Genomic DNA, 57,671 nt, shown 5'->3' on the forward strand with positions numbered 1-57,671 from the left:
TTAAAATGTGTAAAAGGCCTGGAAAATTCAGCGTTTAACTTTAAGTGTAAAAAATACATTTAAAGTTAATGCTATGAGAATTTTCCAGGGTCTTTGCACCCTTCTAACGATTGCATTTATGCAACTGGCCTTCCTGGCCAACACTATGGCCCAGGAGGGACATACTGTTTCAGGAAAGGTCACAAACGAAGCCGGTAGTCCTGTTGCCGGTGTCTCCGTCCTTGAGACCGGAACAAAAAACGGAACAACTACCGATAACAACGGAGAATTCACCCTGAAAGTTTCCCGAACTTCAGCACGGTTACAAATCAGTTACGTTGGATATGCCCAGCAGTTGGTGCAGGTCAACGGTCAACAGACATTGGGCATAACATTGCAGCAGTCCGCCAGAAGCCTGGATGACGTAGTTGTAGTTGGTTATGGAAAGCAAAAGAAAGGTGAAGTTACCGGTGCTGTGGCACAAGTGAAGAGTGAGGACTTTACCCAGGGTTTTGCCCGTGATGCAGGACAGTTGATCCAGGGAAAAGTTGCAGGTCTGGCAATCGTTACGCCAAGCGGAGATCCGACTGCAACTACTCAGGTTTCCCTTCGTGGAAACAGTACCATAATGTCCTCTACGGAGCCACTGGTACTGATCGACGGAATTCCAGGGGCCCTTAATACAGTTGCACCTGAAGACATTGAGACGATCGATGTACTAAAGGATGGTTCAGCGGCTGCCATTTACGGAACGAGGGGAACCAATGGTGTCATCCTGATCACGACGCGAAAGCGCAATACAAAAATGGCCGCAACAATGAATTACGACGGCTATGTGAGTGTTCAGTCAATTGCCCGCAAAATGGAGTTTCTCGAAGCGGGTGACGTGCGTAAACTAGTGGCTGAGGGATTTTATCCGGATACCTATGATAAAGGAACATCAACCAACTGGCTGGACGAAATCACGCAATCGCCTGTCAGCCATACACACAATCTTACGCTCCAGGGCGGAACAGGACAGACCAACTACATTGCTTCACTCAACTTCCGGTCATGGCAGGGACTGTTCAATCGTTCTGATAACAGGCAATTTACCGGCAGGCTTGAAGTCAATCATGTAATGCTGGACAACAAGCTACGTTTTAACCTTAGTTTGTTAGGAAGGAACCGCAAATATTTCGCAGGTCCTAACTATTCTTACATCTACCGTCAGGCTATTATCCGGAATCCCACCGATAGCGTATATAATTACCTTGGCCGCTACAAAGAAGATCCTAACGGATACTTTTATGATAACCCCGTAAGGCCGATCAACGAAACAGACGGTCAGTATCGCGCTAATGAAACACGGATGAATGGAAGCGTGATCTTCTCACCAATAAAAGACCTTAATATTAAATTGCTTGTTTCACAGGTTAAGATCAATTCGCTGTCAGGATATTCGGAAAGTTTCCAGCACAGAGCGTCTGAAACAAACAGCCGTAGTGGATACGCCAGCAGGAATGGCGGATTATACCAGGACAATCTCCTTGAATTCACAACTGATTACACAAAAGCATTTAATGCCCATAAGTTCACTCTCCTTGGCGGTTACAGCTACCAGGACGTAGATAACGAAGGATTCAATGCATTCAACTCCAACTTCCCGACCGACCTGTACAGCTATAACAATCTGAACTCAGGCAATTCCCTATATGACCGCGGTTCGACTTTCAACGTCAACAATTACGGTATGGGAAGTTATAAAACCAACCATAAACTGATCGGCTTTTTCGGAAGACTAAATTACTCATTGCTCGACAGGTATTTGCTTATGGCAAGTCTTCGTTATGAAGGTTCGTCCAAGTTTGGTGAAAACTACAAGTGGGGTACCTTTCCCGCAGTTTCACTTGGCTGGCGGATCAGCAGGGAAAATTTCATGCGTCATGTAGATTTTGTTGACGACCTAAAACTGCGTGCAGGATTTGGTATAACCGGAACTGTACCTGATCAGCCATACCAGTCACTCATCTCGCTGAGTTATTTCAGTAATAACCGCTTTTTGTACAATGGTACCTGGATCCAGCCCATTGGTCCTACACGGAATCCCAACCCGGACCTCCGATGGGAAAAGAAGGAAGAATTCAACATGGGACTGGACTTCGCACTGTTCAGCAGCAGGCTGAGTGGCAGCATTGATTTCTACCAGCGGAATACAAAAGACATGTTGTATAATTTCCCTGTTCCTGTTCCGCCAAACCTCGTAGGATCAACACTGGCAAATGCCGGAAGCATGCGTAACCGGGGACTGGAACTCCTGTTGAACTATGATATCATCCGTAGTAAAGACATAGATTTCAAGGCTAACGTTACTTACTCAACAAACCGGAATGAATTATTATCGATTTCAAACGATATCTATCAGACAACAAACAACTATTTCTATGCTGGTCATACCGGTGAGCCCATCCAGGAAAATACGCATCGGGTGGAAGTTGGTCAGCCGATAGGAAATTTCTGGGGGTACAAATCAATCGATATAGACAATGAAGGCAAATGGATTATAGAAGGGGAGGATGGCAAGCCAATTCCAATAGCACAATCCAAGCCAACGGATAAAAGGGTACTTGGTAACGGCATTCCGAAACATGTGGCCGGGCTTAACCTGTATTTCCGCTACAAACGTGCCGATCTTTCGGTAAACATGCGCGGGGCATTCGCTTACCAGATTGTCAACTTTCAGCGACTGTATTATGAGAATCCGAAGATCAAACAATATAACCTGTTGAAATCTGCATTCGATAATGTATACGGGAAGACAAGACTCGATAATGACCTGGCATATGTATCCTATTACATCGAAGATGGTGACCATTGGAAAGTGGATAATGTGACACTTGGTTACAACATCGCTGTCGGTAACAATAAATACTTCAAAAAAGTCAGGGTATATGCCTCAGCTCTCAACCTGCTTGTGTTGACTGGCTATAAGGGAATTGACCCGGAGGTGAACCGGCTTGGACTCGACCCTGGTCTTGATTCGCGCGACAAATACCCGACAACAAGAACGTTTACTTTTGGAATTAACCTTGGATTTTAACCTCTACAAACGATTTGCATGAAAACAAATATTTCAGGTTACCTGAGCACAATATTGTTAGGAGCAGCGCTTCTCTCGAGTGGCTGTACCAAACTGGACGAAGAAGTGTATGACCAGGTGTTGGAAACTTCATTCGAGCCAACAGAAAAAGATATCCCTTCAATCATCGGACCGGCGTATACGATTATGCGTCCTATGTATGCCGGCTGGCAAGGCAATTTTGACTTGCAGGAAGAACCAGCAGACATTATTGTAACGCCTGTTCGCCCTAACGGCTGGTACGATGGAGGTACATACCAAAGGATGCACTATCATGAATGGAATGAGGTACAGTGGCAACCTCAAAACATGTGGAATAATTGCTTCAATGGAATTAATACCAGCAACCGGATCCTGAAAATGATCGAAACAGGTTCTATCCCCATTACCAATGGAAAGGATGAACTCGTTGCAGAATTAAAATGCCTTCGCGCCTTTTATTACTCATTGCTGGTAGATACGCACGGCAACGTTCCCATTGTAACAGATTGGTCGGATATTTCACTGCCCTTGCAAAGCAGTCGCAGCGAAGTCTTTGCTTTTGTTGAGAAGGAATTGCTTGAGAATATGGACAAGTTGAGTGAAAAGGCCGATCAGTCGATGTACGGCCGGATCAACAAATGGGCTGCCAAGGCAACACTTGCTAAGCTTTACCTGAATGCGGAAGTATATACCGGAACAGCACAATGGGAAAAATGCGTGGCACAATGCAACGATATCATCAGCAGTGGTACATATGTGCTGGAGGCTAACTACAAGAATAACTTTACTACAAACAATAATACGTCCAGGGAACTCATACTGGCAGTACCTTATGATGAATCACTGGGAGCGGGCAACTCTATTCACATGAAAACCCTGGCAACCCTGCACAGGCTGGTATTGAATATGAATGCCCAGCCTTGGGGAGGGAACTGTGCCGTTCCGCAATTCATTGACACATACGATTCAGACGATACCCGACTTAAGGATACCTGGATCATGGGGCCGCAATACAACGTGACCACTGGCGAGCTCATCCTTACTTACGGGAAAAATGTTCCCGGCATAGAAATGTCCGACTATTTCGATGGATACCGTATTGGAAAGTATGAGATCAAGCCCGGAGCAATCGGGTCGTTGAGCACCGACTTTCCCATCTTCCGGTATGCGCAGGTACTGATGATGAAAGCTGAAGGCTTATTGCGAACTGGTAATGCTGCAGAAGCTGCTGCATTGGTTACTCAGGTGCGTGAGCGTGCGTTCGCGTCAACTGATCCCTCGAAGGCCACCGTTACGGCTGCTGAACTTACACAGGGCAGTGTATATAAATATGGCATCTGGAAAGATGGTGCGGTCACCGAATCTGAAGGTGGTGCGGACATCCAGTATGGCAGGTTCTACGATGAACTGGGATGGGAATTTGCCGCTGAAGCCCAACGCCGGCAGGATATGATCCGGTTCGGCGTATTTCACCGGAAAAAATGGTTCAATCACCGTCCACGCACTGATGGAAAAACGCGGATCCTTTTTCCGCTGCCGGAAGCGGAAATCAACAAGAATCCAAACTTGCAGCAAAACCCTGATTACAGGTAATAAAGAAAGACAAAAAACCACCGGCACTCCCGGTGGTTTTTTTTAACTTGTTAAAATCTGTAAACAAAGTATTAATTGGCAGATAGCAGAAGGAATGACGTCCGGCTATTTTTGGTCTATCTTTTACTTCTAAAATCGATTTATGTCAAGCATTAACTGGAGCGGGGTATTCCCTGCGTTGCTTACACCTTTTGATAAGGACGACAATGTTGACTTTGCCATGTACAGGACCAACCTCGAAGCACAGATCGGGGCCGGGGTGAATGGTGTGATCATCGGTGGATCCCTTGGTGAGGCAAGTACACTTTTGAACGAGGAAAAGCGTGACCTGCTCGTATACTCAAAAGAAATTGTGGAATCAGATTTCCCTGTTCTGATCAATATCGCTGAACAGTCTACAAAAGCTGCAATTGCTTTGGCTCAGGATGCAGAAGCAACTGGTGCAGACGGACTCATGCTCCTGCCTCCCATGAGATACAAATCAGATGATGCAGAAACTGTGAATTTCTTTTGTTCAGTTGCAGCAAACACATCATTGCCTATTATGATCTACAATAACCCGGTAGACTATAAAGTTGAAGTTACTCCTGATATGTTTGAACAACTGGCGAAATATTCGAATATCCAGTCCGTAAAAGAATCAACGAGGAATACGATCAATATTACACGCATGGTCAATCGCTTTGGCGACAGGTTTAAGATCCTGACAGGTGTCGATCCCCTTGCGTTCGAAAGTTTGGTGCTTGGGGCTGATGGCTGGGTGGCAGGACTGGTGGACGCTTTTCCCCGGGAGACCGTTGCCATCTTCCGCCTCGTAAAAGCCGGCAGAATTGCAGAAGCACTGGCAATCTACCGCTGGTTTATGCCTTTGCTTGAACTTGATATCCATCCAAAACTAGTACAGTATATCAAGCTTGCAGCTGTGGCAACTGGCCTGAGCAATGAATATGTCCGTTCGCCGAGGCTTGTATTAAGTGGCGAAGAAAGGACTTCGGTGCTGAAAACCATAAATGATGCATTAGCTATACGTCCGGAGCTTCCTGATTATATTAACCTGAAACCTGTTCTCCATGCTGAGTGGTCGTAGTATTATAGGATTCGGAGTGTCTGCAGATCGTGAAGAAAAGCTATATTCATTCAGTACCTTAACCGGTTCTGTTTTACCCGAAAGTTTTTCTGTAGCATCTTCGGAAGACATCGAGACCGCAATAACAAAAGCATCCGGGGCTTTCCCGGTATTCAGTTCACTACCTGCAGCCAGGCGTGCGGAATTCCTGGAGGCGATAGCAGAAGAAATCAATGCCTTGGGCGAAAAGCTGATTGAAAGGGCACACCTCGAATCAGGACTTCCGGCTGCACGGCTAAATGGCGAAAGGGACCGGACCGTAAACCAGTTAAAACTTTTCGCCGGCATCCTGCGGGAAGGGTCGTGGACCGAGGTAGTGATTGATACTGCCATGCCGGAACGAAAGCCCCTTCCCCGGTCAGATATCCGGAAGATGCTTAAGGCACTGGGACCTGTTGCTGTTTTCGCAGCGAGTAATTTTCCGTTCGCATTCTCAACGGCAGGTGGTGATACGGCATCTGCACTTGCAGCAGGTTGTCCGGTAATCGTAAAGGCGCATACTTCTCACCTGGGCACAAACGAACTGATGTCTTCAGCCATCCAGGCAGCAGCGAAGAAAACGAACATGCCCGATGGCGTGTTTTCATCACTGGTTGGTGAAGGCGCGCGGTTGGGTCAGCAACTTGCAAAGCATCCGGGCATCCGTGCCATAGGATTTACCGGTTCATTTAAGGCGGGAATGGCATTGTATCGCACTTCAGTCAATGAGAGAGACAACCCGATCCCTGTGTACGCTGAAATGAGCAGTATAAATCCTGTTCTGTTACTGCCTGAGAAATTGTCCTCAGATAGCGAAGCGCTCGCCAAACAAGTTGCAGCCTCAATTACATTGGGGGTAGGTCAGTTCTGTACTAACCCCGGACTCCTGTTTCTCCTCGATGATGGCGTATCTGCGCAATTCATAGAGCAACTCATCAACGCATTGAACCAGGTTCCGGCCAGGACTATGCTGAACAAAACAATCTGCAGCAGTTACTATTCTTCACGTCAGAAGACTGCGTCCCACACGGGTGTAGAGAAGCTTTTTGAAGGGGGCGATGACTCCGGAGCGTTCAAAGGGAGCCCCGCTTTATTCCGGGTAAGTGCGCCTGAATTCATGGTACAGCCAGCGTTGCAGGAAGAGATCTTCGGACCTGCTTCACTGCTTGTATTATGCCGTGACAAGGAAGAGATGTATGCTGCCTTATCAAGCCTTCATGGCCAGCTTACTGGTTCTGTTTTTGGATCAGGTGAAGATCTTAACCAGTTCCGGGATTGTGTTGAATCGATTTCCACCAGGGTCGGAAGAGTCATATATAATAATGTTCCTACAGGCGTCGAAGTGTGTCATGCAATGGTTCATGGCGGACCATTTCCCGCAACCACTGACTCACGTTCCACTTCTGTAGGTGGAGATGCAATTAAAAGGTTTCTACGTCCGGTTTGCCTTCAGGATTGCCCGGCAGAACATTTGCCACCGGCATTGCAGAACAGCAACCCCTTAAATATTATGAGAAAGGTGAACGGAAACTATACACGGGATCCTATCACCTAAATTTTTTACAGGAATGAAAGCAGTTGTTATAGGAGGCGGAATCATTGGTCTTTGCAGCGCTTACTATCTTTCAGAAGCAGGATATGATGTAACACTTGTTGACAGAACAGATCTTTCAGACAGTTGCTCTTACGGCAATCTTGGCATGATCGTTCCAAGTCACTTTGTACCACTGGCGGCCCCGGGAATAGTATCGCAGGGCATCAGGTGGATGTTCAATTCGAAAAGCCCGTTTTATGTACGACCTGTGCCAACCCCGTCCTTATTGTCCTGGGGGGTTAAATTCCTTCGCAGTGCCACAGAAAAAAATGTAACCAACGCAACGTCTTTTCTTCTCGATATCAACCTGCTTAGCCGCAGTTTATATGAAGACCTGAAAGACGAGCCGGGTTTCGACTTCGCCTATGAGCATAAGGGAATAATGATGTATTTCCGTACCCCACAGGTAGCTGAAGAAGAAGTTCATCTTGCAGAAAAGGCAAAGTCAATGGGCCTTGATGTGGTAAGCCTCTCGAAAGATGAAGCCCAGCGACTTGAGCCTGAAATGGAACTGGATGTACTTGGGGCGGTCCATTACCGCTGTGATGCGCATCTCTATCCCAACAAACTGAATAAACAACTGATAAGGGAACTCGCAAGCCGTGGTGTGAATGTCATTACCGGCAGTGAAGTAAAGGCGATACAAACAAAAAAAGGACAAATTGCATCCATTATAGTGGGCGAAAGGGAGATCTCCGCTGACATATTTGTAGCGGCGGCAGGTGCATGGCTGCCACACATAATGCAACTTGCAGGTTCAAATATTCCGCTCATGCCGGGGAAAGGCTATTCATTTACCCTCGACAATCCAACGCAAAAACTGAACATTCCCGCCATCCTCTGCGAAGCACGGGTGGCAATTACTCCAATGGATGGAAAAATGCGTTATGGAGGTACTATGGAATTGGGACCCGTAAACCGACAAGTTAATATGAACCGTGTCCAGGGCATTGTGCAATCTGTACCATCCTATTTCTCAAATATCCAGCTGCAAATGCCACAACGGGAAGAAGTCTGGTATGGCTTTCGGCCATGCTCACCCGATGGACTCCCTTATATCGGTTATTCAAAACAGTTATCTAATCTCATTGTTGCCGGCGGTCACGCCATGATGGGACTAAGCCTTGGTCCCGCCACCGGTAAACTGGTAGCTGAACTCGCTTCCCGCGGCGGCTCCACATCAATAAATATTTCCGCTTTCGATCCAAATCGGTTCTCGTAATTCAATGTCGCACTGTCGACCAGAGGTCAATAGGTGAATTATTCACTTATTGACCTTTTTGCTTATTGACTGCATCCCATTGTTCGCAGTTCGCCCAAAATATTTTTTCCTCTCCTTGCAACCGCACAAATTCGTTTCACGTCATTTTAACATATAACCTTATCAACCTAACTGTAACCAACAATGCTTAAAAACTGGAAAAGCCTGTTTGTAAAACAGGAAGACACTGATGCACCGGATGAGCCTGAGCCTGAAGAAACGCGCTCCAATAAAAATTTGACCTTCCCAATTCATGCTGTGACTGAGAAAGAAAGCACCGGCACCACCACTCAGCATGCATTTAAATCCTCCAATGATCCGGCCCTTCCCGAGGTGCTTAAAGCATATGAAACAGGACTTGATTCCATCAATATGCCAGGCTATGACTTTTATGAATTTTACAAGGCGATAGAAAGTACCGGGAATAATAGTGAACAGGCCTACAAAATGGCATTCCAAATGGCGAGGACGATGGATAAAACAATTACTCCTGGAAAATTTTTGCATGATGCGGAATTCTATATCAGCAAGATCAATGAAGTGCACAATGATTATGTACGCCAGGGTCAGCAAAAGCTCCATGATATCCAGGCAAAGAAGCAGGGTGAAAAAGGAAAGCTGATCAATGAAATAGATGCGGCAACAAAACGGATTGCACAGATCAGGAGCGAACTTACACAGTTGGAGTCAGAGATCAGCACCAAAAGATCCTTGCTGAACAGGATCGATGAACACACTTTGCCGCAGGAAAAATCCATCCAGGATAAACTACTAGCCAACGACCATGCACATATGGTCAGCATTGAGAAGCTGAACATTGTTAAACAATGTATACAGCGCTTCATAGCGGAATAAATCCCTAAAACATATAAATACTATGTCTGCTGAAAGCAACAAAGTGCTTGAGCTGCCCATATTGCGGCACTTCGAGCAAAACGAGATCACTTTGCATCCAAAGAACTGGCGTAAGGGCGAAAAAGGCATTGCCGTTTTTGTCGGGCTTATATTGTTAGTTACCCTGGCATGGGGACTTTACAAATTCGTTCTGCCGATAGTTTTCACCTGGGTGGGCCAGATGCTCGGCGCAATTGCTGCTGCTGTGCTGGTCATGGCATTCTTTATCCTACTGCCTGTAATTAGCAAAGGCTTAAAGCGCACATCACGCGCATTGCAGAAGATGCTGATCAGGTATGACCCGTTTAATGAACTGGAAGAACAGAAAGAAAAGATGAAGGAAAACCGCGCAAGGTTTAAAGAGGCAAAGGCAAAGATAAAGGCCATCAAAAGTAACATGGAGTCTGAGTCACTTCGTGCTGAGAAAGATGCAAAAGATTACCAGGAAAAAGTATTGGTGCTTCAACGTAAGGCTGAGGGAACAAAATCCAAAATGTCTGACCTGGAGCAGCGATTGGGCGACACCGTTAAAGACTCTGATGAGTACGTTGAGTTGCAGACAGGGATCATGAAGACCCTCAGTGAAGCACAACGTGTAAGTCATATGCTAAACCAAAGTACCGGCCTTGTCAGGAAGTATGGAAGCAGGGCGCACGTTATTGGTAAACTCGACCGTAAGCTTAACATGGTTGATACTGCAATGGAAATTAAGATTGCCGACTTCGACGTCAGCATCGATATGCTGAAGAAAGAATATGCATTTGCTGAAGCTTCAAAGCAGGCAACTGAACAGGCTAAATCTGCTATGTTGTTCACTAAAGGATGGGAACTTGAATATGCACTTGACGTAGTAACGAATACAGTTGCGCTGGATCTGGCCGTAACCAAAGAAAACCTGCTCGACCTCGACTCACTTACAAGCCAGTATTCAATGGATAGTGATGAACTCTATTCGAAGCTTGACAAACTGGCCGACCAGATCAAGACTGATAAGTATGCGGTTCCGGAGTCAAAAAAATACACTAACCCAAATTATAAATTAACCAGCGAAGATAAAATCGAAAGCAAAGGCTTCGGTGATATTTTCAACTAAACCCTGTTATAACATGAAATGGTCAAATCTCACATTCTTCTCCAAAGCCCTGATAACACTGATTGTCGCGGGTGGTATCGGTTCCGTTGTATATTATCTCTCACCAGGTCTGCGGATCGAAGAGTCTAAGGCTTTGGACAAGCTTGAAATCAGCGACAAGGACGTAAATAATTTAAGCACTTCCGATGAGCTTTCACTGCCACAAACAGTTGCGTCGGACAAAGTCGCAACAAAGCCACTGGTACGTATCGCTGGCTATGCCTGGAACGCACAGTCAGGTCTTATTGTGGCAAATGGTGGCAGCCGTACGACAAAAGGTTCGATAATGGAAAGTAATGGTGTGAACCTGGAAATTGTAAGGCAGGACTGGCTTTCTGAATTGCGAAACCTCCAAATGAAGTTTGTTGAGGAGTGCGATAAAGGCAATGCAATACCGAAAGAAGGTGTAGCCGCCATTATGATCATGGGCGATGGTGTTCCTTTCTACATCAGTTCCGCACAGCAGGCTCTCGATGATAAATATGGTGCTGGTAAATATCAATTGCAGGCAATGGGTGCGATTGGCTTGAGTTATGGTGAGGATAAATTAATAGGACCACCGAGTTGGAAAATGAATCCTCAAACGATGAAAGGTGCATTGGTCTCGGCAGTTATTGGTGACGGTGACTGGGTAACAACTGTGAACTATGCATTCGCTAACGGACTCAAAGTGAATCCTGATCCGAACACATATGATGCTGATGCGGTGAACTTCCTGGCCTCTGCAAACGACGACTATATTGAATCAGCCAAGGAGCTTATCAAATCGCAGAAACAGGGCTGGACGGTTCCGCTGAAGGAGGTCATCAATGGTAAACTGACCGGTAAAACAATCAATAAAAAGGTTGACGGTTGTGCTACATGGACGCCAGGCGATAAAATGGTATTTGATGCGCTGGTAGGTTTTACTGATGTTGTCTCAACAAAAGAGTTCAATAACCAGATGGCAACAACGGTTATTTTTCTAAAGCAGTGGGCAGACCGAAACCGCGAAACAGTAATCAGCATCTTCAAGTCCGCATATATAGCTTCCAACCAGATGAAGCAATACGACAAATGGAGAAAACGTGCTTCTGAAGCGACAGCGTCAACATTTGGCGCAGAATCACCTTCATATTGGTATGATATGTTCAAAGGACAAAAGGGGGAGAAGGGTGGTGTGTCATTTAATATGGGCGGATCCAGGGTATTTAACCAGGCCGATGCTAACCAATACTACGGAATTGCTGATGGTACCAACCGTTACAGGGCGGTTTACGACCAGGTTTCCAGGTATCTTAAAGAACTTAATCCTGCCGGATTTAACCAGAACGTAAAACGGGTTGTGCCTTATGAGGAAGCTGTGAACCTTTCCTTCCTGAAAGAGATAGGAAACATCGATGCCGGTAATGCCTACACAGCAGATTACAGCAAAAAAGCTACAACGATGGTCGCTTCCGGTGAGTGGCGGATCAATTTCGATGTTGGCCGCGCTACAATCAGGCCTGAGGGGCGTGATGTACTCGAACAGATCTACAACCTGCTGGTGCAGGCTGAAGATTCAAAGTTGGAAATGATCGGTCACACCGACAATACCGGTAACCCTGATGCGAACTATTCCCTTTCAATAGCCCGGGCAGAGACCGTAAAAAGCTTTCTTGTCAGCAGAGGTGTGCCGGCAAACAGGTTCCAGAAGATTGAGGGTCATGGACAGGATGAACCTGTGGCAGATAACACTACTGCGGCGGGTAAGGCACAGAACAGGAGAGTAGTTATCAGCATCTTAAAATAACGTACATGACATCAATCAGGAAATGGTTCAGGCCCTTTGAACCGGCAACAAAATCAGGGAATGTAATAGTATTTTCTGCATGGCTTATAATTGTTGTGATTTACTGGATCATTTCTTCCCTTGGTACAAAACATTTATTCCCAACACCGGCGCAGGTTTGCGAAGGCTTTATTTCATTGTTCAATGAAGGATTGATAGTACACCTGGCAAGTTCGCTTAGCCTCTGCCTGCAGGCGACATTTTTCTCCCTGCTTATTTCCCTGGTTATCGCCTACCTGTCGCCTCTGCCGGCCTTACGGCCATTATCAGTGGCAATGAGCAAAGTGAGATACCTGCCGCTTACCGGAATTACTTTTTACCTGGCCATGATCGTGAGTAATGCAAGACAAATGCAGGTTAGCGTCCTTGTTATTTTTATGAGCCTCTATTTCATCACATCATTACTTGCAGTGATCAATGACATACCTAAAGAAGAAATTGATCATGCAAGATCATTGAAATGCAGCCGTTGGGAAGTCCTGTGGGAAGTTGTAATTAAAAGCCGGATTGATTATGTGATCGACGTCCTTCGCCAGAACCTCTCTATAACATGGATGATGCTGGTGACTGTTGAATCGATCCTGGTAGCTGCCGGCGGACTGGGAGTACTTATAAAGAACAGCGATAAGTTCATGAACCACGGCCGTATTGTGGCACTTCAATTGGTGATATTAGCTGTAGGCCTTTTGCTGGACTCCGCCCTCAATATAACCCGGAAAGGATTATTCAGGTATTCAAAATTCAACTAACAGTTTATGACCACTTATGAAAGGCGCGATACGATCCTGCATGTTGAAAACATCAGCGTTAGCTATGGCAACAAGACGATTATCCGGAATGTGAATTTCGAAGAAAAGGATACTGCAGTTCCCGGAAAAGTACAGGGGCAGGTGATCGCGTTTCTCGGCAGGTCGGGCAGGGGCAAGTCAACATTGTTCCGTGTATTGACCGGCCTCGAGAAACCTGCTACCGGCAAGGTGCTGATTCCGGATTACAGCCGCCAGCCAGCTAACGGCCAGCAACCTGCGAAAGTTGTTGAAGAAGGAGATGTGGGCTTCGTGGATCAGAAGTATACACTGTTCCGGCACAAGACTCTGTACCAGTCACTCTTATTCGCCCTCCGGAAATCGATGTCTTCGACTGCAGAAAAGCATGGCAGGATCATGCAGTATTTGTCGGACTGGGGATTGGAAAAAATAAAGGACCAATATCCCAATGAGATGTCGGGTGGACAACGCCAGCGTACGGCGATTCTTGAACAGTTGCTCAGTTCGGGAAACTATATGGTGTTAGACGAACCCTTTTCAGGCCTGGATGTCGGTAATATTGAAAACGTCAAAGCCGCATTCGAACTGATCAACCGCAGTCATGAACTCAATACGATCATCTTCAGTACGCACGATATCGAACTTGCTGTGCAACTCGCCGACTCTATCTATATCCTGGGCCATAAGAATTGTGCCGGCTCCGACGATGCAGGAACTATAGTCCATCACTATGACCTGAAAGCCCTGGGACTTGCCTGGCACCCTAACTTCACCCCACAACACCTTGAACTCGTTCAAAACATAAGATCTTCCTTGCTCGCTTCATAATTGTTTAAACTTATTACTGGACCGGTACCTATTGACTTATTCACTTTGAATTATTGCAGTTCCACTACCCTCTTAGAGGTAAGTACATAATAAATCGGAATTCCCAACAATGTTATGATCATTCCCGGCCAGGTGTATCCCGGTTTAAAAATGATAAGGAGAATACAGAAGCTAAGTCCCATGATTATATAAATCACCGGTAGTACCGGGTATCCGAATGCTTTGTATGGCCGCGGTGCATCAGGCTTTTTCCTGCGCAGGATAAAAATGCCGGCAATGGTAAGCATGTAGAAGCCAACCACCACAAATGAGATCATGTCAAGCAGTTGGCCATATTTACCGCTAAGGCTCCATGCACACGCAAAGATGCACTGTAGCCACAGGGCATAACCGGGCACATTGTTATTATTCAGTTCGCCAGCCTTCCTGAAAAACAGCCCGTCTTTTGCCATCGTGAAATAGACCCTCGCACCGGCGAGAATGATCCCGTTATTGCAGCCAAATGTGGAAATCATAATCATGATGGCGATGATGAGTGTGCCTGCAGGACCAAAAATTACCTGCGAAGCCGTCACTGCCACCCTGTCTTTTTCAGCTCCCGCAATTTCGTTCAGAGGCAGTACCGCCGTATATGTAATGTTGGTGAGCATGTAAATAATAGTGACAATCAGGGTGCCCAGAAACAGGCTGAGGCCGATGTTCCGCTGCGGGTTCTTGATCTCACCTGCTATAAAAGTGACGTTGTTCCATGAATCACTGCTGAAAATAGAGCCGACCATGGATGCAGCTACAGCACCGAGCGCTGCAAATATGGTATAGCTGCTAGTTGACCCCGAAGAAATGCGCGATTGCAATGACCATGCATTACTCCAGTTCTGCTGCCAGATTTCCGGTTTGAATGCAAGAAGCCCGAACAGGATCAATCCAAAAAGGCTCAATAACTTGGTAAGGGTGAATGTTGTCTGGATGAGCTTGCCACTTTTAATGCCTCGTGTATTGATGTACGTCAGCAAAACAATCACAGCTATCGATAACAGCTGTGCGGGTGATATGGTCAGCAGCCCCAGGTCAAGGGCAATATGATCTTCGCTGATTACCGGGAAAATATAAGCCGTGAATTTGGCAAAAGCGACAGCTACTGCTGCGATCGTCGCAGTTTGTATAACGGAAAAGAAACTCCAGCCATACAGGAAACCTACAAGTGGATTGTAAGCTTCTTTCAGGTACACATATTGTCCCCCGGCTTTTGGAAATAAGGCACTGAGCTCACCGTAGCTTAGTGCAGCGGTAATGGTCATGAAACCGGTGATCAGCCAAACTGCGATCAACCAGCCTGAACTTCCCACATTTCTTGTAATATCTGCACTTACTATAAAGATCCCGGAACCGATCATTGATCCGGCCACGATCATGGTAGCATCCAGCAACCTTAGGGTCGGCTTGAAATTTGACTCGCTCATTTGACAGTAGATTACTCCTGTCTAAAAATAATTCAGGGAACCGTCAGGTAATATGCAGATATTAACTAAGCCTGGGCAACTTATACCCATTGTGATACTCCGGTGTAACCAGTTTATTGGCCGCAGAAGCGTCGAATGATTTGTTTTCGTTGTTCCACTTCAACTTCTGACCAGTCCGGAAAGCGATATTTCCCAGCTGGCAAACCTGTGCGGTCAGAGATCCCTGCTGGATTGGGGCATGAAGTAATTCAGGTTTTCCCGCGCGGATTGCTTCCACAAAATTCTGCATATGGAGGACGAGTGCATTTCCCTCTACCTTTTGCAGTTCAACCGCAGGTATCTTTTCTTTTTCTGCCAGAACATACCAGCCTTCACGATTCAGGATCAGTGTTCCGTTATTACCGACAAAGGCGGTTCCGTGGGTGAGTCCGTAAGGACCAAGATCGATGCCGGTAGCGTGTTCCCAAACCATATTGAATTTGTCGAACTCAAAAATGGCGGTCAAAGTATCAGGTGTTTCTGAAGCATCATCCGGGTAAGCCATTTTTCCGCCGCTGGCCATGATGGTTTTCGGATATTCTGCCTTCATCCCGATCAGGGCGTAGTCGATCATGTGCACGCCCCAGTCAGTCATCAGCCCGCCGGCATAATCCCAGAACCAGCGGAAATTGAAATGAAACCTGTTTGGGTTGAAAGGCCGCTGCTGCGAAGGACCGAGCCATCTTGCATAATCCACACCCGGCGGCGGGGTCCCGTCAGGCTGCACATTAACGGGTTTCATCCAGCCCATATAAGCCCACGATTTTACCGTGCGGATATTGCCCAGTTTCCCGCTATGCACAAAATCCACGGCATTCCGGAAATGCGGAGCGCTTCGCTGCCATTGTCCAACCTGCACTATACTCTTATACCGCTGCTGCGCGCTTTCCATTATCCGGCATTCTGAAATGGAATTGCCGGCTGGCTTTTCCACATAAACATGTTTACCTGTAGCACAGGCATCAACCATCTGCAGGCAATGCCAGTGATCAGGTGTTCCGATGATCACAATGTGAACATCTTTATTCTCCAGCATCTTACGGTGATCACTGTAAGTCTTCACCGGCATGTTTAATTTTTCAAGTTCAGCAACCCTTTTCTTCAGCACATTTTCATCAACATCACAAAGAGCGACACATTTCACCCCGGGAACCTGCAGGATGGCCTGCAAGTTGGACCATCCCATTCCGTTTACTCCTATTACCCCCACGTTTAACTGGTCAGCAGCGGAGACCCGTTGTTTACCGGCAAATAAGTTTTCTGAAAAGGCGGGAACAAGGGCAGTGCCTAATAACAGGCTCCCCGAGTTGCGGATGAATGAACGGCGTGCAATTGGCATCAGATTTCAATTTCTTTAGACACTTAATTTACATACTTAATCGGAACAGAAGGTCCATGCCGGAAAAAATATGGTCGGGAATTGTCAATTTGTGCATAGTTCCTTTTAATTGTTGATTGTACATTTATCGAACTACTCAGCTTTCAAAAACTGGTTCGATTATGAAGCAAATTAAATTGATCACGCTACTGTTTGCCGGTGTCAGTCTCCAGGCGACGGCACAAAGTGTGGCTGCTGACTACCCCATCCAGCCCGTGCCGTTTACACAGGTACATTTACATGACCATTTCTGGGCGCCTAAGATCGCGGTCAATAATAAAGTGACGATCCCTTACACGCTGCAAAAGTGCAGGGAAACGGGCAGGATCGACAATTTCCTGAAGGCTGCCGGTAAAATGCCCGTCGGAAAGATTACGGAATATCCTTTTGATGACACAGACCTGTATAAACTTATTGAAGGGGCCTCTTATTCACTCCAGGTGGAACCAGACCCGCAAATGGATCGAACACTCGATACCCTGATCAGCATTATAGCTGAGGCACAGGAGCCTGATGGCTACCTCTATACTTTTCGCACAATGAAGCCTGAAAAGCTTCATCCCTGGATCAGCCCGAACAGGTGGGAAAAAGATCCCGATCTCAGCCATGAGCTGTATAATTCGGGACATCTCTATGAAGCCGCTGTGGCGCATTACCTGGCTACAGGGAAAAAATCCTTCCTGAATATAGCTATAAAAAATGCCGATCTGCTCGTAAAGGACTTCGGTCCGGGTAAAGCGGCTTATTTTCCAGGCCACCAGGTCGTGGAAATGGGCCTCGCCAGGATGTACCGCGTCACCGGCAAAAGGGAATACCTCGACCTTGCTAAATTCTTTCTTGATATAAGAGGTGATGGTAAAATAAAAGGTGAAGAGTACAGCCAGTCGCACAAGATGGTAACCGACCAGCATGAAGCGGTCGGACATGCAGTACGCGCTGCCTACATGTATACAGGAATGGCGGACGTTGCAGCACTTACAGGTAACCGTGAGTATGTCAGCGCCATCAACGATATCTGGAAAGATGTGATGGAACACAAACTTTACCTCACTGGCGGTATTGGTGCTACAGGTCATGGCGAAGCATTCGGCGCTGCATATGACCTTCCTAATATGTCAGCCTATGCTGAGACCTGCGCATCCATTGCAAATGTGTACTGGAACAGCCGGATGTTCCTGATGAACGGCGACGCACAATACATAGATGTAATGGAACGCATTCTGTATAATGGCCTTCTGTCTGGTATTTCGCTGAGTGGCGATAAGTTTTTTTATCCTAACCCGCTGGCATCTATGGGACAACACCAGCGCAGCGCCTGGTTCAGTTGTGCCTGCTGTATTTCCAATATGACGAGGTTCATGCCATCTGTTCCGGGTTATGTATACGCACAACGCGGGAACAGTATTTATGTGAATCTCTATGTGGCAAACAATGCAGAGATCAACCTTCCTGTAGGTAAAGTGGCCATTAGCCAGGAGACCGAGTATCCATGGAAAGGAAATGTTCGTTTACTGGTTATCCAGTCACCCGCTCAATCTTTCAACGTAATGATGCGCATTCCTGGCTGGGCGAAACAGGAAGCAGTACCCGGAAGTCTTTACGAATTCCTGCAAAAGCAAAAGCCTGCGATTGAAGTGAAGTTGAACGGCAAACCCGTTACCTACACCATCGACAAGGGATATATTTCCCTGAATCGCAAATGGAAAAAAGGCGATCGTATCGACATCAGCCTGCCGATGGAAATTGAGAAGGTGCTTGCCAATGAGAAGGTGAAGGATGACCAACAACGTTATGCACTCCAGCGCGGTCCCCTGGTGTATTGTCTCGAAGGCGCAGATAATCTTGATAGTGCGGTTAGAAACATCGTGGTTCCGCAGTCTGCAGAGTTTACTGCCAGCTTTGAACCTCAGCTGTTGAATGGAGTAATGGTGTTGCAGGCAAAAGGCACATCCACCAAAAGACAAGTGAACAGCGACGCACTCATTCGTTCCTCACAAACTGTTAAGGCAATTCCTTATTACAGTTGGAACAACAGGGGCGCCGGAGAAATGGAAGTTTGGATTCCTTATAATGAATCGGTGGCACAGCCAAAGCCGGCACCCACAATTGCTTCATTAAGCAAAGTGAGTTCTTCGCAACGCAACGCCAGGATGTTGAAAGGTATTAACGACCAGTATGATCCAAAAGATTCACAGGATCATAATTCAGTATACCTGCACTGGTGGCCAAAAAAGAATACGCTTGAATGGATCCAGTACGATTTTGCACAATCCGGTAAAGTCAGTGAATCAACAGTGTACTGGTTTGATGATGCTCCGTTCGGCGGCTGCAGGCTTCCAAAATCATGGCGTGTTCTATACCTTGACGGTGACCAGTGGAAACCTGTTGAAGTACTTGGCGATTATGAGCTGAGTAAGGATCGTTATAATACTGTACGGTTTAAACCCGTAGATACCAGGAGCCTCAGGCTCGAAATCCAATTGCCGGAAGAACATTCCAGCGGAATACATGAATGGATAGTGAAATGAAAAGGCTCTCCGGCTTTATTATAACATTTCTTTTTCTCACGAATGCTTTCGGGCAAAGAGAAGCCACGCTCTCCATTGATACGAGGCAGGTGAAGAATACGGTGTCTAAACAACTCCATGGCATTTTCTTTGAAGAGATCAGCCATGCCGGCGATGGTGGCCTGTATGCTGAAATGATCAGGAACAGGGGATTCGAAGACAACCGCCTGCCTGCAGGAACGCAGCTGGCTGATGGTCACCTGGTACCGCGGCGCACTCCCCACTATAATATGAATGGAAAAGTGAGCGACTGGACAATGCCCTGGGAAGACCAGGGACAATGGCCCGGTTGGAAGCTGGAACAGTCACCCGCATCAGATATTTCTTTGTCGCTGTCAACCTTTGACCCGCTGAACGCGGCTACTTCTCAATCTCTGCAAATCAAGGTTAGTCGGTTGAATGGCGCACATAACCAACTGGTTAATGATGGATACTGGGGAATGGGAATTGAGAAGGCTGCCGTGTATAACCTTAGCTTTTATGTTTCCAATGTCAACTATAAAGGCCCTGTTGCGGTTAGCCTTCAGTCGAAGAGTGGCAAAATACTGGCGACGCACAGCTTTCAGCCGGAGCAAAGCGGAAAGTGGACAAAGTACTCCGCAAAATTACTAGCACAGGAATCTGATGACTCAGCAAGGCTGGCGATCACATTTCTTTCAACCGGTACATTTAAGTTGGATTTTGTTTCCTTGTTTCCCGCCGAAACTTTTCGCAATCGCCCGAATGGTTTAAGGAAAGATCTTGCCCGGTTTATTGCCGACCTTAAACCTGCATTCGTAAGGTGGCCAGGCGGCTGCTATGTCGAAGGTATCAATGTGGAAAGCGCACCAAACTGGAAACGTACCCTGGGTCCGTTGGAAAGCCGGCCGGGTACTTTCAGTGTATGGGGTTACTGGAGCACGGACGGATTTGGTTATCATGAGTATCTCCAGTTTTGCGAAGACATTGGCGCAGCGGCGCTGTATGTTTTTAACGCTGGCGTCAGCTGTGAATTCAGAAGTGGCGAGTTTGTCCCCGATGACTCCCTGCAACCTGTAATTGACGATGTACTGGATGCGATCGAATATGCCATTGGCCCCGTCAATTCAAGGTTCGGTAGTTTAAGGGCAGCAAACGGTCACCCTGCACCATTTCCACTGAAATACATAGAAGTCGGCAATGAACAACATGGACCCTGGTATGCAAAGCGGTACAATCGTTTCCATGATGCGATAAAGCTGAAATATCCGGGGCTGACAATTATCTCCAGCATGGGTATCGGTGATATCAACCGGTGGACTCTCGACAGCATCCGCGTAACGGATATGGCAGATGAACACGCTTACAAAGCTGCCTTCTGGTCATTCAACAACTTTGATCATTTCGATAACTATAAAAGAGGCAACCATGAAGTTTATGTAGGTGAATATGCTACGAATGCAGGTGTGGGTCATGGCAACATGCTCGCGGCAATGAATGACGCGGCATATATAATGGGAATGGAGAATAATGGCGACCTGGTAAAAATGAGCAGTTATGCTCCCTTGCTGGAAAATGTTAACTCCCGCCACTGGCCCGTGAACCTTGTCCGTTTCAATAGCAGTAATAGTTTTGCCCGGATTTCTTATTATACAATCAAATTGTTCAGTGACCATCGGCCAGACGAAAACCTGCAGACTAAATTGACGATAATACCGCCAAAAACAGCGACTGCAGTTTTCGGCGGCGGCATCGGTCTTGCTACATGGGATACGCAAACTGAGTACAAGGACCTCGAAGTTATCCAAAACGGCAAGATGGTATACCGAAGCGATTTCAGCAATAGGGAATCGGAATGGCTGAAACTTTCAGGAACCTGGAAAACCAGCGAAGGGGGCTTCAGTCAATCAGCCGAAGGCGCACAACTGACTGCTCTTTTAAAGGACCACAGGTTCGATTCTTATACATTGAAACTTAAGGGTAGAAAGCTTTCCGGATACAATGCTTTTATCATTCCATTTGCAGTAAAGGACGCCAGGAATTACCTGAGAGTGCATATAGGTTCCTATGTAAACAAGAATGCAGTGTTTGAATTTGTTTCTGATGGTGCGGTTGCCAACCTGAGCAAATCAGTAAAACTTGCTGAGCCGATCGAGGCAGGCCGATGGTACGATATCCGGATCGAAGTGGGAAAAGAAAAGGTCGATGTTTTCCTTGATGACAAAATGCTGATGAGTTATAGCCAGCAAGAGCGTATAATTGCGATTGCGGGCCGGGATACAGCTAATGGTGACATCATAGTGAAAGTGGTGAATGCCGAAGATGAACCGTTCAATTTATCCCTGGAATTAAAAGGTATTCCACCGGGCTCCTTTAACAGTGTTGATACTTACACCATTACAACAGGTAAACTATCGGAAAACAGTTTTGATCAGCCTGCCCGTTATATACCGGTGAAAAAGCTGGTAAGATTCTCTTACCGTAATCCATCACTCAAGGTAACACCGAACTCCATAACACTATTGCGGTTCAGATCTCCTTAAGAAGCAACAGCGTCGTATGCATTGTGGTAATATTTGTCCATATAATCACTCGGTGATTTCCCGATGATTGTTTTGAACACGCGGTTGAAATTTGTGATACTGTTGAATCCACATGTGTATGCGATTGTGGAAATACTTTCAAAGCCGCCATCTGTCAGCTTTTTACAGGCTTCGTTGATCCGCACTTCATTCAGGAAGGAAACAAATGTGTGGCGGGTTCTTTTTTTGAAATACCTGCAAAACGCCTGGGGCGTCATGTGCGCCTGTTTGGCAACATCTTCCAGCGTGATCTGCTGGGCATAATTCTGCATTATGAAATTGTAAATATTTCCGAGCCTGATTCCTTCATGTTCACTTACAGATGCCATTTCGGATACACTTGCCAGTTCCTGCAGGTCAGATACGGCAGATAATTGCTTCATCATCTCCAGGAAAGTAACAAGTTGTTCAACACCATTCTGTTCACTGATTTTTACCATGAACCTCGAGATCTCATCAACCTGCGATTCAGGCAGCTTGAAACCCCTGCTGTGTTTATTGAGGAAACTCTTGATCGATTTGATTTCGGCAAGTTCGAAGATGTGCTGAAGCTTGCCGTTTGGATTGAAAAATATGGTCATTGCCTGGATGCTCTTCCTGTTACCTGCCTCAAAATATCCTGCTTCACTTTTGAAAACATGCGGCTGGTTCGCTCCAATACAATAAATCTCACTTGGACGGAAGGGAAACATATTGTTGTCCACCACAAGGGTGCCTTCTCCTCTCTGGATCCATGTCAGCTGCATTTCATCATGGCGATGCAAATGCGGATAAAAGTAGGGGAGAACATCCTTCTGCGCTATTATATTCTTCTCGCCCGGAACCGGGATCGTAAACTGCAAAACTTTCATAATAGTTGGTGTTGGTGATGTGTATGGACATTTAAATTACTTCTATTCTAATAATTTACCATCAGCATGTCAATATCGGGTAAAATCAGGTTAAAATATTGGAAGCGGTTAAAATCCTGAAAGTATCCGCTAATATCCCGTTTACATAATGAGAACCAGCAGGATATCTTTAAATGTAAAAATAACATTTAATATTTCCAACCCGGTTCTGCCATGAAAAAAGTCCTCCTGCTGGTCACTGCTGTTATTTCTGCAGCCCTTGCTGTACATTCACAATCCTATTTCCCGGTAAAGGGGAAATCGAAAATGGTAGTGAAAGAATCCGTGCCTGTAAGGGCATTCACTATACCGCTCGAAAAGGTCCGTTTGCATGAAGGTCCATTTCAGCAGGCGCGGGAAGCAGATACAAAGTGGCTCGCTACAATTGAACCCGACAGGCTACTGGCAGATTTCAGGAAACATGCCGGTTTACAGGCCAGGGGAGAAAGATATGGTGGCTGGGAATCTTCAGGGCTTGCAGGGCATTCACTTGGACATTACCTGAGTGCCATTTCAATGGAATATGCAGTTTCAAATGACAAGCGCTTCCTCGAAAAGGTAAACTATATCGTAGATGAGCTCGCCGAATGCCAGCCGAAACGCAATGGTTACCTGGGTGCTATTCCGAAAGAAGATAGCATGTGGGCAGAAGTTAAAAACGGGAATATCCGCTCAAGGGGCTTTGACCTGAACGGTGCATGGTCACCCTGGTATACAGTACATAAGATCATGGCAGGTTTACTGGATGCTTACCTGTATTGCAACAATAGCAAGGCATTGGACATGCAGGAGAAATTTGCGGTGTGGACAGAAGATCTGCTGGCCGGTTTACCCGATTCACTTGTCCAGAAAATGCTGTTGTGTGAGTATGGTGGAATGAATGAGACGCTTGTGAATACTTATGCGCTAACAAACAATAAACGCTTCCTGGACCTGTCTTACAAATTCCATGACCGGAAGATCCTGGACTCGCTGGCGATGCAGCACGATATCCTGCCGGGTAAACATTCCAATACGCAGATCCCCAAAGTGATCGGGTGCATCCGCCGGTACCAGCTCACTGGTAGCGAGCAGGATAGGTCAACCGCCACTTTTTTCTGGAACACCGTTGTTAACCAGCACACTTACGCACCTGGAGGAAACAGCAACTATGAATATTTCGGTCCGGCTGCAAAACTCAGCGAAACACTTACCGATAATACCATGGAGACATGCAACACCTATAACATGCTGAAACTGACAAAGCATCTATATGCGTTAGACCCGCGTGCATCGTACTTCGATTTCTATGAACGTGCATTATACAATCACATACTTGCTTCCCAGCACGACGGAGATGGCATGATGTGCTATTTTGTTCCGCTACGGATGGGAGGTAAAAAGAGATTCAGCAATCCCTATAATACTTTCACCTGCTGTGTCGGCTCAGGGATGGAAAATCACGTGAAGTATGGGGAAGGCATCTATGCCACTGATCGTGACGGCAACCTGTTTGTAAACCTGTTCATAGCTAGCGAACTTGATTTTACAGAACAGGGTGCAAAGGTTGAATTAACAACAAAGTTGCCGCAGGATGACCAGGTAGAACTGAAGCTGTCCATGAAAAAGCCAAAGACTTACAGCATCAGGGTCAGGCGTCCGCATTGGGCCGGCAGGGAGCTGGTCCTGTCAGTAAATGGCGAAACGATTCCCGCGGTAACTGATGACCAGGGATATATTTCTTTAAAGCGAAAGTGGAAGGATGGCGACCGGATTTCGCTGACATTGCCTATGGATCTTTATTCATCACCCATGCCCGACAACCCGTCGCGCCAGGCCTTCTTTTACGGGCCGGTTACACTTGCAGGAGTATTCGGGAACAGGGAACCTGAACCGGTTTCCGGAATCCCGGTGATCGTATCCGGCAATGTGCAACCCGCATCATGGTTGAAGAAATCAACTGCAGATTCCCTCGTATTCACGTCAGTAAATGCCGGCGTGCCATCGCAGGTAGTGTTCAGGCCCTTCCACGAGATCAACGACGACTTTTACAGTGTATATTTTGATGTGTTTACCCCGGAAGCCTGGAAAGCCGAGCAAGTAAAGTATGAATCGGCACGCCGGGAACAAAGGCGAATCGATTCCCTTACGGTCGATAACCTGAGGGTTGGAGAAATGCAACCGGAGAGGGATCACGAATTTTCAGGCGAGGAAATGTTTACAGGTGAAACGCATGGCCGTAAATGGCGCTCCACCCGTAATGGTGGAAGCATGCGCTTTGAAATGGCACTCCGCGCCGATGCAGGGCATGCCCTAATGCTTACTTATTGGGGAATGGATAACAGGGGAAGGATGTTTGACATTTTTGTTGATGATGTCCTCGTGGCAACTGAAGACCTGAACAAATACAAGGGCAGCCGTTTCTATGACATTTCCTACCCGATACCGGCTGGCATTACAAATGGAAAACAAAAAGTGACTGTGCAGTTAAAACCCAGGCCTAATAACAGCGTTGGTCCGGTATATGGAAATATAAGGATGATGCTGCTGCCCTAATCACCACCTGATCAAAGCACTTGCCCAGGTAAGGCCACTGCCGAATGCTGCAAGGCAAACAAGGTCGCCCTGCCTGATCCTGCCGGTTTCCCAGGCCTCGCAGAGGGCTATGGGAACTGATGCAGCGGTCGTATTGCCATACTTCTGGATGTTATTGAAGACTTTGTCATCGCTAAGGCCCAGTTTCTGTTGCACAAACTGCGCGATCCGCAGGTTGGCCTGGTGGGGAATTAACATGTCAAGATCGGATGGCTTCAGATTGTTCGCTTCAAGCGCTTCCATCACAACTTCCGGAAATTTGATCACGGCTTTTTTGAACACATTCGGTCCATCCATATAAGGGAAGTTCTGTCCGCTGTCGATCATTTCGTGACTCATGAACATGTCGCCAACGCCAGCTTCGCTGAATTGCGCATAATCACCCCAGTGGTTTGCATGGGTACCTGGGTTGTACATCGCCAGTATCTCAGCACTTTCTCCGTCGCTGTGAAGATGCGTGCTCAGGATTCCGCTGTTTTCATCGGTTGTGGGCTGCATTACAATGGCCCCGGCCCCATCGCCAAAGATCACGGCGACGTTTCTGCCCCGCGTACTGAAATCAAGGCCAAAGGAATGTTTCTCACTGCCGATAACAAGGATGTTTTTGTACATTCCTGATTTGATGAACTGGTCCGCAACGGAAACGGCATAAACAAACCCGCTGCATTGGTTCCGGATGTCGAGTGCACCTACCTCCTTCATTTTCATGGCACGTTGTACAAGCACTCCGCAGCCCGGAAAGTAATAGTCGGGCGACAAAGTCGCGAAAATGATAAAGTCAATGTCTGCGGGAGTTATGCCTGCTCTTTCAATTGCAATCTTTGCAGCTTCAACACCCATGGTGGTCGTAGTTTCACCCGTCCGTTTCGCGAATCTTCTTTCCTTTATGCCGGTGCGTTCCTGGATCCACTCATCACTGGTGTCCATGTATTGCGTAAGGTCATTATTGGAAACTATATTTTCAGGTACGTACATTCCGATCCCTGCGATCCTGGAGCGAAGCATAGCAAGCGTGTTTAGTGATCAAAAATAGGAATTTGCCAAATGCACAGCTTATGAAACAGTTTCAGAAAGAACCAAATGTTATGTCAAATTTTGGAATTGGGTAACGAATCTTTATATTGAACATTTTATGATCCTCCGCTGGATATACAGGAATAATGAAATGCTGGTCTGGATAGGCGCACTGCTCTGGTTATATTGTCTGCCCTTCATGCCTGGATTCTTTTCATCCGGTGAGGGATTTTGTCCGATCAGGTGGGCAGGTATTCACTGGTGCCCTGGCTGTGGATTGGGGCGAAGCATTAGTGCAGTAATGCATTTTGACCTTGCAGCTTCATGGCAATTTCACAAGCTCGGCTTCCCTGCACTGCTCATCATTTGGTACCGAATTTATTACTTAACCATACCAACCAAACCCAAGCTCCATGCAAAATTATCTGATGAGCCTGCCTGACCTTCAGCCCGAAGAAATGGCAGGGATCAATGAGTTGACTGCAAACATGAGTGAATCACAAAAGCAACAGTTTTTCATGATCTATTCCGGAAAAAGAAAGAAACCACAGGAAATCTTATTGCTTACATGCCTCGGCTTTATCGTGGTTGCCGGCGTCCAGCGTTTTGTTCTCGGACAGATAGGTATGGGAATTCTGTACCTGCTTACCGGTGGACTTTGCCTGATCGGAACCATCGTTGATGTGGTAAATTACAAAAGACTCGCAACTGACTACAACCTGACCCAGATGTATGAATCTGCCAGGATGGTGGGCATGAGCGGAATTTAATATTGACTTAATTGGCGGGCCTGGCAGTTTTTGTCAGGTCCGTTTCGGTAAGTTCACGTAAGAAAATTTCGATTTCCTTCTCAACACCGGCGGCATCTTTTGACTTAAAGGGTGAGGCTATAACGTGATCGCCGGTATTTGGCATAGCAACTTCCTTCTTCAGGTTGGCCGGTGTGGATATCTTGCTGAACATCTCCCTCATCGCTGAAACCTTTACAACAGGGTCCTGGTTTTTCTCATCCTTGTAATAGTACAGCAGTAGGATCGGCTGGTTTACTTTCGAGAATGTTTCATCAGTCATTGTTGTTTCCAGCATTTCTTCGAGTGCAACAGTTGCCTCCAGGCGGTAGGGCGTATTCCAGTACTGCCGGTATTTTTCCCTTTTGTCGGACGATTCACGGTACGGACCACCTGTAACCGCTTTGGCAATCTGCAGCCCCCACGGATTGTTCAGCAGCCAGGCATTCGGGTCGTTGATCGCAATATTGGGTGATAACAGTACTAGCGCATAAACATCGCCGGGGTATGCAGCTGCAAGCTGCAACGCATTTGTGCCGCCTGTTGACGTGCCCATAAGTATTACTTTTTTTCCGATCTGCCTGCCGATCTGAAGGGCCTCCTTTGCACTTTCCCAATATTTTTCCGGTGTCAGGTTCATCAATGCCTCTGGAGTGTCAATGCCGTGTTCTGCCAGCCTGGCCAGGTAAAGATTTGCATTGAACTTCTTTGCAATATTGGTATGGGTAGGTGCACCTTCAAACTGCGAAGCTGAAAACCCGTGCAGGTACACGAATGAATATTCAGTTTGCTGTTTCAGTGAATCATTCTGCCAGATGATCCTCGCTTCATTATCCGGTTTCACTTTGTGGCGCCGTTCCTTATCACTGATATACTTTTCAAGCTCGGTGGCCGCTGCCGGCACTTTTGGCAGACTGTCCGAATAATCTGGTGTGGAAGGACTGGGACCCAGCAGGTAAGTGACAAACAGAACGACAGCTATAAGGAGGAACCATTTCATAATTGAAAAGTAAATATTAAAAATGGAAAGGGAAAAAGTCCGGCCCCCTTCGGGATACTACCGCGATGACACCTCGATGACACCTCGATGGGTCCACGGAAATACCATTATTCCCCGGTGTCGGCATGGTCTATCAGTGGTCAAATAGTGGACCCATCATGGTGGTATCCCGAAAAAACCCGTAAAAACGCCGGTTCAACAGCACTCGACCTGCATCACCTTGCCTTGCTGGCGACTTTTTTCTGCCGCAAAGCCTATCAGGTGACTTTCAATGGAGGCGTCTATAGTTGAGGTCAGGAGGGATGGGTCATTCTTTGCCACCGCTTCGATGAAGTTTGCGGCCAGCCGCCAGTCGCCCCCGCCATGGGCATCTGTGGTCTCCTTCCAATGCTCCTGTTTCCCGTCGAGGAACCGCGTAATGGTAAATTCGGTCATATCGCCGGTAATGTCGCCATGACTGCCCATCACCCTCGTGCGTCGCCCTTCGTACGAAGTGAACGCCTCCATGGAAAAACTCACTGTCACCCCGTCCCTGAACAGCATATTTACTATGTAATGGTCTGGTTGGTCGTTGTCCATCCGGTAAACACACCGCCCATAATTGGTCGTTTTCAATTGCTCCAGCACAAATGCGGCTTGTTTGTCTTTATCTTCCGGGAGATCAAAAACATAATTCCGCAGGCGATTCCGGTAATAGATCATCAGTGCAGAGTAAGGGCAGACAGGCTCAACCTTGCATCCGCCAGTACACCTTTCGGTGCTGCCTTCAGGGGCGTTTTCTTTCCTGAACCATTTGAGATCGCCGAAAGCCTGCACGGATTCGCAGGGTTTCCCTATCATCCAGCGTAGTATATCCAGGTCGTGACTTGATTTCGCCAGGATAATTGGCGTAGTAGCCTTACTGTTATGCCAGTTACCGCGTACATATGAATGGCTCATATGGATCCGTTCAATCGGCTCAAGGTGCTGGATGCTCACGAGTTCACCTATAGTGCCACCCTGGATCAGTTCCCGCAACCTGACAAAATACGGCGCATACCGGAGTACATGGCATACTGCCACAACCTTACCCGACTTTTTGGTTGCTTCAAGAATGTCGCGGCATTCCTTTTCGCTGGGGGAAATGGGTTTTTCAAGCAGTACGTGGTAACCCAGTTTCAACGCGGCCATGCAGGGGCCATAGTGAAGGTTGTCCGGCGTGGAGATAATCACAGCGTCGGCGAATTTCGGCCGTTCAAACACATCTTCCCAGGTCCTGAAACGGTTATTGTCTGCTATGTCGTGCTTTTTTGCGTAACGTTCATTTCTGACCGCAACAGGCTCTGCCACTCCAACAATATCGAACTGGTCGGGGAATTTCAACGCATAGTTTCCATACACGTTTCCCCTGTTGCCGGCGCCAATCGTTATGGCGGTCACCGGCTTGTCAAATTTTTCCATCTTTTCTGGTAATAAGATCTCACGCATCGATTCTTCATCCTGCCATTCGGGAAGAGATAAGACAGCCCCGAGTGAAAGCCCCAGTGTGCGGATTGCATCTCGCCTGGTACAATGCTTTTGCAAAGTAGAATAAATTTAATGTCACTTAACCGGCAACAAAGAGTGGACCAACTCTTTTTACTTTTTCCATTTTAATTTTTAATTTGAAACATGCCCCGTTTTATCGCCCTCGACGTTTTCCGTGGAATGACCATTTGCTTCATGATCATTGTAAATACCCCCGGAAATTCTGAAACTACCTTGGCTCCTTTGCTTCATGCGAACTGGCATGGCTTTACGCCAACCGACCTCGTTTTCCCTTCTTTCCTGTTCGCCGTCGGCAATGCAATGGCCTTTGTTATGCCAAATTGGGCAGATAAACCTGCCGGCTGGGTGATGCAAAAGATCTGGAAGCGCACTGCAATCATTTTCCTGCTGGGGTTCCTGATGTACTGGTTCCCCTTCGTAAAATGGGACGGTCAGTCCTTCAGTGCATTCCCGCTCAGTGAAACCAGGATCTTCGGCGTATTGCAAAGAATCGCCCTTTGTTATGGTATTGCGGCGACGATGATCTATTTCCTGAGACCGCGGTCAACCTATATTTTGGGCGGACTTTTCCTCTTCCTGTACTGGGCACTTCTCTACTGGCTGGGCAATTCTGCGGATCCCCTGGGCCTGCAGGGAAATGCCGTGCTGTGGCTCGATAAATGCCTTATCGGCGAAAAACACATGTATCATGGGGAAGGAATTGCTTTCGATCCTGAAGGATTGCTGAGCACTTTGCCTGCCATTGCAAACGTGATCGCCGGATTCTGGGCCGGTGACCTGGTGAGGAAGAAAGGAAAATCCTGGGAATCGTTAGCCTTACTGCTGCTTGCCGGCTCGCTTCTTCTCTTTATTGCGTACTGCTGGAATGGCCTTTTCCCGGTAAATAAAAAACTATGGACCAGTTCCTATGTAATGCTGACAACTGGTCTTGATTGTATAATCCTGGCGGCAATTATTTATGTCCTCGATTTCAGGAAATACACTTCCTGGTCGGAATTTTTTACCGTTTTTGGCAAGAACCCCCTTTTTATATACCTGTTATCTGAGATCATTGCCATCCTGTTATGGTTCTTCAAAACCAGCGAAAGTGTACCTTATTATCGTCGGTTATATGAGATCGTTTTCAGCAGGTTCGGCGGCTACCTGGGTTCGCTTTTATTTGCGTGTTCAATAATGATGGTATGCTGGTTGGTGGGCTGGATTATGGACAGGAAAAAGTGGTACGTAAGAGTTTAAATTCTTCGCGTGTTTGTCATCGTGATCCAGGTTGTCGCAATTCGCCCGCTTATTGTCCTGAAAGCCCCTGATTATGTTTGTTGAAACTGTTTAAGTTTGAAGCAATGGAGCCAATAACCAAAGCAGGTCGCACCGAATGGATAGGGCTGGCTGTTCTTGCCCTTCCGACTTTGCTGGTTTCGATGGATGCCACCGTTACTTACCTGGCCATACCAACAATCAGCGCCATCCTGAAACCATCGGCATCTGAGCTGTTGTGGATCACAGACATCTATATTTTCCTCGAAGGCGGATTGCTGATAACAATGGGAACTCTGGGAGACCGGATCGGCAGGAAAAAATTGCTGATCTATGGCGCGGTTGCTTTTGCCATTGCCTCAGCTATCGCGGCGTTTGCCAGCAGCGCCCACATGCTGATCGCCGCACGTGGATTAATGGGAATTGCAGGCGCCACACTGCTGCCTTCCACAGTATCACTTATCCGAAGCATGTTTCATGATAACCGTCAGCGGGCGGTTGCAATCGGGATCTGGACCACCTGCTTTTCAACCGGCACAATGCTTGGTCCCTTATTGGGTGGCCTGCTCCTTCACTACTTCTGGTGGGGATCCGTATTTCTCATAAGTGTTCCAGTTATGTTATTATTCCTGGTAATGGGGCCTTTGTTCCTCCGGGAATACAAGTCGCCCGGCCATGAAAAATTTGACCTGGTAAGCGCATTTCAATTACTCGCAGGGATTCTGGCCATCATCTATTCAATTAAACGGATCGGTGAGCGCCTGGTGGCGGAACCCATTTCCATTTCATTACTGGTTGCGGGTGCTGTTGTTTTGTATTTCTTTATTAAAAGACAAAGAAAAATCACTAATCCACTGATCGACCTTAACCTGTTTTTGTTGGCGCCATTTTCTGCAACACTGCTCGCTTTATTGTGTTCCCTGTTTTGCTGGTCAGGCGTATATCTTTTTGTAGCGCAGTACCTGCAGCTTGTCCTGATGTTCGATGCACAAAAAGCAGGTCTCTGGACAGTTCCAGCAGCTGCCCTGGGGATGATTAGTTGCCTCTCAGCTCCATTGATAGCGCGGTTCGCCGGCCGGAATACCGTAATCATTTCAGGAATGATACTCATCATGATGGGATTGATCATGTTATCTCAGGTCCCTGGTAATACGGGGCTTTTTTTGCTGGTGTTTGCAACTATTCTTCTTACAGCGGGCTGCAGCCTGGCCGTAACACTCGGAGTGGATAAAGTAATTTCATCAGTTCCGGCATCCCGGGCAGGTGTTGCAGCCGGTATTTATGAAACAAGTACCACATTCGGGTCTGCACTGGGAATTGCAGTGCTGGGGAGTATCGGAACCGCTATTTACAGAAACAGTTTGCATTCAGAACAAGCTGGCAATACACTCGGACAGGCTTCAACTCTATCCGCTTCCCTGCCTGCCGGCCAGGCAAAGGATCTTTTTCAGCTGGCACAGGCTTCTTTCAACTATGCGTTTGCAATTGTTGCTTTGTTCGCTGTGGTGATCCTGTTTATTGTGATCCTTGTAGTTGGAAGGGTATATCGCAGCGAAAGGTCCATATCCCCCTATGCGGATTATGTGGAATGAAAAAATTGTTACCTGTCAAATCTCTTTTCACCTGTACCATGGTTTTTTGAAAAGGATAGAAAAATAAGCTCTCGCCGCCCTGCAGAATTTAATTTCTGAAGTGAAGTCTTTACCTTGGTATTATAAATAAAATGGATACATTTGGAATATCCGTCTCTTTACCATTCCGTAGAACCACAAAATACCTTGAATCACAGGGCCTGAGCAATATCAGTAGCTGAATTGATGTAAGTCATTATCACACAAAGAACACAAGGATACATTTGTCCCGATAAAAGGCATTCAAATACTTTTATTCAAATCAAAACTTACAACCATGAGGTGCAAAATTTCATTTGCCGCATTCCTAATCGCTAGCACTGTTATGATAACCGCCTGCGGAGGCGGAGAGCCAAAATCCGATGAAAAGTCAGCTGAATCATCTACCACTGAAAAACCGGCAGATCAGGCCGGAACCGAGACAGAAGTACATGGCACAGAGGTAAAACCAGGTGACGTAAAACTGGAGACCCCATTAAATGCAGAATGGGTTACTGCAGGGAAAGGCATTTATGATATGAAGTGCCAGAGCTGCCACAAATTAACCGATGAAAGAGTAGTAGGTCCGGGATGGTCAGGAGTTACCAAAAGACGCGAACCCCATTGGATCATGAATATGATCACCAACGTGGACATGATGCTGGAAAAAGACCCAGAAGCACAGAAGCTTCTTGAGCAGTGTCTTGTCAGGATGCCAAACCAAAACATAAGTCAGGATGATGCCAGGAAGATCCTGGAGTTCATGCGCCAGAACGACGGAGTTAAATAACCCTTATTAATATACCAACTATGTCACGCTACCTAAACAGAGCCTGCCTCTCTGTGGGAGTACTAGCCATTGTTCTCAGTGCTCTCCCGGGATGTAAGCCTAAAACAACCAGTACAGCTGCCACTGGCGACGCCACCAAATCTTACGTGGCCCCGGGTAAATACGACGAATTTTATAACGTCGTTTCCGGAGGCTTTAACGGCCAGATCGGAGTTTATGGCATTCCTTCAGGCCGCCTATTCCGCATTGTTCCTGTTTTTTCCCAGTCCCCTGAAAGCGGTTACGGCTTCAGCGAAGAAACAAAAGCAATGTTCAACACTTCCCATGGATTTGTGCCCTGGGACGATCTTCACCACATCGCACTTTCACAGACTAAAGGTGAACATGATGGACGCTGGGCCTTTGCAAACGGGAACAACACTCCCCGCCTCGCCAGGGTAGATCTTACTACCTTCCGTACTGCCGAGATACTGGAGATTCCCAACAGCGCAGGAAACCACGCTTCTCCTTTCATCACTGAAAACTCCGAATACGTTGTTGCGGCCACCCGCTTCAGTGTACCACTCGACGATCAAAATGGTGATGTGCCCATCAACACTTATAAGCAGAATTTCAAGGGATCTATCAGCTTTGTGGCTGTTGATCCTACCACAGGCCAGATGAACATCGCTTTCCAGATCAGAACCCCAGGAGTAAACTTTGACCTGTCACGTGCAGGAAAAGGTAAATCCCACGGCTGGTTCTTCTTCAGCTGCTATAATTCCGAAAAGGCAAATACACTGCTCGAAGTGAATGCCTCTGCCAAAGACAAGGACTTTGTTATGGCGGTTAACTGGAAGAAAGCGGAAGAATATGTAAAAGCCGGCAAAGGCAAAAAGCAACCTGTGAAGTATGCGCATAACGTGTACAATGAAGGTACCCATTCAGCTACTTCCACTATTCTCAATGAAGTGCTGGTGCTTGATCCTTCAGAATGCCCTGATGTATTGTACCTGATCCCCTGCCCGAAATCTCCCCACGGTACCGATGTTGATCCTACAGGTGAATACATCGTTGCCTCAGGTAAACTGGCCGCCAGCATCCCGGTATTTTCATTCGACAAGATCCAGAAGGCTATCGCCGATAAAGCTTTCGATGGCGAATATGACGGGATCCCTGTGATTAAATATGAAGCAGCCCTGAAAGGGGAAGTGGTGAAACCAGGTCTTGGGCCTTTACACACTGAGTTTGACGGGAAAGGTAACGCTTATACATCCATGTTCGTTTCTTCGGAAATCGTAAAATGGAGCCTGTCCGACCTGCAGGTACTGGATCGTGTGCCGACTTATTATTCTATCGGTCACCTGTCAGTTCCGGGCGGACCAACAGCCAAACCACATGGCAAATACATGATCGCATACAACAAGATCACCAAGGATCGTTACTTGCCAACTGGTCCGGAACTTACCCAGAGTGCCCAGTTATATGATATCAGTGGCGAAAAGATGAAGCTGATCCTCGACTTCCCGACTACCGGTGAGCCGCACTATGCAGAAGCGATACCGGCAAGTATGCTGACCGACAAACAAAAGAAGATCTTTAAGATCGAAGAGAATGCCCACCCCTATGCTGCAAAAGGCGAAGGCCAGGCTAAAGTTGAACGCAAAGGAAATGAAGTACACGTTTGGATGACTGCTATCCGTTCACACCTTACCCCCGATAATATCGAAGGTGTCAAGCTTGGTGATGATGTGTATTTCCACGTAACAAACCTTGAACAGGATTGGGACGTGCCGCATGGATTTGCCATCAAAGGGGCAAACAACGCAGAGATCCTGATCATGCCCGGCGAAACCCAGACACTAAAATGGAAAGCAGACAGGGTAGGGATCTTCCCCTTTTATTGTACCGACTTCTGTTCCGCACTCCACCAGGAAATGCAGGGCTACCTGAGGATTTCACCGGCCTCGAGCAGCACACCGCTGACATTCAGTACCGGCACTAATAAGCCCGCCGTAACTCCTTCTGAAAGCACCGAAAAAACTGAATCGAAATGAGCATCACCTCCAGGATACTGATCGCAATCGGGGCACTCGTCCTGATCGCAGCCTACTTTGTTCCGGTCTGGTCTATTTACCTGATTGCGCCTCAGTATCCTGAAGGTTTATCTATGCAGATCTGGCTGTATAAGATCACCGGCCAGGTCGAAATTATCAATGGACTGAATCATTACATCGGGATGAAACACATCAACGCGGAGATGTTTCCTGAATTCACGTACCTGGTTTACATTTTAGGATTTTTCATTCTTTTCCTCCTCGTGATCGCTATCACTGGCAAACTGCGACTACTGTTCGTCTACCTGCTGTTGTCAGTTATCGGAGGTGTTGCCGCACTTGTAGACTTTTATATGTGGGGGTATGATTACGGTCATAACCTCGACGACACTGCCGCTATCCAGGTTCCTGGTCTGTCTTACCAGCCACCATTGATCGGTCATAAAAAACTCCTGAATTTTGATGCCTTTTCCTACCCGGATGCCGGTGGATGGATCATCGTTGCAGTTACCGGATTCTTGTTTGTTATCTGCTTCCTGGAATGGAGAAAGCAGAAAAAAATGAACACCATGAAGCTGACTACATCTAAAGCGTTAGCAACAATTTTACTCGCAGGTTTTACTTTCCTGTCTGGTTGTAAACCTAAACCTGAACAGATCGCATTCGGAAAAGACAATTGCGCAGAATGCAAGATGACAATAGTTGACCCTAAATTCGGCGCTGAGATCGTTACAAATAAAGGTAAGGTCTACAAATTCGATGATACTCATTGCATAGCTTCCTTCCTTGACCAGCGACGTATTGAGCTGAGTGAAATAAACCAGACCTTGTTTGTATTATACGATAAGCCAGGTGAGTTTGTAAATGTAAAAGCAGTTGAGTTTGTTGTAAGCAGCCAACTTAAAAGTCCCATGGGTGGAAATGCTGCCGCTTTCATGACTGTTCAGGATGCACAAAAGAAATCACAGGAAATTGACGGCAGTAAAACCACCAACTGGCCTACTCTTTATAACATCCTCGTCAAATGAGAAGTTTGCTGACCATCCTGTTCTCTCTTGTAGCGCTTGTCGTTTCTGCCGGTATCATCGAAGTCGGAAAAGACAAGAATACTAAATCACTCAAGCTGGGCGTAAGCCTGGCGAAGAGCGGTGATACCATAATGCTTTATCCTGGTTTATATAGGGAAGGGAATATTGTCATCTCCAAACAAATCCAATTAATTGGCGTTGGTAATCCTGTACTCGATGGTGAATTGAAGCACGAAATGCTAACCATAACCGGGCATAATATTGTAGTAAAGGGAATCACTTTCCGCAATGCCGGTTATTCTTCCTTTAACGACTATGCCGCTATTAAGATCATTGATGCCGGCAATGTCCGCGTAGAGGACAATAACATCATAAATTCTTCCTTTGCTATTCATATTGCCAATTCAACTGAATCAATAATCCGGGGAAATACCATCCGTGGTAACAACAAATCGGAACATTCTTCCGGCAATGGAATTCACTTATGGAAATGCAGCGGGATGCTGGTGGAAAATAATTCCATTGAAGGGCATCGGGATGGAATCTACTTTGAGTTTGTGACTTTTTCCAACATTGTAAAGAACCGGAGTGAAAAAAATATTCGTTACGGCCTTCATTTCATGTTTTCCAATGATGACAATTACCAGGACAATATTTTCCGTAACAACGGCGCAGGTGTAGCAGTGATGTTCTCAAAAAAGGTGACCATGACCAGGAATCACTTTGAAGAGAACTGGGGAGCTGCAGCCTATGGCATTCTCCTGAAAGAAATCAAGGAAGGCACAATCAGGCAAAATACATTCGTGAAGAATACAGTTGGAATTTTCATGGAAGGCAGTAGCAGGTTGAACATCGAAAAGAACGTTTTCATGAACAACGGGTGGGCCGTTAAGGTGCAGGCGAGTTGCGATGAAAACACTTTCAATTTCAATAATTTCTACGGTAACAGTTTTGACGTGTCTACTAATGGTACCATGACACTGAATAAGTTTTCCGGCAACTATTGGGACAAATACGAAGGATATGACCTCGATCGCAACGGAGTTGGCGACGTCCCTTTTCACCCCGTAAGCATGTACGGGATGATCATCGAACAGAATCCAACCACCCTGATCTTATTGCGAAGTTTCATGGTCTCCCTTTTGGATAAAGCTGAAAAAGCGATTCCCAGTCTTACTCCGGAGAATCTTATTGACGATAAACCGATGATAAAGCCGCACAGACTATGATCCGGATAGAAAATCTGAAAAAGAAGTTTAAGAAGCTGCAGGCACTTGATGATATCAATGCTATTTTCAGCAGCGGACAGGTAATATCGCTGATTGGCCCTAACGGCTCCGGTAAGACCACTCTGATCAAGACTATTCTCGGAATGGTGAAAGCCGACAGCGGAAAAGTCTTCGTAGATTCAAAGCCCATCAACGGCGACCCGTCTTACAGGAGCAACATCGGTTATATGCCGCAGATCGGCCGGTATCCCGATAATATGAAGGTGGGCCACCTGTTCAGCATGATGAAGAACATCAGGACAGTCCCTGAATCAAGCCTCGATACCGATCTGCTCGTTCGCTTCAACCTGGTATCAATATTTGACAAACCCATGCGTACACTAAGTGGTGGTACACGCCAGAAAGTTAGTGCTGCGCTTGCTTTTTATTTTAACCCAGATATACTCATCCTGGATGAACCCACCGCGGGCCTCGATCCACTTTCATCAGAGATCCTAAAGGAAAAAATCCTGCAGGAGAAAAGAAAGAATAAACTTATTCTTATCACTTCACATATCCTCAGCGACCTGGATGAGCTTACGACCCACGTCATGTACCTGCAGGAAGGGAAAATGATCTTTTTGAAAGACATTGAAACGCTGCGCAGAGAAACCGGCGAAGACAAACTTGTAAAAGCCATTGCCGGCATAATGCGTTCAGACAAGAAAAATGCGTTGTGGATTGATGAAGTTCTGGCCATTAAAGCAACTAAAGAAAATCCCTAAACTGATCGTCCATGTTAAAGCTTACCAGGTACGTTTTGTACGATATCATCCGCAGCAGGGTAGTGCTTGCATATGCAGTATTCCTGCTTCTGGTATCTTTCAGTTTATTCCAGCTCGAAGAGAACCACAGCAAGGCTATCCTGAGCCTTCTCAATATTGTATTGATAGTTGTCCCGCTCATCAGTATGATCTTCACAACCATTCATTACTATAACTCCTATGAGTTCATAGAGCTTATGCTATCTCAACCTCTCAGCAGGACCAGGATCCTGTTGAGTGAATACGCAGGTGTTGCCATTTCCATGATAGCGGCCTTCCTGCTTGGAGTGGGGGTGCCAGTCCTGGTTTACTCTCCTGATCCAACCGGCATTACTTTGATCTTTACCGGCGCCGGCCTGACCCTCGTGTTCACTTCAATTGCTTTCCTGGCTTCTGTAAAAGCGAGAGATAAAGCCAGGGGAATAGGATCCGTCCTGTTGCTATGGTTTTATTTTTCATTGATCTATGATGGATTGGTAATGCTGATACTTTTTGCTTTCAGTGATTACCCGATGGAAAAATTTACCCTCCTTCTGGCAGCACTCAATCCTGTTGACCTTGGACGGATCTCTATCATGCTTAAACTGGATGTCAGTGCGCTCATGGGATATACAGGCGCATTATACAAAGACTTCTTTGGAAGCAATACCGGTGTGTTATTTACTTCGGCAATGATGCTGGTATGGACTGCAATTCCCCTCTGGACTGCACTGGTGATTTTTCAGAAGAAGGATATGTAACCCACGCTGACGCCCAGATCATGGCGATTCCTGAAGGAAAGAAGAGGGAGAATAAGAACAGGGCGAATGGACTGGCAGGTTTCTGAACGACTAATATTAGTTCAGTAATCACGAAGCCCGACAGTAAAACCAGGCAGCCAAAATGAAATACTCTTCTGCGAGCCGGCGATACCGTGCCGGCCATTATCCAGATGAGAAAGGTTGTAATAAAACCAAGTAACACGAGATGCAGGTAGGCGATGACATAATCACTGTTCAGCGTTGCCATCCTGGCAATCCAGGGAAATGCACTTAACAACTGCAAGACATTCTTTAACAGGAATGCAAAGATTGATACCCATAAAAGCCAACCTGCCGGTAAATTTCTCCAGCGCACATATTTGAGGTCACGCAGGATAATCCCTACCGCGAAAAGCTGAATTATTGCTGCAAAACCACCAAGCCAGTTGAACAGGATAGAAGGCCCGGTCCATAACACAGAAAGAAAAAATGTAGGTACGCAGGCTCCTGACAGCAGGTAAAACGCCGTCTTCGACTTGCCGGCATAGCCAGAATTCTCTATTATTTTATACAAGACAGCAAGCACAATAAATGTGAAGAACCCGTTATACTGGAAATGCAGGTAATAATAGATCGCATTATAATAGAGCTGTGAGCCTGTTTTACCCATTGCACTGATTGGTCCAAGGGCAAATGGTCCAAGCGATGACAGGAGACAAAAAACGATTCCCGCTTTAAGGAACAGGATCGATCCGGAAGATGTATAATGCCCGCAACTTCTAAGTAAAACAATACCATAGTAAAAGCTGGCAACCAGTGATAGTGTAGAGAATGAAATGCTCACCACACCGTAACCCTGCCATGCAAAGCTGATCAGCATTCCATAGGCTGACAGCATGATCAATGCCATGATATTTCGCCAGTGTCTGCCTGCTACATTGCCACATATTTCCGGGAAGAACTTTAATGTAATGAACACCAATGCCGGCAGCACCCATCCGCCAAATGCGAAATGTGAATGCGCGTGCAATATATGAGGATAGTTAAAGAAGGGAACGGGTACCAGGATCAGGGCACGAAGCAATACACCGGCAACTGATAAAACGAGAAGATTGAATAGTGAAATGCGAACCCATTTCTGTAAATAATTCCTATGTAGCTGGTTGTTCATTTATGAAGGATCAAAGAAACGCAATCATATCAGTAATAAGGTTGATGAAGATCAACCGTTCAGCTGATCATTGCAATGAAACGGTGAATGCCCGCGGGATACATTTGAACATCCAAAATGAAATCTGTTCTTTATGTCACACCTATATAGGGTTATATCCGCGGTGTTACTGCTTTTCACCGTTATGACCCAGGTTTCAGCCCAACAACTGTTCAAAGGAAAGATCATCGACGCATCAACTAAAGAACCTGTCCAGGGGGCGACGGTTCAATGTAACGCAGGTTGCCTCTGTGCCTGTGCAACGGGGTCAAAGGGCGAATTTGAATTCAAGCCAAAGCGGAATTGCTGTTCATCTGTCAGGATTTCCTGCATTGGATACCAGCCTGTAATATTTGATCCCGGATCATCATCACTTGCGCCCATTACGGTTATTCAACTTCAGCAGGCCAGTAGCGAAATCCAGTCGGTAGTGGTAACGGCGAACCGCGAAGGCGTCAGGCGGTCACTGGCGCCTGTAGCAGTCAGTATCGTTTCTTCCCGTACCATCAATGAAACCAGGCCTGTCAGTGTCGACCAGGTCCTGAACAAGGTCAGTGGTGTATATATGGTCAATCTGGGCAATGAACAACATAGTATGAGTATTCGCCAGCCTATGACAACAAAGAGCCTTTTTCTGTACCTGGAAGATGGGATCCCGATCCGTACTGTCGGTTTATTCAACCACAATGCCCTGCTGGAAATGAATATGTCCGCCGTTAAAAGTATTGAAGTGATCAAGGGACCATCTTCGTCTTTATATGGCAGCGAGGCTATCGGTGGCGTTGTTAATTTCATCACTACTGCGCCGTCTGCAATCCCGGTTATGAAATTGTCAGTCCAGGGCAATAGCATTGGCTATAAGCGGGCAGAACTCCAGACCGGGTTTACCCTGGGAAAATGGGGTATTGCCGTCAACGGATACTATGCGGACAAGCGTAACAGCTTCATGGAATTTACAGACTTTCATAAGGGAACTTTTACTGCCCGGGTTGATTATGCATTCAATACAAAGACACTTTTGTCAAACAGTTTTACCTATATGGACTATTATAGTGACATGACCGGCGGTGTGGACAGTGCGATGTACATCAACAAATCATTCAGCAGCAGGCATTCATTTACCTTCCGTAAGGTTTTGGCGAAACGATTCCGGTCTACCCTGACGCATGCATGGAATGAAAACAGTAAGTCGACTGCAAGCCTGGTATTCCGCAATAATTTAATCGGCCAAAATCCCGCGTATGCTGTGAAGGACGATTTTCGCCGCACTGCCAGTGGTGAATGGAAAGGACAGAAAGATCTCGCGCATGGTGAACTGAACGAAGCTACGTTTAAAAGCTATGTACTAATACTACAACACAGGCAAAAGCTGCAATGGAAGGAGTCTGCACTGATTGGCGGCGTGTCAGCTGATGTTAGTCCTTCCTCCTATTCCGCAGAGTATATCCGTATAAACCGGGACAGTGTTTCCGGGAAGTATAACAGCTACAGGGGCCAGGACAGTTTGCTGACAGATTACCATAACGACATCAATAACTACGCGGCCTTTGTTAATTTTGAAACCAGTCCATTTAATAAAATTAGGCTTGTAACATCGCTTCGTTACGATCTTTTCAGATACAATTTCAATAACTTTCTTCCTCCGTCTTCTTATAGCGGCGCTCCTGATTCGAAAAACCAGTTCAACAGGCTGAGTCCTAAAATAGGGTTCACCTATAATATGTCAGCACGCAGTGGTCTGTATGCGAATTATAGCCAGGGCTTTGTACCTCCGCAGGTTACGGAAATGTATAAGGGAGTGAAAGTACCGGACCTTGCTCCATCCGTATTCCGGAATTATGAAACCGGTGGATGGTGGGAACTTGTGAAAGGAAAGCTGACTGCAGATCTGAGTGTATACCTGATGAAGGGAAATGATGAGATCGTTTCCATGCGCCTGGATGATGGCAGCACCCAGAATGTCAATGCCGGGGAAACAACGCACCAGGGTGTTGAATGGGGAGTGAATGCAAATCCTTTTAAGTGCCTCAACATTCGTTTTAATGGCGCCATAAGTAGCCATCGCTTCGATACATTTCACGAGAAAGGATTGTCATATGACGGCAATGAAATGAACGGTGCCCCACGCTGGATGCATAATGCGGAAGCATGGTACCGACCTGCATTTGCCAAAAAGCTCAGGGTTGGATTGGAGTGGCAGAAGATCGGCAGCTACTTCATGGATCCGACGAATAGCGTCCGTTATGAAGGGCATGACGTGTTCCATTTCCGTGCGGGCTATTCCTGGAAGGCTATAGAGGTCTGGATGAATATTTTAAATATCACGGATTCCTACTATGCTTATACGGCCAGTAAAAGCAGCTCGGGTTATAACTATACACCTGGAGAGCCGAGAAACCTTAATCTTGGAATCAGCTATGATTTTGCAAACTTTTTAAGGAAAACCAGGTAAAACTGACAGTTGTCATAGGTTCAATTGAGAAAACATGATTCTCGTCAGGAACGCATAATTAGTGATTAATAAAAGTATTTGAATACTTCTAATCATCTACCTTTATGTCCTCACTTAATTCTAAATGTGCTTTTATGTCAAATGTTTCACTAGAGAATATACTCAACGTAACGCTTCTTGAACCAAGACAAAAACATCCCACCATTTTTTTACGCTTCGACGATTTGCAGGATGGGGAAACGCTGACGATCCATAACGATCACGACCCGAAACCCCTCTACTACCAGTTGCTTGGAGAACGCGGGAATGTGTTTACCTGGAACTACCTCGAGCAGGGTCCGGTGTGGTGGAAGGTAGATATTACCAAAAGGATAGCTGGTGCTGAAGAGGAAACACTCGGTCAGCTTGCAGCGAAGGACCTGCGCAAGGCTGAGGTCTTCAGGAAATATGGCCTTGATTTTTGTTGTGGAGGCAAGAAGACTGTAAAGCAGGCTTGCGCCGAAAAAGGACTGGATGTTGTGAAGATTGAACAGGAACTCAGGCAGGCAGATCAGGCTCCCTCTATCCCATCACTCGCGTACGATGAGTGGCCGCTGGATTTCCTTGCTGATTACATTGTGAACACGCATCATAATTATGTCAGGAAGAGCCTGCCGGAACTGAGTCGCCTCGCTGCGAAGGTTGCTGGCGTACATGGAGGAAGTCACCCGGAATTGCTGGTGATCAATAGACTTGTGGCAGAGATCAACGAAGAACTATCCACGCACCTGATCAAGGAAGAGCGGATCCTGTTTCCCTTTATCAAAGGTCTCGTACACAGGGACACGGATGGCCAGCCATCCTTTGCCGCACATTTCAATTCGGTTCAGCAACCCATCAGCATGATGGAAATGGAACATGAGGTCGCAGGCGGCCACCTGGAGAGCATCCGGTCATTGACACATAACTATGCGTTACCAGCCGACGCCTGTGCCAGCTATAGCCTGCTGTACAGGATGCTCGAAGAATTTGAATCTGATTTGCATATCCATGTTCACCTCGAAAACAATATCCTGTTTCCAAAGGCTTTAAAGCTTGAGAATAACAATAGCAGTACACTGAAATGAGGATCAACGGCCATACAAAGATTGCAGCATTGCTGAAAGCCCATCCGGGTGCGCTGGATGCTATTGTCAGCGTGAGCCCGAAATTTGAAAAGCTCAGAAACCCTGTTCTCCGCAAGTTGATGGCCGGAAGAACCAATATAACCATGGCCTGTAAAGTAGCTGGTTGCAGTATAACCGAATTCTATGAAAAGCTGTCTCTTTTGGGTTTTGACATCGAAGCGGGTGCCTCTTCAGATCTTCGCGGTAACGAAGAGATACCTGCTTTTGTCAGGACCATCAGCAAGGAAAATATAATAGAGATCGATGTCCGTAAAATTTTAGAGAAAGGTGAGGATCCGCTTAGCCTCATCTCGCGTCACACCCTGAACCTGCGACCCGGGCAGCTGTTGAAGATTGTAAATAGTTTTTACCCGGAGCCCCTTGTGTCTTTACTGGATAAACAGGGGTTTGGTTCATTTTTCACTGAAATAAATGAAGATCTTGTAGAAACATTTTTTTATGTGAGATGCAAAGAAGAGCGGAATACACTTAATCAGCCCAGGGAAAGTAATCTTAAATGGGATGAAGTTCTGCAGATATACTCGGGTCGTACCAAAACTATCGATGTAAGGAATCTTGAAATGCCCCTTCCTATGATCACCATTTTGGAAGCACTTGATGAACTGCCTGCTGATCAGGCATTGTTTGTTTATCACAAGCGATTGCCGGTCTACCTTCTCCCTGAGCTCGCTTCAAGAAATTTCAGGTATAGTGTAAACGAAGTGAGGGAAGGTGAATTAAATCTTCTGATTTACAGGTGAAAAATACACTACATACTGTTGTTATACCCTTTTATATTTACGCTGCTATTTCTTTTTTGGTTGCGACGATTCTCCTTGCATGTTCAGGTACTGCATTGACACAACATTATTTTCAGCCCCGGTTATTGGCGATAACGCATATCATGGCATTAGGGTGGGGAACAATGATCATATTGGGTTCAAGTCACCAGTTGCTTCCCGTGCTTATCGAGGGGAATCTATACAGCAGGAAACTCGCACAACTATCCTTTATCCTGGCTGCTGCGGGCATACCATTGCTCGTGTACGCATTTTTCATTTTTGATTTTGGCTGGCCCGCACGATGGGGTGGTATACTCGTAAATGCGGGCGTATTATCTTTCGTAGTCAATGTTGCCAACAGTATCAGGAAAAGTCAACAGGAAAACATACACGCCATATTCGTGTTTACAGCTGCGTGTTGGTTACTGGCGACAACAGCGATCGGCTTAGTGCTCGTTTACAATTTCCAGGATAATTTTCTTCCAAAGGATTCTCTGGCATTCCTGTCGTTGCATATGCACCTGGGAATAATCGGCTGGTTCCTTTTACTCGTGGTGGGAGTTGGATCACGGTTGCTGCCCATGTTCTTCATTTCCAAATACACCAACTCAAGGCTGTTGTGGTGGATCTATGCTTTGATCAATACAGGTCTTGTGGCATTTGTAATAATGTTCCTCAAATTTCATGGGATGCATAGACTCGCTGTGTTACCGGTGGCTGTGGCCCTTATACTGTTTGTAAGGTATTGCTACTGTGCTTACCAGGCCAGGATCCGAAGGCAGGTTGACGGCCAGATGAAGTTGTCCGTTCTGTCCGTAGTTATGATTTTCATCCCGGTACTGATCTTGGTCGTTATATCAGGATTGACAGCTGGCGCCTCGGACCGTCCCGGCCTTGAAATGGCCTACGGCTTTACTATATTCTTCGGCTGGATTACCAGCATAATACTGGGCATGACCTTCAAAACCCTTCCTTTCATAGTCTGGAACAAGGTTTACGAGGAGCATGCCGGGCTGGTAAAAACCCCTCAGCCTGCAGATCTTTTCAGTAGCAGGCTGTTCAAGGGCATGTCCGTCACTTACCTGGTGGGATTCGTATTGTTTTTAACCGGACTTCTCAATTCGCAGGTAGTATTGTTGAATATTTCATCAGGCTTACTGGTTGCCGCAGCCTTATGTTATAACCTGAATGTTTTTAAGCTGGTATTACATGAACGTGATCACAAATAACTCAATCCTCTGTACGGTCGCGCTTGCCGCCCTGCAGAATGTAGTCGACCCCGAATTGGGTCTGAACGTAGTCGACCTCGGTCTGATCTACCAGGTTGATTTCGATGATCCGGGGAAGACTATCTACCTGACAATGACACTGACTACCCGCTTTTGCCCCATGGGTGAATCCCTTGCCGCTGCTGTAACCAGGGCGCTTCAATCAACATTTCCGCATGATGATGTCAGTGTTTTGCTGACATTTGATCCGCCATGGGACCATACCAGGATCTCGGCTGAAGGGAAAATGTTTCTAAATAAGTGAATTATGCTCAGCTTAACCTGTAAAAATGCAATTAAGGCAGTTATTTACCTTGCCTCGAAGTATGATTCGGGTTCAAACGCCGGAATTAAAGAAATTGCTGAATTTATTGATGCCAGTGATCATACAGTTGGTAAATTATTACAGACCTTAGTAAAAGGAAATCTCATAAATAGCGTAAAAGGACCATCAGGTGGATTTTACGTTACGAAAGAGCAGTTAAGGCAGCCGGTTATAAATATCGTTTATGCAATTGACGGCAACGAAGTTTTTCGCGGATGTGGATTGGGGTTGAAGAAGTGTTCGGCTAAACATCCATGCCCGATGCATGACCAGTACAAAACAGCGCGCGATATCCTGGAAAAACTGTTCACGAAAAGCAGGGTCATTGATCTCTGTGAGCCCGTTAACAACGGGCTGGCATATCTTTCAAGCTGAGAAATTCATAAACTTTGATACATGACCAGGGAACCAAATTATATCTCTGCAGCGGAAGCCGTAAAGGTGATTTCATCGAACAACAGGGTTTTTATTCACGGCAGTGCTTCCACGCCTGTCAGCCTTGTTGAAGCATTGCATAGCCGGCACAAAGAGCTTGAGAAGGTTGAAATGGTCAGTATCACCAATATTGGTGACCTGGACTTCGACAACCCTGAATACAAGAAGAGCTTCTTTTTTAATTCACTTTTTGTTTCTGCCAATACACGGTCGGTCAGTAACAGTGTTGACGGTGATTATGTTCCCATTTTTCTTAGTGAGATTCCCCGGTTGTTCCGGAACAACATCCTGCCTATCGATGTGGCACTGATCCAGGTTTCCCCGCCGGACATGCACGGATATTGCTCCCTGGGAACTTCTGTTGATATCGCCAGGGCCGCTGTTGACACCGCCAAAGTCGTGATCGCAATGGTCAATCCCCGAATGCCCAGGACTCACGGTGACGGATTTCTGCACGTGAACCGGATCAGCTCAATGGTATGGGAGGAGCGCGAGTTACCGGAAGTTGATTATTCCGCCAAAGTAAATGATGCTGTCAGGCAGATCGGGAAAAACGTGGCCTCGCTTATTGAAGATGGCGCAACACTCCAGATGGGAATAGGAAGCATTCCCGACCAGGTGCTGCAGAATCTGCATGGTCATAAGGACCTTGGGATCCATACAGAGATGCTCTCAGATGGCGTCTTGCCTTTGCTTGAGAATGGAGTGATCAATAACAGGAAGAAGAAATTAAATGTCGGCCGCTCGGTGACCGGATTCATGCTCGGCACACGAAAGTTGTATGACTTTGTGCACGACAATCCTACAGTTCGGGTGATGGATATCTCTTACGTAAATGATACCAGTATCATCCGCCAGAACCCGAAGGCTACGGCCATCAACAGTGCAATCGAAATTGATATTACCGGCCAGGTTTGTGCCGATTCTATGGGCACTTATCAATATTCCGGGATAGGTGGCCAGATGGACTTCATCCGCGGGGCATCCTTATCGGCAGGTGGCAAACCTATCATTGCCCTGCAATCCGTTACTTCGAAGGGACACACCCGCATCGTGCCTTTCCTCAAACAGGGAGCAGGGGTGGTGACAACCAGGGGGCACGTACACTGGGTAGTGACAGAATTCGGTCTGGTCAATCTTTTTGGTATGAACCTTAAACAACGCGGACGGGCACTGATCAGCATTGCCCATCCCGATCACCGCGAATCACTTGAAAAGGCTTTTTATGAGCGGTATAATACAAATTGATCCAGTCCTCTACCTGTTAATCAGATCGCTTTACTGAAAGTCTGCCCCGAAAGAAATATGTTATCTTTTTTTTGGTTTTCGCGTTGGAGGAAAAGATCGAATGCTCCACACACGTTTCGCAGGAAATAATGGCCGGTACCGGTTAGTTTCAGTTGATTGGAGTCATACTCAACCATCCCGTCATTCCTCATGCCCGTTAATACAGGGAACGAATAGGCTTCAAGTAGGGCAAGGTGCTCAGGTAAGAAAGTAGTCTGGCCTTTACATGAAATATCTTTGATGTACTTCCTGAAAGCAATGTCCTCACTATTCAGAAAATAGCCACGTTGTACCGGTGAAATTCCTTCATTCACCGCATGATAATAAGTACTCAGCGTTTTGTCATTCTGTGCAAATGCATTGCCAAGGTCGCTGATCGCTGATACCCCTAGTCCCAATAACAGGCCACTATTCTGGGTCGTATATCCCATGAAGTTCCGATGCAGTTTGCCGGACTTTTTCGCGTTGAACAGTTCATCATGGGGTAAGGCAAAATGGTCCATGCCAATATCTTCAAACCCCGCTTCACGAAACAATTCACTTCCCCGGAGATAAAGATTTATTTTTTCTTCGGCGCCGGGTAAGTGCGACTCATTGAACAACCGCTGCCCTTTGCTGGTCCAGGGAACATGCGCATAACTGTAAAACGCTATCCTGTCCGGGCGCAACCCGATCACTTGGCGGACAGTATTTTCAATCTTGCCAAGGTCCTGTAAAGGAAGCCCATAAATGAGATCAAAATTGACGGATTTGAAGCCAGCTGACCTGGCCTGTTCCGTGGCCTTTTGTACATTTTCAATTGGTTGGATTCTGTTGATGATCCGCTGTACTTCAGGATCGAGGTCCTGTACACCATAGCTGATGCGACGAAATCCCAGGTCATAAAGCACCTTAAGATGTTCAGGGGTGGTATTGTTAGGATGACCTTCTATACTGAACTCATGGTCAAAATGTACAATGCTGTTCTTAAGCATGAACTCAATCAGCCTTTTCAGGTTACGTGGGGAAAAGAACGTAGGAGTGCCGCCACCCAGGTGGATCTCCCTGATCACGGGCGTTTGACCCATTAGCTTCCGATATGACTTCCATTCCTTTTCTATTGCCAGCAGGTATTCTTCCTCTACAGAGTGATTTTTGGTGATCCTTTTATTGCAGCCACAATAAGTGCATAGTGACTCGCAAAAAGGCAGGTGCACATAAATACTTATGCCGGTGGCAGCATTGTTGATCCGGAACTGCTCCGAAAACTTTGATTGCCAGGCGACTGGATCAATCCCACTGTTCCAGAACGGAACTGTCGGGTAGCTCGTATACCGCGGTATCGGTTGGTTGTACTTTCGAACCAGGCTGGGATCAACAGTAATCTTTTTCATTGAAGCAAAAATCGATTTGCTTCACCTGATAATTCATGACCTGTGTCAGCCTGTTACAGGACAATGATCAATTACTTCATCATTAACTCTTCAATAACTTTCGTGATTTCCCCAGGCGTTTGATTGAATGTGGCATATTTTATTTTCCTTCCCGGAACAACGCGGTTAGTGCCATCGTCTTCAATAATAAAGTCTAGTTCCCTATAGTTAAAATAAGGTTGTAGCCCTCTTACTGCAATCAATACTGCTGTCTGGTCCCAGCTGTATCGGCCCTCGTTATTACCATCATACGACATGGCATGGTAATAGGCGTCTTTAACCGGGCTGTTTTGAATGTTGTTGTTATTGATCAATGTCATGCCGGTTATGATCCTGATCCCTATCTCAAGTCCCGTCAACGTGATTGGTGTTGGCCATTCGGAGAAAACCTTTCGTGCTGCCGGTATATCCGCACGGATGTTAAATTCATTACCTCCCTTGCCGGTACTATCCACCGCACCGGCCATGGAAACCAGTTGCTTTACTTTCACTTCGACCAGTTGCCTGCCCGTTAGTTCACTGAACTCATCCGCTTTTGAGTCAAGTAATCCTGGCATGTTGCTGAAAGTTCCTACAGTAACAATCGTCACTGAATGATCAGGTTGTGATGCAAGTAATTTCCGGTATACAGAAACGGCATCCTGGGCATCATTGTTCGATTTGAAATTATGGGGATATTCTTTAACGATCTTCTGCGCCCAGAGCCGTTCGCAGAATAGGTTGGGACTGTCAAGTTTGATCACCCCAACCGGGATGTCCTGCCGCTTAAAATAAGTGTTGATCACACTTATGGTTGGCACCGTGGTTTCCGCAGCGTTTGATGATATGGTTGCAAGGATCTTCGCCTCACCTTTGTCTGCAAATGCATGAAGCATGGCAAGCGCGCCCACATCATCGTAATCTGGAGCGATGTCAGTATCAAAAATAATTGCTACAGGAGCCTCTTTCGTCATGTGGTTGCCACCACAGCCTGCCAGCAGTATCAATGCCAGGTAGTATAATTTCATCTTCAATCGCAGTTTGGCTTTTTTGAAATCTTTATTTTTTACCTGTAACAACTGTCGTATCCGTCATGAACGTGGGTACCACGTAATTCCCGGAGTCCACATCAACCTTAGGAAACATCTTTTTTATCCCGGCGTAATCTTCCTTTTTAACATTTGACTTGTACAGGTAGAGCGAACGCAGGGTTTTGGATTGCTGCAGGACCTGGAGTCCTTTCGCCGTAACCCCGGTGCCAACCAGGTTAAGCGACTGCAGTTCCGGAAGAGATTGAAGCTTCGACAGTCCCTTGTCGGTGATAGCAGTATTGCTGAGTTGCAACTTTCTGAGTGAAGGGAAATCGCCGATCAGGCTTAATGACTCGTCAGTTATTCCCGCGTTGTCAAGCTTTAGCCAAACAAGTTGTTTTTTCAACGGGCTAAGCAGTGCGATAATTGAATCAGCCCCGTTTGCAGCAGTTACAAAATTCGCGGACAGGTAATTACTGTTTCGCTCAACAGGCACAATCATAACACCTGCTTTTTTCAACTTGTCAACTGCAACTGCATCGGCAGCGTCAACCGGTGCTTCGGGTATAATCTTATCTGCGGCCAATGCCGTAGTGGACCCGTTATCGCCTGACTGAAGTGCAAGCAGGATATGTTTCATTTTCTCATCGCTGGGAAGTTCCTTTACTTTCTGCGTGAAATTATTGCCAGAATTGATCCACCATTTCAGCAATTCCACTTCGGCGGCTGTAAGCTGCGGTTTTTCTCTCGGGGGCATATGGTCGTCATCATTCACAGGCAACAGCATCCTGCTGATCATTTCGCTTTCTGCTGCTTTCCCCCACAGGATCGTGTTTCCACTCTCTCCGCCTTTCAGGATGAAATCCGGCTGGTCCAGGCGAAGTTTTCCTTTTTGTTTACCTGCCCCATGGCAGTTATAGCATTTCTCCGCCAGAACTGGTTGTACAAGGTCTGCATACACGGCAGCTTCTTCAATAACCGGAATGGGGGCACGTTTTACAGTACTGCCGCCAACATCAGTCCATCCTGCAGCCAGGTAGTCGGAACCGTGAGTAAGTGAACCGCCCAGGTGACCGGTAAAGGTTATCAGGCCGCATACTATAACGGCAACAGATAGACGCAATGGAATCGCAACTTTATTTCTTAAAAACACATACAAGAGGGCGACAGCAGCAGTCGCAATTCCTGCCCACTGGTGTGAAGCAACTAATGAGCCATCGTATTCACCACTGAGCGAAAGGAAATACCCGGATATGCAGGACATGACTGAACCCATCGCTCCCATGAAGAGCATCGGGGAAACCGCAGGTTGAAGCTTTTCGTACCGCGGTCTCATGGAAATTAATTCAAAAAGGCACGCCAATAAAAGGATCCCGATGGGCAAATGGACGATGACCGGGTGAAGATGGCCCAGTATACCGGGTATGGATATCAGCACTATCATGCAAGTATTTCATTTATGACCCTTCCGCCGACATCGGTGAGGCGGAACGGTCTTCCCTGGAACGGATATGTGAATGTTTCATGGTCAAACCCAAGCCTGTCGAGTATGGTTGCCTGGATATCAAAAGCTTCCACTGAACCTGACGTTGCGTAATAGCCGATCTCATCAGTTTCACCATAACTGAATCCTTTTTTCACGCCTCCACCTGCCATCCAGATGGTGAAGGCTTCCGTATGGTGATCACGGCCCTTAAACGGGTTCTGGAGACCGTTACGGTTTTCCATCATTGGGGTGCGACCAAATTCTCCGCCCCACACTACCAGGGTTTCCTCGAGCAGCCCACGCTGTTTGAGGTCGAGCAGGAGCGCGGTCATTGCCTTATCGATACTGCGGTATTTGTTGATGATCCCGATATTAAGGGAGTTGCTTTCATTATCGCCATGGGCATCCCATCCCCAGTCGAACAGCTGTACATAACGAACACCTTTTTCCACCAGCTTGCGGGCAAGCAATGCATTGTTGGCAAAAGTGGCCTTGCCCGGTTTGGTGCCATACATTTCGTGGATATATGCCGGTTCATCGTTGATGTTCATCACTTCCGGCGCCGTGATCTGCATACGGAAGGCCATTTCATACTGGGAAATCCGGGATAAGATCTCAGGGTCCTGGTAGGTCGTATATTCCTGCTGGTTGGCTTCATTGATGGCGTCGATTGAAGCCTTCCTTAAATCCCGGCTCATGCCATCAGGATTGTTGATGAAGAGAACCGGGTCGCCTTCGCTGCGGCATTGCACACCCTGGTATACAGAGGGCAGGAAGCCGCTTCCCCACACACTTTTCCCGGCATCGGGGAAATTGCCTCCGCTCGTTAGCACGACATATCCCGGCAGGTTCTGGTTCTCCGTTCCCAATCCATAGGTAACCCAGCTGCCCATACTTGGCCTGCCCAATCTTGCGCTGCCAGTGTGCATCAGCAATTGTGCCGGCGCGTGGTTAAACTGGTCTGTTTTAACTGCTTTAAGAAAGCACACTTCATCGGCTAGTGTCGAAAAGTGCGGAAGATGTTCACTGATCCATGCACCCGATTGTCCATGCTGCGAGAATTTTGCCTGTGGACCCAGCATTTTGGGAACACCGGTGATAAAAGCAAACTGCTTTCCTGCCAGTAATGAAGGTGGACAATCCTGGCCATCCATTTTCATAAGCTCAGGCTTATAATCGAATAGTTCCAGTTGTGAAGGTGCCCCGGCCATATGCAGGTAAATCACGCTTTTCGCGCGGCCGGCAAATGGCGGCGCCTTCGGTAGCAGCGGTCGTGCAGGGTCAAACTCGACTCCGCTTGTTACATTATTGCCGGACTTGCCCATGCATCCGCCCAGGAGTGAACCTATCGCCAAAGCTCCCAGTCCCATTGCACTTTCTTTAATGAAATGCCTCCGGGTGTGCATGCGCAGTACAGCTGCCTGCGCTTCCCTGACCAGTCGCTGGTTATGCAGTTCTTTTTGTGTCATCTTACACTGTTTAATTTTTCATTACCATCTCATCCAGGTTTAGCATCGCATTGGCCACAACGATCATTGAGGCCAGATGGGCATCACCTTCCAATTCCTTCTTTCCTGTTATGGAAGCAGACTTGCTTGTATCTGCAGAATATTCTTTCATTGCTGTCTCATACAGTTTCCGGAACACCTTCAGCTTTGCAGGAGGAATGCTTCTGTACAGCATGATCTCATAACCTTTGTTTACCTGCGATTCTACTTTGTCGCCGCCTTCTTTGATCATTCGTCCCGCAAAGTGCCGGGCCAGATCGAGGTAAACTGAATCATTAAGGGTTACCAATGCCTGCAATGGTGTGTTGGTACGGATCCGGCGTGCATTACAAACCACGCGCTGTGCACCATCAAAACTGATCATTGACGGGTAGGGCGATGTGCGTTTCCAATATGTGTACACAGCACGGCGATACTGATCCTCGCCTTCACTCTTCTTCCATTTCGCACCATTATAGGGAGATTGCCAGATGCCTTCCGGTTGCCAGGGCATCACTCCGGCACCGTACATTTTAGTACTGAGTACGCCACTTATCTGCAGGTTCTGGTCACGAACTTGTTCTGCACTTAGCCGAACCCGTGGGCCCCGGGCATATAATTTGTTGAACGGATCCCGTTCGTGTGAACCCTCGTTGAATTTAGAGTCCTGCCTGTATGCCGAACTCATGACCAGTTCCTTCAACAGCTTCTTGAGACTCCAGTTGTACTCATTCATCAGCTTCCACGAAAGATGATCGAGCAGGGCCTGGTGAGTAGGTGCAATTCCCTGGGTACCCATGTCTTCAAGTGTTTCAAAAATTCCCTGGCCAAATAGTTGTTCCCATAACCGGTTAACTATGGTTCTTGCCACCAGTGGATGCTGTTTGCTGGTCATCCATTGCGCCAGGCCAACTCTCGAGGCCGGAGCCTTTGACGGCATTGCAAATGCCAGTGACGCCGGAACTGAAGCCTGTACTTCATCGCCCAGGGTTCTCCAGTTTCCTCTTTCAAACACATGCGTACTCCGACGCATGCCGCCAGGGTTTTCAACCAGCACCGGTGTAGTCGGTGCATCCGCCTGCAGCAGGTCATTGAAGATCTTCTCAATGCGCTGGTATCCAGGCTGGCCTTTTCCCGGTAAGGAACGGGTAAAACTGAACATTTCGAAAGCAATTGTAAAGGCTTCGGGTTTCAGTTTGCTGTCAGTTGCATCGAAGCGGATATAAATATCATGTACACCAGATTGCTTTTCGTAGAGAGTAATTAACTTCTTATACTTCTCATCTTTTTTCAGGGGCATGGAAAATAAAGTCGGGCCATCAGGTGAATCCAGGTGAAAGCCCAATTTTCCACCCGTATAAAATGAACGGTAATTCCAGATGAGCATATCGGTGTTATCGAGGTTCACTTTTTTCAACCGGGCTATTGAATGATTACGGAGGCCGAGCGAGATATTATTGTTAAAGATCACTGCTTTTTGAAGGCTGTCAGCAGTTGAAGAGTTGATCGCCGGCTGTCCTGTCTGCAGAAAGAGCTTAATTTCCTTCGCATGTCCTGAATCAGAATTGCGGGTAACCCACTCGGTAAGCTCACCTAAGTTTTTCTTCTGTTCATCATCAAATAATTTATACAACGGGTGTTCGCCGGGTACATCCTCATCGCGCGTATTATTGAAATAAGCCAGGAACTGGTAATATTCTTTATGCCTGAAGGGATCATACGGATGACTGTGGCACTGAACACAGGAAAAGGTTGTGCCCATGAATGCTTCCCATGTGGTATTAACACGATCCATTACAGCCGATGTCCTGAACTCTTCGTTGTCTGTTCCCCCTTCATCGTTACTCATGGAATTTCGGTGAAATGCAGTTGCGATATACTGATCATCGCCTGCCCCGGGCAACAGGTCACCAGCCATCTGTTCAGTTATGAACCGGTCGTAGGGCATATCTGAATTAAAAGCCCGGATCACCCAATCGCGGTACTCCCAGATATTGCGGTTGCCATCTGACTCATAACCTTTCGTATCAGCATATCGTGCCAGGTCGAGCCATACGGATGCCCAGCGTTCGCCAAACCTCGGCGAAGCCAGCAGGGAGTCTACCAGTTGCTCGTAAGCCTTATCATTTTTGTCATCCAGGAACTTCTGTGTAATGGCTGAATCAGGGAAGATCCCTGTAAGGTCAAGGCTGACCCTTCGGAGGAGCGTAGGCTTTTCAGCCTGCGGAGAGGGGAGAAGCTTTTCTTTGTTCAGCCGGTCGAGAATGAAACGGTCTACGTTGTTTCGCACCCAGCCATCTTCAACATCAGGTGGCATTACCTTCTTTACCGGCAGATAAGCCCAGTGATCGCCCCATTTGGCACCCTGGCTTATCCAACGCTTCAACAAATTGATCTCTTCGTCAGTCAGCGGCTCATGTTTGTAAGGCATCCGTTCTTCCGGATCATTCACCGTCAGCCTTCTGATCATTTCACTCTCTTCAGGATGGAAAGGGATAATCGCAGGTTTTCCGGACTCCGTATTGGCCAGGGCCTCCTCTCGGAACAGTACACTGAAACCCGCTTTTGCTTTCACGCCACCATGACAGGAAATGCATCTGCTGTTTAGGATCGGTTTTACCTCTGCAGAAAAATCCACCTGCTTTTCTCCGGCCAGCATCCAGTAGACGGAGAACGCGCAGGTCAATACAATCAGTGCCAGCACAATTTTTACCGGGATCCTCTTGTTGAGTTGCACAGTTTCACTCATTTTTTATATGGTTCTTTTCCACCGTAATGTTTACGCAATCGTTTGCTCTGAAGCGTTTACAGGCTTCTGTTAAACTATCTTGTAATATCTGATTTATTCACTAGAAAAATGATTAATAATTGCCATTTTCACCCTCGGAAATGTCAATCTTCAACTGATAAAATAAATAGTATGCAATTGAAGCATATCCTGTTGATCGTACCCCTTATGTTTCCTTTCGCATTAAAATCCCAGCATGCCTTAACCTCACCCGATGGCAACCTCAGGTTTTCTATACAGGTGCAATCTGGTATTCCCGCATATAGCATAACCTATAAAAACAAGCCTGTTATAGCTGACGCAACTCTTGGACTGGAATTCCTTGACGGCGGGAAAATGACGGGATTAAAATCCGGGAAAAGCGTAAGCCGCTCGGGCGCGGAAGAATATGAACTGTTTGTTGGCAAAGTGAAGCTGGTAAAGGATAGGTTCAGGGAGATCATTTTGCCATTAACGGAACAGGCTGAGCCCTACCGGTCTGTCAATTTTATTGCCCGCGTGTTTAATGATGGCGTCGCTTTCCGGTATGAATTCCAGCCGCAGCAAAACCGCGATTCTTTCAGACTTACCGATGAAAAAACTACTTTCCGGTTTGTATCAAACCCGAAAGTGCTTGCACTTTTCCTGCCTGGCTTCACTACTTCGCATGAAGGACTTTATACTTCAATCCCGTTGGACAAGGTTAAAAACGATACCTTAATGGACATGCCCGCCCTGTTTGAACTGCCTGGGAACATTTATGTGGCGATTACAGAAGCCGCCCTCCGGGACTATGCCGGTATGTACCTCAGCAAAAAGAATGGTGTGCTTACCAGCACCCTGTCATCCTTGCCCGGCCAGCAACAGGTGAAAGTGAAAGCTGGTTTTCCACATAAAAGTCCATGGCGGGTACTGATGATCAGTGACCGTATGGGTGCCCTCATCGAATCGAACATCCTGACCAGCCTCAATGAACCAACTGCAATCAATGACCTGTCCTGGATCAAACCAGGGATGTCCACATTTCCCTGGTGGAACGGAACAATAGTACCCGATTCTGTCAGCTGGACACCCGGAAATAATTTTGAGACCAACAAATACTATATCGATTTCTGCTCGCGTAATAATATTGCCTACCATTCAGTGGTGGAACACGGTGGCCATGAGTGGTACACGAATGACGGTGAAAATTACCAGCCTGGACCGAATGCGGATGTAACGAAGCCGGTACCCGGACTCGATATGAAGGCGATCTGCGATTACGCAAGAGCAAAA

Annotated in this window: 42 protein-coding genes and 2 pseudogenes (1 of these 44 running past the window's edge); 32 read left to right on the top strand and 12 right to left on the bottom strand. The window is 46.7% G+C overall.

Annotated features, from left to right (window positions below; all coding sequences use genetic code 11):
- The first annotated feature begins 73 nt into the window (after positions 1-73).
- From OI18_RS07165 to OI18_RS07210, 11 genes and pseudogenes are all read left to right on the top strand, one after another.
- Entirely contained in the window at positions 74-3,058 is a 2,985-nt protein-coding gene (locus OI18_RS07165) for a SusC/RagA family TonB-linked outer membrane protein (RefSeq protein ID WP_039138518.1), read from the top strand.
- An 18-nt stretch (positions 3,059-3,076) separates the two neighbouring features.
- Positions 3,077-3,742, top strand: a pseudogene (locus tag OI18_RS25200) (RagB/SusD family nutrient uptake outer membrane protein); the annotation flags it as partial.
- A 294-nt stretch (positions 3,743-4,036) separates the two neighbouring features.
- Positions 4,037-4,672: pseudogene (locus tag OI18_RS25205) on the top strand (RagB/SusD family nutrient uptake outer membrane protein); the annotation flags it as partial.
- Between the two features lie 142 nt (positions 4,673-4,814).
- The gene (locus OI18_RS07175; protein WP_039138521.1) at positions 4,815-5,759 is read left to right on the top strand and encodes a dihydrodipicolinate synthase family protein; all 945 of its coding nucleotides are present in this window, start codon (positions 4,815-4,817) and stop codon (positions 5,757-5,759) included.
- Entirely contained in the window at positions 5,743-7,332 is a 1,590-nt protein-coding gene (locus tag OI18_RS07180) for an aldehyde dehydrogenase (NADP(+)) (protein WP_039138523.1), read from the top strand. The genes OI18_RS07175 and OI18_RS07180 overlap by 17 nt, the downstream gene beginning before the upstream one ends.
- A 13-nt stretch (positions 7,333-7,345) precedes the next feature.
- A complete protein-coding gene (locus OI18_RS07185; RefSeq protein WP_039138525.1) occupies positions 7,346-8,593 on the top strand; it encodes an NAD(P)/FAD-dependent oxidoreductase in 1,248 nt (415 codons plus the stop codon).
- Between the two features lie 183 nt (positions 8,594-8,776).
- Positions 8,777-9,487, top strand: coding sequence for a hypothetical protein (locus tag OI18_RS07190; RefSeq protein WP_039138527.1), 711 nt, complete (start codon positions 8,777-8,779; stop codon positions 9,485-9,487).
- A 22-nt stretch (positions 9,488-9,509) separates the two neighbouring features.
- Positions 9,510-10,619 carry a cytochrome C oxidase subunit IV family protein gene (locus OI18_RS07195; RefSeq protein ID WP_039138528.1) on the top strand — a complete coding sequence of 370 codons (1,110 nt, stop codon included), beginning with the start codon at positions 9,510-9,512 and terminating at the stop codon, positions 10,617-10,619.
- A 13-nt stretch (positions 10,620-10,632) separates the two neighbouring features.
- Complete coding sequence (locus OI18_RS23690; RefSeq protein ID WP_052272963.1) at positions 10,633-12,429, top strand: OmpA family protein; 1,797 nt, start codon at positions 10,633-10,635, stop codon at positions 12,427-12,429.
- A 5-nt stretch (positions 12,430-12,434) separates the two neighbouring features.
- A complete protein-coding gene (locus tag OI18_RS07205; RefSeq protein WP_039138530.1) occupies positions 12,435-13,217 on the top strand; it encodes an ABC transporter permease in 783 nt (260 codons plus the stop codon).
- A 6-nt stretch (positions 13,218-13,223) separates the two neighbouring features.
- Complete coding sequence (locus OI18_RS07210) at positions 13,224-14,063, top strand: ATP-binding cassette domain-containing protein (RefSeq protein ID WP_052272964.1); 840 nt, start codon at positions 13,224-13,226, stop codon at positions 14,061-14,063.
- A 50-nt stretch (positions 14,064-14,113) separates the two neighbouring features.
- Here OI18_RS07210 and OI18_RS07215 read toward each other — a convergent pair whose 3' ends face one another.
- Complete coding sequence (locus OI18_RS07215; protein ID WP_039138532.1) at positions 14,114-15,523, bottom strand: APC family permease; 1,410 nt, start codon at positions 15,521-15,523, stop codon at positions 14,114-14,116.
- Positions 15,524-15,584: 61 nt separating this feature from the next.
- Positions 15,585-16,901: a Gfo/Idh/MocA family protein gene (locus OI18_RS07220; RefSeq protein ID WP_039138534.1), complete on the bottom strand. Its 1,317-nt coding sequence runs from the start codon at positions 16,899-16,901 to the stop codon at positions 15,585-15,587.
- Positions 16,902-17,062: 161 nt separating this feature from the next.
- Here OI18_RS07220 and OI18_RS07225 point away from each other — a divergent pair, with 161 nt between their 5' ends.
- Both OI18_RS07225 and OI18_RS07230 read left to right on the top strand, forming a co-directional pair.
- The gene (locus OI18_RS07225) at positions 17,063-19,468 is read left to right on the top strand and encodes a glycoside hydrolase family 127 protein (protein ID WP_039138536.1); all 2,406 of its coding nucleotides are present in this window, start codon (positions 17,063-17,065) and stop codon (positions 19,466-19,468) included.
- Positions 19,465-22,008, top strand: a complete 2,544-nt coding sequence (locus tag OI18_RS07230; protein WP_160290203.1) for an alpha-L-arabinofuranosidase C-terminal domain-containing protein — start codon at positions 19,465-19,467, stop codon at positions 22,006-22,008. Before OI18_RS07225 ends, OI18_RS07230 begins: the two co-directional genes overlap by 4 nt.
- On the opposite strand, the gene OI18_RS07235 is transcribed toward OI18_RS07230, so the two are convergent.
- Positions 22,005-22,898 (bottom strand): AraC family transcriptional regulator, encoded by an 894-nt coding sequence (locus OI18_RS07235; protein ID WP_039138537.1) that lies wholly within the window; start codon positions 22,896-22,898, stop codon positions 22,005-22,007. The two genes, OI18_RS07230 and OI18_RS07235, sit on opposite strands and share 4 nt — an antisense overlap.
- Positions 22,899-23,111: 213 nt before the next feature.
- On the opposite strand from OI18_RS07235, the gene OI18_RS07240 reads away from it, so the two are divergent.
- Positions 23,112-25,472, top strand: coding sequence for a glycoside hydrolase family 127 protein (locus tag OI18_RS07240; RefSeq protein WP_039138539.1), 2,361 nt, complete (start codon positions 23,112-23,114; stop codon positions 25,470-25,472).
- Here the strand turns inward: OI18_RS07240 and OI18_RS07245 are convergent, their stop codons facing one another.
- A complete protein-coding gene (locus OI18_RS07245; protein WP_039138541.1) occupies positions 25,473-26,516 on the bottom strand; it encodes a 3-oxoacyl-ACP synthase III family protein in 1,044 nt (347 codons plus the stop codon).
- A gap of 208 nt (positions 26,517-26,724) precedes the next feature.
- On the opposite strand from OI18_RS07245, the gene OI18_RS25210 reads away from it, so the two are divergent.
- Positions 26,725-26,967, top strand: coding sequence for a DUF2752 domain-containing protein (locus OI18_RS25210; protein ID WP_420806189.1), 243 nt, complete (start codon positions 26,725-26,727; stop codon positions 26,965-26,967).
- Positions 26,939-27,295: a TM2 domain-containing protein gene (locus OI18_RS07255; protein ID WP_039138543.1), complete on the top strand. Its 357-nt coding sequence runs from the start codon at positions 26,939-26,941 to the stop codon at positions 27,293-27,295. Before OI18_RS25210 ends, OI18_RS07255 begins: the two co-directional genes overlap by 29 nt.
- A 7-nt stretch (positions 27,296-27,302) precedes the next feature.
- On the opposite strand, the gene OI18_RS07260 is transcribed toward OI18_RS07255, so the two are convergent.
- Both OI18_RS07260 and OI18_RS07265 read right to left on the bottom strand, forming a co-directional pair.
- The gene (locus OI18_RS07260) at positions 27,303-28,313 is read right to left on the bottom strand and encodes an alpha/beta hydrolase (protein ID WP_039138545.1); all 1,011 of its coding nucleotides are present in this window, start codon (positions 28,311-28,313) and stop codon (positions 27,303-27,305) included.
- Between the two features lie 195 nt (positions 28,314-28,508).
- Complete coding sequence (locus tag OI18_RS07265) at positions 28,509-29,876, bottom strand: Gfo/Idh/MocA family protein (protein ID WP_205410000.1); 1,368 nt, start codon at positions 29,874-29,876, stop codon at positions 28,509-28,511.
- 87 nt (positions 29,877-29,963) lie between these two features.
- On the opposite strand from OI18_RS07265, the gene OI18_RS07270 reads away from it, so the two are divergent.
- The 8 genes from OI18_RS07270 to OI18_RS07305 all read left to right on the top strand — a co-directional run bounded on the left by OI18_RS07270 (position 29,964) and on the right by OI18_RS07305 (position 39,330).
- Complete coding sequence (locus OI18_RS07270; protein ID WP_039138547.1) at positions 29,964-31,076, top strand: acyltransferase family protein; 1,113 nt, start codon at positions 29,964-29,966, stop codon at positions 31,074-31,076.
- Between the two features lie 104 nt (positions 31,077-31,180).
- Positions 31,181-32,686 (top strand): MFS transporter, encoded by a 1,506-nt coding sequence (locus OI18_RS07275; protein ID WP_039138744.1) that lies wholly within the window; start codon positions 31,181-31,183, stop codon positions 32,684-32,686.
- A 364-nt stretch (positions 32,687-33,050) separates the two neighbouring features.
- On the top strand, positions 33,051-33,494 hold the full coding sequence (locus tag OI18_RS07280; RefSeq protein ID WP_152616761.1) for a c-type cytochrome: 444 nt from the start codon (positions 33,051-33,053) through the stop codon (positions 33,492-33,494).
- Positions 33,495-33,514: 20 nt separating this feature from the next.
- The gene (gene nosZ / locus OI18_RS07285) at positions 33,515-35,530 is read left to right on the top strand and encodes a Sec-dependent nitrous-oxide reductase (RefSeq protein WP_039138551.1); all 2,016 of its coding nucleotides are present in this window, start codon (positions 33,515-33,517) and stop codon (positions 35,528-35,530) included.
- On the top strand, positions 35,527-36,558 hold the full coding sequence (locus OI18_RS07290) for a nitrous oxide reductase accessory protein NosL (RefSeq protein ID WP_039138553.1): 1,032 nt from the start codon (positions 35,527-35,529) through the stop codon (positions 36,556-36,558). The genes nosZ and OI18_RS07290 overlap by 4 nt, the downstream gene beginning before the upstream one ends.
- Positions 36,555-37,787 carry a nitrous oxide reductase family maturation protein NosD gene (locus tag OI18_RS07295; RefSeq protein ID WP_039138555.1) on the top strand — a complete coding sequence of 411 codons (1,233 nt, stop codon included), beginning with the start codon at positions 36,555-36,557 and terminating at the stop codon, positions 37,785-37,787. Before OI18_RS07290 ends, OI18_RS07295 begins: the two co-directional genes overlap by 4 nt.
- Entirely contained in the window at positions 37,784-38,551 is a 768-nt protein-coding gene (locus tag OI18_RS07300) for an ABC transporter ATP-binding protein (RefSeq protein ID WP_039138557.1), read from the top strand. The genes OI18_RS07295 and OI18_RS07300 overlap by 4 nt, the downstream gene beginning before the upstream one ends.
- Positions 38,552-38,562: 11 nt before the next feature.
- The gene (locus tag OI18_RS07305) at positions 38,563-39,330 is read left to right on the top strand and encodes an ABC transporter permease subunit (protein WP_039138559.1); all 768 of its coding nucleotides are present in this window, start codon (positions 38,563-38,565) and stop codon (positions 39,328-39,330) included.
- Here OI18_RS07305 and OI18_RS07310 read toward each other — a convergent pair.
- The gene (locus OI18_RS07310) at positions 39,251-40,501 is read right to left on the bottom strand and encodes a hypothetical protein (protein WP_039138560.1); all 1,251 of its coding nucleotides are present in this window, start codon (positions 40,499-40,501) and stop codon (positions 39,251-39,253) included. The genes OI18_RS07305 and OI18_RS07310 overlap by 80 nt on opposite strands.
- Before the next feature lie 133 nt (positions 40,502-40,634).
- Here OI18_RS07310 and OI18_RS07315 point away from each other — a divergent pair, with 133 nt between their 5' ends.
- From OI18_RS07315 to OI18_RS07345, 7 genes are all read left to right on the top strand, one after another.
- Complete coding sequence (locus OI18_RS07315) at positions 40,635-42,992, top strand: TonB-dependent receptor domain-containing protein (protein ID WP_039138561.1); 2,358 nt, start codon at positions 40,635-40,637, stop codon at positions 42,990-42,992.
- Positions 42,993-43,126: 134 nt separating this feature from the next.
- Positions 43,127-44,098, top strand: a complete 972-nt coding sequence (gene ric, locus OI18_RS07320) for an iron-sulfur cluster repair di-iron protein (RefSeq protein WP_039138562.1) — start codon at positions 43,127-43,129, stop codon at positions 44,096-44,098.
- Positions 44,095-44,898, top strand: coding sequence for a DUF2249 domain-containing protein (locus tag OI18_RS07325; RefSeq protein WP_039138563.1), 804 nt, complete (start codon positions 44,095-44,097; stop codon positions 44,896-44,898). The genes ric and OI18_RS07325 overlap by 4 nt, the downstream gene beginning before the upstream one ends.
- Positions 44,899-45,041: 143 nt before the next feature.
- The gene (locus OI18_RS07330; protein ID WP_240312734.1) at positions 45,042-46,148 is read left to right on the top strand and encodes a cytochrome C oxidase subunit I; all 1,107 of its coding nucleotides are present in this window, start codon (positions 45,042-45,044) and stop codon (positions 46,146-46,148) included.
- On the top strand, positions 46,129-46,452 hold the full coding sequence (locus OI18_RS07335; protein ID WP_052272968.1) for a metal-sulfur cluster assembly factor: 324 nt from the start codon (positions 46,129-46,131) through the stop codon (positions 46,450-46,452). The genes OI18_RS07330 and OI18_RS07335 overlap by 20 nt, the downstream gene beginning before the upstream one ends.
- Positions 46,453-46,455: 3 nt before the next feature.
- Positions 46,456-46,887, top strand: a complete 432-nt coding sequence (locus tag OI18_RS07340) for an RrF2 family transcriptional regulator (RefSeq protein ID WP_039138565.1) — start codon at positions 46,456-46,458, stop codon at positions 46,885-46,887.
- Between the two features lie 21 nt (positions 46,888-46,908).
- The gene (locus OI18_RS07345) at positions 46,909-48,195 is read left to right on the top strand and encodes an acetyl-CoA hydrolase/transferase family protein (RefSeq protein WP_039138567.1); all 1,287 of its coding nucleotides are present in this window, start codon (positions 46,909-46,911) and stop codon (positions 48,193-48,195) included.
- 20 nt (positions 48,196-48,215) lie between these two features.
- On the opposite strand, the gene hemN is transcribed toward OI18_RS07345, so the two are convergent.
- From hemN to OI18_RS07370, 5 genes are all read right to left on the bottom strand, one after another.
- On the bottom strand, positions 48,216-49,607 hold the full coding sequence (gene hemN / locus OI18_RS07350) for an oxygen-independent coproporphyrinogen III oxidase (RefSeq protein WP_039138569.1): 1,392 nt from the start codon (positions 49,605-49,607) through the stop codon (positions 48,216-48,218).
- 71 nt (positions 49,608-49,678) lie between these two features.
- Positions 49,679-50,653 carry a nucleoside hydrolase gene (locus tag OI18_RS07355; RefSeq protein ID WP_205410001.1) on the bottom strand — a complete coding sequence of 325 codons (975 nt, stop codon included), beginning with the start codon at positions 50,651-50,653 and terminating at the stop codon, positions 49,679-49,681.
- Positions 50,654-50,684: 31 nt separating this feature from the next.
- The gene (locus OI18_RS07360) at positions 50,685-52,100 is read right to left on the bottom strand and encodes a c-type cytochrome domain-containing protein (protein WP_039138571.1); all 1,416 of its coding nucleotides are present in this window, start codon (positions 52,098-52,100) and stop codon (positions 50,685-50,687) included.
- The gene (locus tag OI18_RS07365; protein WP_039138574.1) at positions 52,097-53,611 is read right to left on the bottom strand and encodes a DUF1501 domain-containing protein; all 1,515 of its coding nucleotides are present in this window, start codon (positions 53,609-53,611) and stop codon (positions 52,097-52,099) included. Before OI18_RS07365 ends, OI18_RS07360 begins: the two co-directional genes overlap by 4 nt.
- Before the next feature lie 10 nt (positions 53,612-53,621).
- Positions 53,622-56,378, bottom strand: coding sequence for a DUF1553 domain-containing protein (locus OI18_RS07370; protein WP_052272969.1), 2,757 nt, complete (start codon positions 56,376-56,378; stop codon positions 53,622-53,624).
- Between the two features lie 171 nt (positions 56,379-56,549).
- Between OI18_RS07370 and OI18_RS07375 the strand changes: the two genes are divergently transcribed.
- Positions 56,550-57,671, top strand: the 5' portion of a protein-coding gene (locus OI18_RS07375; protein ID WP_039138576.1) for a glycoside hydrolase family 97 protein. The gene runs 849 nt beyond the window's last position; only the first 1,122 of its 1,971 coding nucleotides appear in the window; the start codon lies at positions 56,550-56,552; its stop codon lies beyond the right edge, outside the window.

Source organism: Flavihumibacter solisilvae, from assembly GCF_000814475.1.
Taxonomy (GTDB): domain Bacteria; phylum Bacteroidota; class Bacteroidia; order Chitinophagales; family Chitinophagaceae; genus Flavihumibacter; species Flavihumibacter solisilvae.

Coding starts and splice junctions, on each gene's coding strand:
- OI18_RS07215 (WP_039138532.1), bottom strand. CDS start 15,523: ATGAGCGAGTCAAATTTCAAGCCGACCCTAAGGTTGCTGGATGCTACC.
- OI18_RS07360 (WP_039138571.1), bottom strand. CDS start 52,100: ATGATAGTGCTGATATCCATACCCGGTATACTGGGCCATCTTCACCCG.
- OI18_RS07190 (WP_039138527.1), top strand. CDS start 8,777: ATGCTTAAAAACTGGAAAAGCCTGTTTGTAAAACAGGAAGACACTGAT.
- OI18_RS07270 (WP_039138547.1), top strand. CDS start 29,964: ATGCCCCGTTTTATCGCCCTCGACGTTTTCCGTGGAATGACCATTTGC.
- OI18_RS07310 (WP_039138560.1), bottom strand. CDS start 40,501: ATGAACAACCAGCTACATAGGAATTATTTACAGAAATGGGTTCGCATT.
- ric (WP_039138562.1), top strand. CDS start 43,127: ATGTCAAATGTTTCACTAGAGAATATACTCAACGTAACGCTTCTTGAA.
- OI18_RS07225 (WP_039138536.1), top strand. CDS start 17,063: ATGAAGCAAATTAAATTGATCACGCTACTGTTTGCCGGTGTCAGTCTC.
- nosZ (WP_039138551.1), top strand. CDS start 33,515: ATGTCACGCTACCTAAACAGAGCCTGCCTCTCTGTGGGAGTACTAGCC.
- OI18_RS07340 (WP_039138565.1), top strand. CDS start 46,456: ATGCTCAGCTTAACCTGTAAAAATGCAATTAAGGCAGTTATTTACCTT.
- OI18_RS07365 (WP_039138574.1), bottom strand. CDS start 53,611: ATGACACAAAAAGAACTGCATAACCAGCGACTGGTCAGGGAAGCGCAG.
- OI18_RS07205 (WP_039138530.1), top strand. CDS start 12,435: ATGACATCAATCAGGAAATGGTTCAGGCCCTTTGAACCGGCAACAAAA.
- OI18_RS07165 (WP_039138518.1), top strand. CDS start 74: ATGAGAATTTTCCAGGGTCTTTGCACCCTTCTAACGATTGCATTTATG.
- OI18_RS07345 (WP_039138567.1), top strand. CDS start 46,909: ATGACCAGGGAACCAAATTATATCTCTGCAGCGGAAGCCGTAAAGGTG.
- OI18_RS07275 (WP_039138744.1), top strand. CDS start 31,181: ATGGAGCCAATAACCAAAGCAGGTCGCACCGAATGGATAGGGCTGGCT.
- OI18_RS07180 (WP_039138523.1), top strand. CDS start 5,743: ATGCTGAGTGGTCGTAGTATTATAGGATTCGGAGTGTCTGCAGATCGT.
- OI18_RS07245 (WP_039138541.1), bottom strand. CDS start 26,516: ATGCTTCGCTCCAGGATCGCAGGGATCGGAATGTACGTACCTGAAAAT.
- OI18_RS07305 (WP_039138559.1), top strand. CDS start 38,563: ATGTTAAAGCTTACCAGGTACGTTTTGTACGATATCATCCGCAGCAGG.
- OI18_RS07290 (WP_039138553.1), top strand. CDS start 35,527: ATGAGCATCACCTCCAGGATACTGATCGCAATCGGGGCACTCGTCCTG.
- OI18_RS07330 (WP_240312734.1), top strand. CDS start 45,042: ATGGCATTAGGGTGGGGAACAATGATCATATTGGGTTCAAGTCACCAG.
- OI18_RS07295 (WP_039138555.1), top strand. CDS start 36,555: ATGAGAAGTTTGCTGACCATCCTGTTCTCTCTTGTAGCGCTTGTCGTT.
- OI18_RS07220 (WP_039138534.1), bottom strand. CDS start 16,901: ATGCCAATTGCACGCCGTTCATTCATCCGCAACTCGGGGAGCCTGTTA.
- OI18_RS07370 (WP_052272969.1), bottom strand. CDS start 56,378: ATGAGTGAAACTGTGCAACTCAACAAGAGGATCCCGGTAAAAATTGTG.
- OI18_RS07195 (WP_039138528.1), top strand. CDS start 9,510: ATGTCTGCTGAAAGCAACAAAGTGCTTGAGCTGCCCATATTGCGGCAC.
- OI18_RS07175 (WP_039138521.1), top strand. CDS start 4,815: ATGTCAAGCATTAACTGGAGCGGGGTATTCCCTGCGTTGCTTACACCT.
- OI18_RS25210 (WP_420806189.1), top strand. CDS start 26,725: ATGCCTGGATTCTTTTCATCCGGTGAGGGATTTTGTCCGATCAGGTGG.
- hemN (WP_039138569.1), bottom strand. CDS start 49,607: ATGAAAAAGATTACTGTTGATCCCAGCCTGGTTCGAAAGTACAACCAA.
- OI18_RS07235 (WP_039138537.1), bottom strand. CDS start 22,898: ATGAAAGTTTTGCAGTTTACGATCCCGGTTCCGGGCGAGAAGAATATA.
- OI18_RS07210 (WP_052272964.1), top strand. CDS start 13,224: ATGACCACTTATGAAAGGCGCGATACGATCCTGCATGTTGAAAACATC.
- OI18_RS07325 (WP_039138563.1), top strand. CDS start 44,095: ATGAGGATCAACGGCCATACAAAGATTGCAGCATTGCTGAAAGCCCAT.
- OI18_RS07335 (WP_052272968.1), top strand. CDS start 46,129: ATGAACGTGATCACAAATAACTCAATCCTCTGTACGGTCGCGCTTGCC.
- OI18_RS07255 (WP_039138543.1), top strand. CDS start 26,939: ATGCAAAATTATCTGATGAGCCTGCCTGACCTTCAGCCCGAAGAAATG.
- OI18_RS07315 (WP_039138561.1), top strand. CDS start 40,635: ATGTCACACCTATATAGGGTTATATCCGCGGTGTTACTGCTTTTCACC.
- OI18_RS07355 (WP_205410001.1), bottom strand. CDS start 50,653: ATGAAATTATACTACCTGGCATTGATACTGCTGGCAGGCTGTGGTGGC.
- OI18_RS07240 (WP_039138539.1), top strand. CDS start 23,112: ATGAAAAAAGTCCTCCTGCTGGTCACTGCTGTTATTTCTGCAGCCCTT.
- OI18_RS23690 (WP_052272963.1), top strand. CDS start 10,633: ATGAAATGGTCAAATCTCACATTCTTCTCCAAAGCCCTGATAACACTG.
- OI18_RS07280 (WP_152616761.1), top strand. CDS start 33,051: ATGATAACCGCCTGCGGAGGCGGAGAGCCAAAATCCGATGAAAAGTCA.
- OI18_RS07230 (WP_160290203.1), top strand. CDS start 19,465: ATGAAAAGGCTCTCCGGCTTTATTATAACATTTCTTTTTCTCACGAAT.
- OI18_RS07185 (WP_039138525.1), top strand. CDS start 7,346: ATGAAAGCAGTTGTTATAGGAGGCGGAATCATTGGTCTTTGCAGCGCT.
- OI18_RS07260 (WP_039138545.1), bottom strand. CDS start 28,313: ATGAAATGGTTCCTCCTTATAGCTGTCGTTCTGTTTGTCACTTACCTG.
- OI18_RS07300 (WP_039138557.1), top strand. CDS start 37,784: ATGATCCGGATAGAAAATCTGAAAAAGAAGTTTAAGAAGCTGCAGGCA.